The following is a 57,671-nucleotide window of genomic DNA, read 5'->3' as shown; positions in this document are numbered from 1 at the left end:
CGTGCACCCGGAAGACCGCGCCATGATCGCCCGCAGCATCAAGCACTGCATCACCCATGGCAGCGAGTACGCCGAGGAATATCGCTTGCTGCAAGCCGACGGCCAGTTGCGCTGGGTGTTTGCCCGGGGTCGTTGCTACAAGGACCACCATGGCCGGCCGATCCGCTTCCTCGGCGCCGCGCTGGACCTGACCGAACGCAAACACATCGAACAGGCCTTGCGCCAAAGCCAGACCGAGCTGCAACTGATCATCAACGCGATGCCGATCCTGATCAGTTATGTGGACCGCGAAGAACGCTTTCGCCTGAACAATGCCGCCTATCTGGAATGGTATGGCCTCACGCCCCAGGAGCTTTACGGCCGCACCATTCGTGAAGTGCTCGGCGATGAAGCCTATGCCCTGCGCGCCGAATACATCGCTGAGGCGCTGAAAGGCAAGACCTGTTGTTTCAGCATCAGCGCCGATCACCGCGATGGCAGCACCCGCCAGGCCCTGATGAACTACCTGCCACGCCACGGCGCAGACGGCGCGGTGAATGGTTTCTACATCTTCGTGATCGACGAGACCGAGCGCAAACAGACTGAAGAGGCGCTGCGCAACCTCAACGAAACCCTGGAAGAACGCGTGAGCGCTCGCACCCAACAACTGGCCGAAGCCAATCAGCGACTGCAGAACGAGATGTTCGAGCGTGAGCGTGCCGAAGACGCCTTGCGGCATGCGCAGAAAATGGAAGCGGTCGGCCAGCTCACCGGCGGCATCGCCCATGACTTCAACAACATGCTCACCGGGATCATCGGCAGCCTCGATTTGATGCAGCGCTACATCGCCGATGGGCGCGCGGCCGAGATCGGTCGCTTCACCGAAGCGGCGGTGTCCTCGGCCCATCGCGCCGCCGCCCTGACCCATCGGTTGCTGGCATTCTCAAGGCGTCAGTCACTGGATCGCAGGCCACTGGACGCCAACCAGCTGGTGCATTCCCTGGAAGACTTGCTCAGCCGGACCAAGGGCGATCACATCGAGCTCAAACTGAAGCTGGCCGATGAGGTCTGGCCGGTCAGTACCGATGTCAGCCAACTGGAAAACGCCTTGCTCAACCTCGTGATCAATGCCCGGGATGCGATGCCCGATGGCGGTGAGTTGTTGATCGAAACCGCCAATGTTCACCTCGATGGCAGCGACGTCACCCCGCTGGAGCCGGTCAGGGCCGGGGATTACCTGATGATTGCCGTCAGCGACAACGGTGCCGGCATGACCCCATCGGTACTGGCCAAGGCCTTCGATCCGTTCTTCACCACCAAACCCATCGGCCAGGGCACCGGCCTTGGGTTGTCGATGATCTATGGTTTCGCCCAGCAATCGGGTGGGCACGTCAGCCTGCACAGCCGGCCGGGCCAGGGCACCAGCGTTCGCCTGTATTTGCCACGGTTGCACGTCGCCCTGCCGGAACACGCTCAGCTGCCCCTCGCAGGTGAAGCACCGCCAGCGGTTGCCGGTGAAACCGTGGTGTTGGTGGAAGACGATCCGGCAGTGCGCATGCTGGTGCTCGACCTGCTCAAAGAGTTGGGTTATCACGCCCATGAAGCCGAAGATGCGCAGAGCGCCCTGCCCTTGCTGGAGTCCGACCTGCGGGTCGATCTGCTGGTAACCGATGTCGGGCTGCCGGGCATGAACGGTCGGCAATTGGCGGAAATCGCTCGTCAGCACCGCCCGGAACTCAAAGTACTGTTCATTACCGGTTATGCCGAGAAAGCCGCCGAACGCCAGGGCTTCCTGGAGGAAGGCATGGACATGGTGGCCAAACCCTTTTCCATGGACCTGTTGGCCAACAAGATTCGCACGATGATCGGCCAAGCCGGCTGAGTTAAGGCATAATCGCGCGCCCCACGCTGGCACCAACATAGCCACCACCGTTGCAAGGTACTGCCCATGAAAGCCCAAGCCCGCCATATTCTGGTGAAAACCTCGGAAGAAGCCGAGCAGCTCAAACAACGCATCGCCAAGGGCGAAGCCTTCGATGTGCTGGCCAAGAAATACTCCACCTGCCCGTCCGGCAAACGCGGCGGCGATCTTGGCGAAGTACGGCCCGGGCAGATGGTCGGGGCGATCGATGCGGTGATCTTCAAAAAACCGCTGCGGGTGGTGCATGGGCCGATCAAGAGCAAGTTCGGGTATCACTTGGTGCAGGTGTTTTACCGGGACTGATCGGTTGGCTCGATGTACAGGGTGAGGCTTGCCTGTGGCGAGGGGGCTTGCCCCCGTTCGGCTGCGAAGCAGTCGTAGATCCTGCGCACTCGGTGTGTCAGGTCGATCAAGGTCACAGGTTTTGGGGCCGCTTCGCGGCCCAACGGGGGCAAGCCCCCTCGCCACAAAAACCACAGCCACCACAGGCATTGCATTTCAATCTTTGGGAATCAACGCCCCCGGCACTTGAATCACCCGGCTCGCCAACCGATGCCCCGCTTCAGCAGCCTCGACCGGGCTCCCGCCCTTGAGGCGGCAAGCCAGATACGCCGCGCTGAACGAATCCCCCGCCGCCGTGGTGTCCACCACCCGTTCAACCACCTGCGCCGGCACTTCGAACGACTCGCCGTCACAGCGAATCAGACACGCCTCGGCACCGCGTTTGAGCACCACTTCGGGCGTGCCCATCTGCTCATAAGCGGCAAACACCGCCGCGCAATCGAAAAAGTGGAACAGCGCCTGCTCGTCATCAACCGTCAGCAACGCCAGGTCGACATAGGGCAACACTTTACGATAAGCCGCTCGTGCGTCCTCGACCGAAGCCCACAGGCGTGGTCGATAATTGTTGTCGAACACGATCCGCGCATCCCGCTGCCGGGCTTCGATCAGGGTCTCCAGAAGCTTCTCCCGGCCCTGCTCACCGAGCACCGCCAGGGTGATGCCGCTGAAATACAGCACGTCGTAATCCGGCAGTGCTGCCAGGATCGGCGCGGCCGCCGGGGTGGTAAAGCAATCGCGCACGGCCGCTTCATTGCGCCAGTAGAGAAAACGCCGCTCGCCGGCCGCATCGGTCTGGATGCAATACAGACCGGGCAAGCGACCGGGCAACCGCTGAACCATATCTAGCCCGATATGTTCGCTGGCCCAACTCTGGCACATCGCATCGCTGAAACTGTCGTCACCCAGGGCAGTGACGTAATCCACCGTGCCGCCATCGCCCAGTTCACGGGCCAGATAGACCGCGGTGTTCAGGGTATCGCCGCCGAAGCTCTGTTGCAGAGAGCCGTCGGCGCGCTGCTGCAGTTCGATCATGCACTCGCCGATCAGGGCGATGCGCGGGATGTTGGGGCCCAGAGGGCTGATGTTGTTCATGTTGTGGGGGCTCTTAGAAACAGGTTTCCATGGTCTCGATAACATTCAGCTGCTCATCCACCAGACACCCGATACGCCACTTGTCGAACGTCAAACACGGGTGCGAAGTCCCGAACGAAATGATATCGCCCACCCGCAACTCAACCCCCGGCGCCACGGTCATGAACGCGTGCTGGTCCATCACCGCCGTCACCTTGCAGGCACTCACATCATCGCCGGTCGCCGGCACCACGCCGGCCTTGTAACGCAGCAACGGCACCGGCAAACCGGCGTCGTAGGCCACGTCGCGCTTGCCCAGGGCGATCACCGCAAAACCCGGTTCGGGCAACGACTGCACATGCGCCCAGACTTCCAGCGCCGGGCGCAAACCTTCGTGCAGGTCGCTGCGACGGTCGAGCACGCAGCATTGCGCTTCTTTGTAGATGCCATGGTCGTGGGCCACGTAACTGCCAGGGCGCAGCACGCTGAGGAAACGCCCGCCGGCATTCTGCGCTTCGAACGACTCGGCGATCAGGTCGTACCAGGCCGAGCCCGACGCGGTGATGATCGGTTTGGCAATCGCGAACGCGCCGCTGTCCTGCAACTGCACCGCCAATCGCACCAAGGAGGCTGCGAACTCGCGGATGCCGCTCACCGCATGATCACCGTGAATCACCCCTTCGTAGCCCTCGATACCGGTCAGCGCCAACGCCGGTTGAGCGTTGATAGCCTTGGCCAGTGCCAGCACTTCGGCTTCGGTGCGGCAACCGCAACGACCGCCGACCACGCCGTACTCGATCATCACGTTCAGGCGCACGCCGCGCGAGGCGAAAAACGCGCCGAGGTCGGCGACGTTATCCGGGTGATCGACCATGCAATAAAAATCGAAAGTCGGGTCTGCCAGCAGGTCGGCGATCAGCGCCATGTTCGGCTTGCCGACCAGTTGATTGGCCATCAGCACCCGGCGCACGCCATGGGCGTAGGCCGCACGGGTTTGCGTGGCACTGGCCAGGGTGATGCCCCAGGCACCGGCGTCCAGTTGGCGACGAAACAGCGCCGGGGTCATGCTGGTTTTACCGTGAGGTGCCAGTTCCGCGCCGCTGTGGCTGACGAAGTCCTGCATCCAGCGAATGTTGTGTTCCAGCGCGTCGCGGTGCAGCACCAGGGCCGGCAGGCTGACGTCCCGCACCAGGTTGGCGCCGGTTTGCGCATAGCCCTTTTCCATGGCGGCGGTATTGATGGCAGTAGACATGGTCGATCTCCTCACACACGGCCGCAGGCAGCCGCTGTTATTCGTTGATACGCCGGGCGAGGCTGTTGGCGCTGTCGATCAGCACCCGGCGATAGTCGTTGTAATTGTTCTTCGCATCGGCCCGTGGGGCGACGATGCACAGGGTCGCGATGGCCACGCCGTTCGGGTCTTTGACCGGGGCGGCGAAGCAATGGGTAAAGGTGTCGGCGACGCTGTCGAAGGAAAAGAATCCGTCGATGGCGGCCTGGCGGATCTCCCGGAGAAATTGCTCCAGCGGCAGGCGTTCGCCGTCGGGCAGGATGAAATCGTCGGGGTCGATCAAATCGACGATCTGCTGATCGCTCAGGTGCGCCAGCAGCAGGCGCCCGGAAGCGGTCCAGGGGATCGGCGCGTTTTCGCCGATGTCCGAGGAAATGCGGAAATGCCGCTCACCCTCTTTCATCAATGCCACGGTGTATTTGCGTCCGTTGAGCAGGCACATCTGCGCGGTTTCGCGGGTCTGGCTGACGATTTCCTGCAAGGCGTAATCGGCCTCGCGGGACAGGTCGAAATGACGCAGATGCGCTTGTCCGAGGAAGTACAGCTGACGACCGAGGTAAACGTGACCTTCCTTGCCCACGGGTTCGAGGATGCGCCGCTCCAATAAGGACGCAACCAGTTCGTAGACCGTGGATTTCGGGCTGCCAATGCCGCTGGCGATTTCGTTCGGGCGCAGGGGCTGGCCGATTTCCTTGAGGAAATCGAGGATGTCGAACGCCCGGTCCAGACCGCGAGCCCGGCGCTTGATGGTGTCTTCGGTCATATCTTCAGGTTCCCATTCAGAGTGCCGGGAGTTTACCCAGAAGGCCGCCTTCGCGGGCAAGCCTCGCTCCTACAGGATTTCACTGTTTGTAGGAGCGAGGCTTGCCCGCGAAGAATCCACCGCGATTCAGGCCTTCTTCTTGTAGGCGATGCAATCAATCTCGACCTTGCAATCGACCATCATGTTCGCCTGCACGCAGGCCCGGGCTGGGGCGTGTTCGCTTTTGAAGTACTCGGAAAACACCTTGTTGAAACTCCAGAAGTCCCGCGGGTCTTCCAGCCACACGCCCGTGCGCACCACGTCTTCGAGCCCGTAACCGGCCTCTTCCAGAATCGCGATCAGGTTTTTCATGGTCTGGTGAGTCTGCTCGACAATCCCGCCCACGATGATTTCACCGTCCACCGCCGGCACTTGGCCGGACACGTGCAGCCAGCCATCGGCTTCGACGGCACGGGCAAAAGGACGGGGTTGGCCGCCACCGGCGGTGCTGCCGGTGCCGTAACGAGTAATGCTCATGGGTGTTTCTCCTGATTAAAAAGTGAAGGCTTAAAAGCGGGTGCTCTTGAGAAATTCCGCCAATCGCGGTGACTGCGGGCGTTCGAACAATTCCTTGGGCGGCCCCTGCTCTTCGATCCGCCCCTGATTCATGAACACGATCTTGTCCGAGACCTCGAAGGCAAAACGCATTTCGTGGGTCACCAGCAACATGGTCATGCCGTCCTCGGCCAGGCCCTTGATCACGTTCAGCACTTCGCCCACCAGTTCCGGATCGAGGGCCGAGGTGACTTCATCGAACAGCATCAAACTCGGGTTCATCGCAATCGCCCGGGCAATCGCCACGCGCTGTTGCTGGCCGCCGGACAACTGACCGGGGTAATGATCGCGGCGCTCCAGCAGGCCGACCCGCTCCAGCCATTTCTCCGCCAGCGCCACGGCTTCATCCTTGTGCAGTTTTTTCACCTTGAGCAACCCGAGGGTGACGTTCTGCAACGCGGTGAGGTGCGGGAACAGATTGAATTGCTGGAAAGCCATGCCGGTCATGGCGCGATGGCGGGCGATGACTTTTTCCGGGTGGCGCACGCGCTTGCCGTTGACCTCGTCATAGCCAATGGATTCACCGTCGAGCAGAATCTGCCCGCCCTGGAACTCTTCGAGCATGTTCACGCAGCGCAGCAGCGTGGTCTTGCCCGAGCCGCTGGAGCCGATCAACGTGACCACATTGCCGCGCTGCATGGTCAGGTCGACGCCCTTGAGCACTTCGAGCTGGCCGTATTGTTTGTGCAGGCCGCGGATGTCCAGCAGCGCCTGGTTCTGGGTCGAAACTTGTGCTTGTGTCATGGCAAGGCCACCCGCTTTTCAATGTGCCGGCCGAGTAATTCGATGGCGTAGTTGATGACGAAAAACAGCAATCCGGCGAACAGGTAGAACTCGAGGGTCATGAAGGTCCGGGCGATGATCTGTTGAGTGCTGAGCAGCAGCTCGGCGACGCCGATCACCGACAACAAGGTCGACGCCTTGACGATCTCGGTGGACGAGTTGACCCACGTCGGCAAAATCTGCCGCAATGCCTGGGGCAGCAACACATAACCCAGCGCCTGGTAAAACGTCAGGCCGATGGCCTTGCTCGCTTCCATCTGACCGCTGGGCAGCGCTTGCAACGCACCGCGCACGATCTCGGCGACATGGGAACCGCAAAACAGCGTCAGGCCCAAAGTGCCAGCCCCGAAAGCGCTGATCTGCCAGCCCAGTGCCGGCGCCATGTAGAAGCAGGCCAGCACCAACACGAACACCGGTGTGCCGCGAATGATGTCGACGTAAAACCGAAACGGCGCGCGCATCCAGAACGTGCCGTAGGTGAGTACCAGGCCGGCGACGATGCCGACCAGCGTGCCCAGCAAAATCGCCAGGCCCGAGCACTGCACACTGGTCAGAAAGCCCTGCCACAGGACATCCCGGGCCACCCATAACTCATGCAACCAGCTGGGGGATTCGTACATGGGGCCTCCTATCGGCGAATCGCCAGACGCTGTTCGAGGTAACGCAGCATCATGGCAATGAGGTAACAGGCCGCAACATAGAGCGCTGTGGTCACCAGCCAGGTTTCAATCACCCGGTAGCTCTCGACATTGATCTTGCGCGCGTAATAGGTCAGCTCCGGCACGGCAATCGCCGCCGCCAGCGAGGTGTCCTTGAACAGCGAAATGAAGTTGTTCGACAGCGCCGGCAGCACATTGCGCAGCATCACCGGCACAGTGATGTACGCCTTGACCTGCCACTCGCCCAAGCCGATCGCCAACCCGGCTTCACGCAGCCCCTTGGGAATGCTCAACAGCCCCCCACGAAACACTTCGGTCAGGTACGCCCCGGCATACAGCGACAGGGTGATGATGAACGAGGGGATCTTGTCCAGACGAATCCCCAGGCTCGGCAACGCGAAGTAGATCAACAGAATCAACACCAGAATCGGCGTATTACGGATCACCGTCACATACACCGACGCCAGCCCCCGCAATGCGCGGTGCTTCGACAGCAAAGCAAACGCCATCAGCAAGCCGATCACGCAGCCGATGGCGATCGACACCAGCGCCAGCTCAAGGCCCAGGCCGAGCCCCGCCAGCAAGGTGTCGAAGTCGCGCCACACGGCGGCAAAATTCAACTGATAGTTCATGGTCAGCAGTACCTTGAGCGGGGCGCGTTATCGGCACCCCGCTCTCACGGGATCATTTGAATTCGACTGGAAAACCGATTGCAGGTGTAGGCAGGTCTACACCGAACCACTGCTTGAACGACGCCGCGTAAGTCGGGAATTCAACGCCGGTCATGCCTTCATGCAGGACGGTGTTGACGAAGTTCAGCCAGTCCTGATCGCCGCGTTTGACCGCACAGGCGTAGGTTTGCGGGCTCCAGGCGTAGGTCGGGCTGCGATAACGGCCAGGGTTCTGCACCATCAGGTATTTCACCGACGACTGATCGGTGGCCGCCGCGTCGGCCCGGCCGGAGTTCACTGCCTGATACATCAGATCCACGCTGTCGTACTGATCGACCTTGGCCTTGGGCAGCGCCTGATGCACCAGTTCTTCTGCGTACACGTTCTGCAGCACCGCCACGGTCACGCCGTCGGCGGCAGCCCTGAGGTCTTCGATTTCCTTGTACTTGCTGTTGGCCGGCAGCAACAGGCCAACACCTTCGCGGTAGTACGGCAGCGTGAACGCGACCTGTTGGGCCCGGCTGGCGGTCACGGTGATGAACTGGCAACTCATATCGACCTTGTCGGTCAGCAGGTTCGGAATCCGCGCATCGGACGACTGCACGACGAACTCGACCTTGCTCGGGTCGTTGAACAACCCCTTGGCCACCATCCGCGCGATATCGATATCAAAACCCTGCAACTTGCCGTCCGCTCCCTGGAAGTGCCACGGCGCGTTGGTACTGCCCGTGCCCACGATCAATTTCCCACGGGCCAGCACGCTGTCGAGCTTGCTGTCTGCCGCTTGGGCGACACCCATGACAGCGGCCGAAGCCGCGAGAACGAAAACACACGCTTTAAACAAGGAAAGTCGGCGATGCATGGCAAGCACTCCAGGGCTGTGTTTATTCCGCTATACCGGAACTTGGTATGTAACAACGGAATAGACAGCAGAAAGTGTGCCACAGGATTGCTGGAAAATCCTGTTGCTTACTAAACGGTAATAAATTCAGAGAGATGGGAAATTTCCCAATGCAGACTTGCGCAGCAACAACGGGTCAATGAGCGCTACCAAGGGCTACAGGGTTGGGTAGCAAGGCAACATTCGAGTGCGCGAGAGTCCAAAAAGAAGCAATTCGACAGGCGCGCCCATGCTCTGGGATCGCCCGCACGATTTACCACCCGTCGGATTAGAGCCCATACCTGTCAGATCTGACAGTTGTGGATCGCGGGTTGCGGGCGCTCAATCTGTGCAAGCCGTTCAAGCCTTCCATCATGCAACACTGGCCTGCGGACTTTTGACAAACACTTACAGGAGTTTCCACATGTCTGAACAATCCACAAAAGCTAATTTGGTGCGTAATGGTGATTTCACACAGGAGGGCAAGGACTGGACTTCTGATACGCCGGAGAAAGCCCGCTATGAAGACGGTTATTGTGCCTTGCAGTTACCAGGTCGGATCACTCAGAAGGTTACGCTCACCAACGGGGGCGAGTTTCGGTTTTCCGTAAAAATGAAAACGGAGCAGGGTTCTGCTTGCACAGCACAAGTTTTGCTATATCCCTCATGGCAAGTGCACAGCCTCAGTATCGGAGGTGGCACCCCCTGGACTGCAAAATCCGTAAATTTCACAGTACCTTCTGATACCACCGAAGTGACTATCAAGCTGCAAGCAAACGACGGTTCGTTCGGCACTTTTGGATCGTATTTCGATGACGTAAGGCTTGAGCAACGTTGAAGATAAAAGCTGGGGGGCTTATTCAGGCCTTCGATAGTCTTCGAAAAAGAGATTTCAATGAGCTCGATATCCCCCCACCCACTGGATCCGACCTACCGCAAAGCGCTCAACACCTGGCGCCCGGTGATTCTGTATTTCGGCAACCAACACTGTCCCGCCTGCGAAATGGCCGAGCCGGTTTTCCGTGAAGTTGCCGGGAAGTACAAAAATCACGCGTGCATCTATGTGCTGGATACGAGCAAGTCCCCTCGGCATCCGGAAGTCAAAGGCACACCCACTGTGCTCTTTTACAAGGAGGGGAAGCTGCTGACGAAGCTCAAGGGCATAGGGACCCCGGAAACCCTGGAAGAACATTTCAGAAAGTACATCGGCAAACTGAGGCCCAAACAGGTTGCCCGCAAACCCCGCCACGACTTGCGGTGGCTGAAGAAAACCCTCAGGACTTTATGCACTGCACCTCGGGCACGGGGGCTGTTGAGCCGGTAAGACGCAGTCCCCCTGTAGGAGCGAGGCTTGCCCGCGAAGGAATGCACCGCTTTTTTTCAGGTACACCGCGTCATCGTTCTTCGCGGGCAAGCCTCGCTCCTACATTGAGCGATGCCAGCACCCGCTCGGCATTCGCACCGCACCCCATGCCCTCGGGCCGCGCCTGGATGCTCTCGATCACCTCCAGTAACCGCGCCTTGCTCTGGGCCAGGTGCAGTTGCATCTCCTCGATCTGCTCGACCTTGCGCTCAAGACCCGCCACCAGTTCGTCGTGCTTGAACTCACCCGTCGCGGCATCCGGCAACAGCAACTTCAGCTCTTCCAGGCTGAAACCGGCCTGTTGGGCGCACTGGATGATTTTCAGGGTTTGCAGTACTTGCGGCGGATAACGCCGATAGCCGTTGGTCTGACGTTCGACCTGACGAATCAACCCCTGGGCCTCGTAAAACCGAATGCGCGAAGCGTTCAACCCGCTCAGTTGCGCCAATTCACCAATCTTCATCACGGCCTCATTTGCACGCTTGACATTAAAGTTAACTTTAAGCTTAGCCTCCGCTCATCACTGATGAGGAGTCAAGTATGTCGCCCTTCCAAGCGTTGAATTTGCCCAACGGCCAGACCATCGGCAACCGCATCGCCAAAGCCGCGATGGAAGAGAACCTCGCCGATACCGGGCAGGCACCTTCCGGCGAGTTGTTTCGGTTGTATCAAGCCTGGGCTGACGGTGAGGCCGGGCTGTTGCTGACCGGCAATGTGATGATCGACCGCCGTGCCATGACCGGCCCCGGTGGCGTGGTGCTGGAAGACGAGCGACACCTGGACCGCTTTCGTCAGTGGGCAACCATCGGCCGGGCCAGTGGTGCGCAGTTCTGGATGCAACTCAATCATCCCGGGCGCCAGACCATGGCCAACCTCGGCCAGCAGGCCTTGGCCCCCTCGGCGGTAGCGCTGGACCTGGGCGGGTTTTCGAAGATGTTTGCCGAGCCCAAGCCCATGGGCGAGAACGACATTGCAGAAGTCATTCAACGCTTCGCCACCAGTGCCGCCCTGGCGGAAAAGGCCGGTTTCACCGGGGTGCAGATTCATGCCGCGCACGGGTATCTGCTCAGCCAGTTTCTATCGCCGTTGACCAATCGCCGCACCGACCGCTGGGGTGGTTCTCTGGAAAACCGTGCGCGTTTGCTGCTGGAAGTGCTCGGCGCTGTTCGCAAGTCGGTGTTGCCGCAGTTTTGCGTAGCGGTGAAGCTCAATTCCGCGGACTTCCAGCGCGGCGGTTTCGACGCCGATGACGCCCGGCAAGTGATCCAGTGGCTCAACGAGCAACAGATTGATTTGCTCGAGCTCTCAGGCGGCAGCTACGAAGCACCAGCCATGCAGGGCGAGGCTCGCGACGGTCGGACTTTGGCGCGAGAAGCGTACTTTCTGGAGATGGCCAGCGAATTGGCCGGTGTGGCGCACATGCCGGTGATGGTGACCGGGGGAATTCGTCGGCTGGCAATCGTCGAACAGGTGCTCGACAGTGGCATCGCCATGGCCGGTATCGGCACGGCACTGGCTATTGAACCGCAGCTGGTCAAACGCTGGCGCGAAGGCCAGAACAGCCACCCACAGCTGCCACCGATTCGCTGGAAACGCAAAGCCCTGGCGTCGCTGGCGAACATGGCCGTGGTGAAGTTTCAGCTCCATCGATTGAGTCGCGGACGCACACCCAGGCCGCAGGTTTCGGCGGTATGGGCATTGATCCTCGATCGGTTGTACATCGCCCGGCGTACCCGCCAGTACCGCCAGGCAATGGGCAAATAACCGACCCGTAGCAGCTGCCGAGCAGCGCGAGGCTGCGTTCGGCTGCGTAGCAGTCGTGAGTCCGGCTGACGCGGTCTGCCTGATGCACCGCAGTTTCAGGTTTTACGACTGCTGCGCAGCCGAACGCAGCCTCGCAGGCTCGGCAGCTGCTACAAAGGGTGCCCGCCGGTGTGTTTATCGTCCGGAAAAACGCAGCCGCGACAACATCCGCAGGTCACCTTCGCGGTAATAGTCATCGGTCCAGCTGTCATCCGCAGCCAACGGCCGGACCTGCTTGAGTTGCAGTTTCTTTGCGAAGTAGCGGAACCGGTAATGTTCGTAGAAGCGCAGCAGTTCCAGCCCGTAGCGATCGGCCAGGTCGGTGTTGCCACGGATGATCAGATAGTTCTCATCGTTGCCATTGCTGGCTGCATCACTGAGGTTGTGGCTGCCGCTGATGATGGTCGGTGAGTCGCTGGTGAAGTCGACGACGATGGCTTTGGTGTGCACCAGCAGGTTGCCCTTCTGGCCTTTCATGTTTTCCTTGAGCCAGCCTTCCAGGCCGGTGTTGAGCAGCGCGGTGGCAGCGAATTCGGCGGTGCGGTCGGCGTGGAAACCGGTGATGCTGCTGACCGTGTTTTGCAGGCCGTAACGCAAGATGTCGTCGTGAGGCTGGCCGAGCAGCGCGTTGAGTATTTTGTCCGGCAAGGTGAATGCGGTGACAAACAGCAGGTCTTTTTTGGCGGCGTTGATGATCTTGATGAACTCACTCAAGTCGCCCTCGCCCGAGCGCGGTGAAAAGCCGGCGAACAGCGGCTGGTCAGGCTGCATTGGATTATGTTCCGTGAGCCAGTCCCGCGTGGCGCCGACGTCCGTCGGTGTGGCCCAGACCTGCTCGAAGGTTTGCAGGTAAGTGGCGCCGATCCGAGCGTCGTCCAGCACATGCACGACATTGGCCTGACGGTAGACGCCGTTGGCAGTGAAGTTGGTACTGCCACAGAGTACCGCTTCGGGCTGATGCTGCCCCGCCGCATCGAGCCGGCTCAGGACCATGAACTTATCGTGAAAGATATTGTGGGTGACTCGCCCGCGCTTATTCGCCGCCGGGATTTTTTCCAGGCTGGCTTCATTCAACGCCGTGGTGTCTTCGCCAGGTTGGGCGTGGTACAGGACCCGAACCTTTACGCCACGCTCGAAGGCGGCGTTCACCGCATCGACGATCGCCTGCAGCTGGTATTCATAGATCGCGATGTCCAGCGCCCACTGGCCATCCACGGCACGTTCGATAAACCCGAGCAGGCGTGCGAGCAGACCATTTTCCAGCCATTGCCGCGGCGCGTCGGGCCATTCTTCGATGGGCAGTGTCTTGTTGACGCTGAGCAGCGCATCGAGGTCGGCGAATTTGCGCTGGAACGCCTGACTGGCAGCCACTGCCCGGTTGAAAATCACGTTCTGGCCCTTGGGCAGGCCATTGTCCGTGGTGACCGTCACTTCCAGGCTTTCACCCAACTGTGGCGCATCGGCAGTGCCATAGGCCAGGTGAACCCGATAATGGATCGTCACACCCGGATTGACCGCGTAATCGGCCCAGCGAAATTTCTGCAAAGGCGCGGCATCGCTCGGGGTGGCGTGAAACTGAGGGAACGTATGATCCTTGCCGGGAAAGGTCAGGCTGTTGAACAGAAACAGCCAGGGTTTATCGCCTTGCTGTTTTTCGATGGCAAACCCCAGCAGGCCTTTGCGGCGGGGTTCGGCCAGGTCGATGGCCAGCAGCACACCGTTGGTGCCAGCGTAGGCTTTGACGCGGAAATCGTCCTGATCGTTGCGGGCTAGAACGCGCATGGGTCACTCCTGTGATGGGTTTGCTTACAGAGCATAGGGCAGCGATGCGATGGGGCCAGCACTGTCAGCACAAAACTCAACCTGAAATCAGCTCATCGATATGTCGATAATCAACCTGTAACTGCGCTGCCAACACCTTTGCCCGCCCGAGCCGAATCGGCCCGCGCTCGATGTCGATCAGCAACCCCGGACAATCCAGCTCCGGCAATGTCGACCATTCCTTCAGCCGTCCATCCGTCACCAGCAACAACCGCTGCTGCTCTGCCGGAAAGTGCTTTTGCCGTGCCGCCAGCCAGCGCCCCGCCTCACCCAACGCCGCCAGCATCGGCGTCCCGCCGCCGGCACCGAGCCCCTCGAGCCAATCACGCAAGCCCGCAGAGGCTTTCAATCCCTGCACCTGCCACTTCGGCAAGTGACCGCTGGCGGTCAGCAAAGCCAGACGTGCGCGCTGTCGATAGGCATCGTCGAACAGTTGCGCCAGCAAGCCCTTGGCATCGCTCAACGCCTGATGGCGCCGGGTCGAGGCCGAGGCATCGACGATCACCAGCCACAGTTCATGCGGGGTGCGGGTCCGCAGATGGAACAATAGGTCATCGCGTTGACGCGGTCGGCCATTGAGCAAGGTGCCGGGCCAGTTGACCGATCCGCTACGGGCGGCGTGACGCTTGCCCTGTTTACCGTGGTCCAGCCGGCCTGCGCGGGGTCTGGCATTCGCCCCCGCGTCTGATCGAGGGCGAATGCCTAGGGCTTTTTTGGCCAGCTCGGCACTTCACGTCGAGCACCGACCGGCAGCGCCTGGGCGGGCATTTCGCCCCACTGGCCCTGACCTTCGTTCGGGTTGGGGGTTTGCGCAGGGGATTGCTGTGGCGCTTGGGAATGTTGCGGCGCAGAGGTCGAATGTTCCCGGCGACGATGACGCAAGGCAAATTCGGCAACCGCGTCGATATCTTCTTCGGCAATGGCGTTCGCACCGCACCACGCCGCATGTGCCCGCGCCGCGCGCAGCCAGACCAGATCGGCTCGCAAGCCGTCGACGCCGGCAGCAAAGCAGCGCTCAGTGATCTGCGCCAGTGCGGCATCGTCGAGCGGGATACTCGCCAGGGCCGCACGCGCCTTCTGGCAACGCTCGCGCAGGGCGTGTTGCTGACTTTCCCACTCGGCGCAGAAGCCTTGCGGATCGCTGTCGAAATCCAGTCGACGACGGATGATCTGGCCGCGCTCGGCGGGTGCGGTATGGCCACTGAGGGCGACGTTCAGGCCAAAGCGGTCGAGCAGTTGCGGGCGCAGTTCGCCCTCTTCCGGGTTCATGGTGCCGATCAGCACAAACTTCGCCGAATGCCGATGGGAAATCCCGTCGCGCTCGATCAGGTTGGTGCCGCTGGCGGCCACGTCGAGCAGCAGGTCCACGAGGTGATCGGGCAGCAAGTTCACCTCATCGACGTAGAGCACGCCGCCGTCGGCCTTGGCCAATACACCCGGAGAAAACTGTGCGCGCCCTTCGCTCAAGGCCGCGTCGAGATCGAGGGTGCCGACCAGCCGTTCTTCAGTGGCGCCCAGGGGCAAGGTGACGAATTGACCACTGGCCAGCAGGTCCGCCAGGCCTCGGGCCAGGGTCGACTTGGCCATGCCGCGCGGGCCTTCGATCAGCACGCCACCAATTTTCGGGTCGATGGCGGTCAGGTACAGGGCGAGCTTCAAGTCATCGGCGCCGACCACGGCGGAGAGCGGGAAATGGGGGGTGTCGGTCATGTCGGGTCTCGCTTGTGGTCAGAGATTACATTGTGGCGAGGGGGCTTGTCGGAACGCCGCATCGCCCCGTTCGGCTGCGAAGCAGTCGTAAAACCGGACAACTCGGTGTAAACAGAGGTAAAAGCGGGGGCCGCTTCGCGACCCAACGGGGGCAAGCCCCCTCGCCACAGCCCCCTTCGCCACAAATTTCCTTTGCTCACCGGCTAACTGTCTTCTTCTATATCCAGCAACAAATTCTCCAGCGCCTCGCGGTATTCACCCGGTTCCTGCCACATCCCCCGTTGCTGCGCTTCGAGCAGGCGCTCGGTCATGTCGCGCAAGGCGTGGGGATTGTGTTCGCGAACAAACTCCCGGGTCGCCGGATCAAGCAAATAGGCGTCCGCCAGCAACGCATACTGGTGATCGTCGATCAGCTGCGTGGTGGCGTCGAACGCAAACAGGTTATCGACCGTCGCCGCCAGTTCGAACGCGCCTTTATAGCCATGACGCTTGATCCCGTCGATCCATTTCGGATTGGCCGCCCGGGAACGGATCACCCGGTTCAGCTCTTCCTTCAATGTACGGATCTTCGGCAAGTCCGGCTGACTGTGGTCGCCGTGATAACTCGCCGCCGCTGCACCGCTGAGGCTTTCGACGGCCGCCAGCATGCCGCCCTGGAACTGGTAATAGTCGTTGGAATCGAGCAAGTCGTGCTCGCGGTTGTCCTGGTTTTGCAGCACGGCCTGCACCTGGCTCAGACGCTGGACAAACTGCTCGCGGGCGGCGGTGCCTTCATCGGAGCCGCCGTAAGCGTAGCCGCCCCAGTTCAGGTAAACCTCGGCCAGGTCTTCGCGGCTTTGCCACAAACGACCGTCGATGGCGCCTTGCACGCCGGCACCGTAAGCACCCGGTTTGGCCCCGAAGATCCGCCAGCCGGCCTGTCGCCTGGCCGCCTCTTCATCCAGACCGGACTTCAGCAGCGCTTCGCGCTCGGCACGAACCTTGGCCGCCAACGGATTGAGATCGTCCGGTTCATCCAGCGCGGCGACCGCTTGCACGGCGGCGTCGAACAGCCGGATCAGGTTGGCAAAGGCATCACGGAAGAATCCGGAGACGCGCAAGGTCACGTCCACCCGCGGCCGGTCCAGCAGGCTCAACGGCAGAATCTCGAAGTCGTCGACCCGCTGACTGCCCGTCGCCCACACCGGCCGCACACCCATCAAGGCCATGGCCTGGGCAATGTCGTCGCCGCCGGTGCGCATGGTCGCGGTGCCCCAGACCGACAGGCCGAGCTGACGCAAATGATCGCCGTGATCCTGCAAGTGCCGCTCAAGAATCAGGTTCGCGGATTGAAAGCCGATGCGCCACGCCGTGGTGGTCGGCAGGTTGCGCACGTCCACCGAATAGAAATTGCGCCCGGTGGGCAACACGTCCAGCCGTCCACGACTGGGCGCACCACTCGGCCCGGCCGGGACGAATCGACCGCTGAGGGCGTCCAGCAGGCCGCGCATTTCCGCCGGGCCGCAGGCGTCCAGGCGTGGCGCAACCACCTCGCACAAACTGTCGATGATCGCGCTCACGTCGGACCAATCTGCCTCCTGTGGGAGCGGGTCTAGGTGGTGAGGGGCCTTGTGGCGAGGGGGCTTGCCCCCGTTGGACTGCGCAGCAGTCCCGTTTTTTGGGGCCGCTTCGCGACCCAACGGGGGCAAGCCCCCTCGCCACAAAGGCTCGCTCCCACACGGGCCAGGCTCGGCATTCAACGTCCGCGAGATTAGTTGCGCAGCGAACAGTTCCAGACGCTCACGGGTGTCTCCCGCTGTGCGCCACAACTCATCGCTGACCGCCTGCAAGGCATCCGGCCGAGGACCGTTCCAGGGCTCGGCCAACACGCAATCCAGTGGATCGAAGCCCAACTCGAACGCTTTGGCCAGCGCCCGCAACAAACTGGATTGCGCGCCACGACCGTCGCCGCGGGGAATGCGCAGCAAGGCCAATAAAGTGTCGATGCGCAATCGCCCGGTCGGCGACTCGCCAAACACGTGCAGGCCATCGCGAATCTGCGATTCCTTCAAGTCACACAGGTAGGTGTCCAGGCGCGGCAACCAGATCGCCGCGTCGGCATCGCTGTCGAGCTTCTCGTCCAGTTGCAGTTCGCGATCAATGTGCGTGTCGCGCACCAGTTGCAGAATATCGCGCTGCAGTTCCCGGGCACGGCGCGGATCGAGCAACTGCGCTTCGTAATATTCGTCGGCGAGCAATTCGAGATTACGCAGCGGGCCGTAGGTTTCGGCGCGGGTCAGCGGCGGCATCAGATGATCGATGATCACCGCTTGCGTACGACGCTTGGCCTGGGCGCCCTCGCCCGGGTCGTTGACGATAAACGGATAGATGTTCGGCAGCGGTCCAAGCAGCGCGTCGGGCCAGCAGTTTTCCGACAGCCCGACGCCCTTGCCCGGCAGCCATTCGAGGTTGCCGTGCTTGCCGACGTGGATCACGCCGTGGGCCCCGTAGGTGTTGCGCAACCAGAAGTAAAACGCCAGATAACCGTGGGGCGGCACCAGGTCCGGGTCGTGATAGACCGCGCTCGGGTCAACCTGATAACCCCGCGCGGGTTGAATGCCGACGAAGGTCAGGCCGAAGCGCAACCCGGCAATCATCATTCGCCCGCCACGGAACATCGGATCGTTTTCAGGCGAGCCCCAACGTTGCAATACCGCCTCGCGGTTGGCTTCGGGCAGCGCGTTGAACATCAAAAAGTAATCGTCCAGCGCCAGGCTTTGCTGACACGGGCGTTGATCGATAGTGTCCAGGTCATTGCTGACGCCACCGAGCAGTTGCTGGATCAGCGCGGTGCCGCTGTCCGGCAACTCGGCCGGCAACGGATAACCTTCTTGATGCAGCGCACGCAGGATATTCAGCGCCGCGGCGGGTGTGTCGAGACCGACGCCATTGCCGATGCGTCCATCGCGAGTCGGGTAGTTGGCGAGGATCAGGGCAATGCGTTTTTCACCGTTGGGCACTCGCGCCAGATCGATCCAGCGCCGTGCCAGTTCGGCGACAAAATCCATCCGTTCCGGTTGTGGTCGATAGCAAACCACATCGGACTGACTGCGCTCGCTGCGCCACGCCAGATCCTTGAAGCTGATCGGCCGACTGATGATTCGCCCGTCCAGCTCCGGCAGCGCGATGTGCATCGCCAAGTCACGGGGACCGAGGCCTTGCTCGCTGGTACGCCAACCGGGCTCGTTGTCCTGGGCGCAGATTGCCTGAATCACCGGGATGTTGCGACGAAACGGCCGCAGGTGCGGCGCTTCAGGGCTGGACTGGGCGAAACCGGTGGTGTTCAGAATCACCCCCGCCTCGACTTCATCCAGCCAGTCCTCGACCACCGTCAGGCAGCCGGGCTCTTTCAGACTGGCCAGCGCAATCGGCAACGGGTTGAGCCCCGCCGCCTGCAAACGCTGGCAGAAAACATCGATGAAACCGGTGTTCGCCGCCTGCAAGTGCGAGCGGTAAAACAGCACCGCCGCCACCGGCTGATCGGCCTGCCAGTCGGCTTGCCAATCCTGAAGGTGCGCGGGGCTTTTTTGCGGGTGGTAGATCGCGGTGCGTGGCAGGGTTTGCGGCTCGGACCATGGATAGTCGCGACCCAGCCAGCGACTGGCGAGGCAGCGAAACAGGTCGAGCGCATTGGCCATGCCGCCCTGACGCAGGAAGTGCCAGAGCCGGTCGCGGTCTTCGGGAGTTACGGTGCTCAGGTCGCTGAGTTCCGGGTCCGGACGATCGTCGCCCGGCACCAGAATCAACTGCACACCGCGCTGGGACAATTCCACCAGACGCTCGATGCCGTAACGCCAATAGGCGATACCGCCATGCAGCGAGATCAGAATCACCTTGGCGTGGCGCAGCACTTCGTCGACATAAAGATCGACCGAGGCGTGATTCTGCACCTGCATCGGGTTGGCCAGGCGCAGGCTCGGGTAATCGTCGGGCAGCTGCTGCGCCGCCTCGGCGAGCAACGCCAGACTGGAATCGCCGCTGCACAGGATCACCAGCTCGGCGGGGGTTTGTCCAAGGTCGGCAATGTTGTCATCCGACACGAAACCGCCGGGCTGGGTCCTGAGCAGGTGCATGGGTTAAACGCTGAGCGCAGCGCGCAATTGCGCTTCGAGTTGAACGGCGTCCAGCGCCTGACCGATCAACACCAGACGGGTGGTGCGCGCTTCCTCGGCGCCCCACTGACGGTCAAAGTGCTTGTCGAAACGCGTGCCCACGCCCTGAATCAGCAGGCGCATCGGCTTGTTCGGCACCGCCGCGAAACCCTTGACCCGCAGAATGCCGTGCTGCACCACCAGTTGCGTCAGCGCGTCCATCAGCAGGCTTTCGTCGGCTTGTGGCAGCTCGATCGAGATGGAGTCGAACGCGTCATGGTCGTGATCGTGGTCGTCTTCATCTTCGTGGTGGTGATCGTGATGGCTGTGGCGGCTGTCGATGTGTTCTTCGGAACCGGCACCAAGGCCGATCAGCACGTCCAGTGGCAAGCGACCGCTGCTGGCTTCGATGACTTTCACCGCCGGTGGCAGCTCTTCGGCGACTTCCAGGCGCACTCGGGCCAGGTCTGCGGCGCTGATCAGGTCGGCTTTGTTGAGGATTACCAGGTCGGCGCTGGCCAGTTGGTCGGCGAACAGTTCGTGCAGTGGCGATTCGTGGTCCAGGTTCGGGTCGAGTTTGCGCTGGGCATCCACTTGATCCGGGAATGCAGCGAAAGTGCCGGCAGCGACGGCCGGGCTGTCGACCACGGTGATCACCGCGTCAACGGTGCAGGCACTGCGGATTTCCGGCCACTGGAAGGCTTGAACCAAAGGCTTTGGCAGGGCCAGGCCCGAGGTTTCGATGAGGATGTGGTCGAGGTCGCCGCGGCGCGCAACGAGTTCGCGCATCACCGGGAAGAATTCTTCCTGGACGGTGCAGCACAGGCAGCCGTTGGCCAGTTCGTAGACGCGGCCGCTGGCCTCTTCTTCGGTGCAGCCGATTGAGCACTGCTTGAGGATCTCGCCATCGATGCCCAGTTCGCCGAACTCGTTGACGATCACCGCGATGCGACGGCCCTGGGCGTTGTCGAGCATGTGCCGCAACAAGGTGGTTTTGCCCGAGCCGAGGAAGCCGGTGACGATGGTGACGGGGAGTTTGGCCAGTGTTTTCATCGGATGCCCTTTGGCAAGGTGGCGGGCATACGGGACGACAACCGGCAACGCGGGGGCGCGTGCCTGAAGAGTTCGCCACCGGATCACCCCGCCCGGTTGAAAGTGAGAATCTGTGTCGAGGCAGGTCTCCTGGCTGACGGTGTGCCCGGCGGGTCAGCCTGGCATTCGCTGCGCCTTCCCGCGAGCCCGTTGCACAGGGTTTGCAGTGGCGTGGCAGCGAACATCACCGTTCACAGTTGCGGGGGCAGCCGCGGCATCGACCGCGTTCCCTTCTTAGCTTCGACAGACGCCGAAGAACCTCGAAAGCGCAAGGCTACGCATCGTGTGGGGGCGGGTCAATCACTGCGCACGCCACCCGCACTTACAAAGAGCCAATCATTTTGGTATTCAAGTGAGAACCCCTGCCAATTGACTCCCCGCCCTCGCCCATGCTCTCCTACACGCCTTGTTACGGGTGCCCTTCACAGGGTGAAACGGGAAACCGGTGAATCATGTGCTTTACTCTAAAGCCATGTCAGTCCGGTGCTGCCCCCGCAACGGTAAGCGAGTGAAGCGTCAGATCCACTGTGCCGGCCATACGGCATGGGAAGGTGATGTTTGCAGGTTCAGGCACAAGCCCAGCCCCTCGCGAGCCCGGAGACCGGCCCGCAACACAAAGTGACTTTTACGTTCACTGAATGACAAACCCGCGGTGGGCGGGCGCTGTTCGAAATCTCTGCGAGCCCTTGGCGTGCGGAGGTTTTCATGCGCTCTATTCACCCGCTGACAGACCAGAGGGAAGCGCCATGACGATCATCAGCAGCACCGCCAGCAACACCGACAAGAGCATCGCCAGCACCACCACGACCCTGACTCAACGCCTGACCGCCGCCGTGTGTGCGTCGATCCTTGGCGCCAGCCTTGTGTATTTCGCCGGTTTCTCGCACATCGAAGCGGTGCACAACGCCGCGCACGATACCCGTCACAGCTCCGCCTTTCCGTGCCATTGAGACCTGCTGAGATGATCAAGCGTATTGCGCAAACCGCAGGTTTCACCGGGCTGCTGGCCGCCCTGCTATTGACCCTGCTGCAAAGCTTCTGGGTCTCCCCGCTGATTTTGCAGGCAGAGACCTACGAAAAATCCGAGCCGGCCGCTGTTGAAATCCACGAACACGCCGCGGGCGCAGTCGCTCATACCCACGATGCCGAAGCCTGGGAACCGGAAGACGGCTGGCAGCGCGTGCTGTCCACTACCGGCGGCAACCTGGTGGTAGCCGTCGGTTTCGCCCTGATGCTCGCCGGTCTTTACACCCTGCGCGCACCGACCAAAACCTCTCAGGGCCTGCTTTGGGGCCTGGCCGGTTATGCGACGTTCGTGCTGGCTCCGACTCTCGGCCTGCCGCCTGAGCTGCCGGGCACTGCCGCGGCTGATCTGGCGCAACGGCAAATCTGGTGGATCGGCACTGCCGCGTCCACGGCCGTCGGCATCGCGTTGATCGTGTTCAGCCGTCACTGGCTGATGAAAACTCTCGGCGTGGCGATCCTGGCCGTGCCGCATGTGATTGGCGCACCACAACCGGAAGTCCATTCAATGCTGGCGCCGGAAGCCCTGGAAGCGCAATTCAAAATCGCTTCGCAGCTGACCAACGTGGCGTTCTGGCTGGCCCTGGGCCTGATCAGCGCCTGGTTGTTCCGCCGCAAAAGCGATGGCCATTACAGCGCATGACTGACGTCAGCTCTGCGCCGACCCTGGTGGTCGGCCTGGGCTGCCAGCGCGGCTGCCCCGTCAGCACGCTGCGGGCGCTGCTCGATCAGGCGTTACAGGCCCATCAAATCGGGCTCAGTGAGATCAAGGCCTTGGCCAGCATCGACCTGAAGCGCGAAGAGCCTGGCCTGATCGAACTGGCCGAACAGCTGGCATTGCCGCTGATGTACTTCAGCAGCGAACAATTGGCGACCTATCAAGCACAACTGAGTCACCACTCGGACATCGCGTTTGAACGCACCGGTTGCTACGGCGTGGCGGAAAGCGCTGCGTTGGCCCTGGCCGAACAATTGGCCCAGGCACCGGCAAAGTTACTGATTCCACGACAAAAATACGCCCAGGCCACCCTGGCATTGGCCAGCGCCGCGTAAAATCCCCGATAATCCCTGCCCTCGATCATGAGCATTCTTCATCTGAAGCATGCCCAGCACCTATTTCTGACAGGAAACGACGATGACCGTCTACTTCATTGGCGCCGGCCCCGGCGACCCGGAACTGATCACCGTCAAAGGCCAGCGGCTGATTCGTAGCTGCCCGGTCATCATCTATGCCGGCTCCCTGGTCCCCGCCGCCGTTCTGGAAGGCCACCGGGCCGAACAGGTGGTCAACAGCGCTGAACTGCATCTGGAACAGATCGTCGAGCTGATCAAGACCGCCCACGCTAACGGCCAGGACGTGGCCCGGGTGCATTCCGGCGACCCGAGCCTGTACGGCGCGATCGGCGAGCAGATTCGCTACTTGCGTGAACTCGACATCCCTTTCGAAATCATTCCCGGCGTCACCGCCACCGCCGCCTGCGCGGCCCTTTTGGGTGCCGAACTGACCCTGCCGGACGTGTCACAGAGCGTGATTCTGACCCGCTATGCCGACAAAACCGCGATGCCCGCTGGTGAAGAACTGGGCAGTCTGGCGCAGCACGGGGCGACCATGGCGATCCATCTGGGGGTCAATCATCTGGAAAAGATCCTTGCCGAATTGCTACCGCACTACGGCGCCGACTGCCCGATCGCGGTGATCCACCGGGCGACCTGGCCGGATCAGGATTGGGTGGTGGGAACGCTGGCGGATATTGCCGGGAAGGTTGAAGCCAAGGGCTTTCGTCGGACGGCGCTGATTCTGGTGGGTCGGGTGCTGGGCAGCGATCACTTCAGTGAGTCGTCGCTGTATCGCGCGGGGCATGCGCATTTGTACAGACCTTAAGCCAAACACACCCTGTGGCGAGGGGGCTTGTCGGAACGCCGCATCGCCCCGTTCGGCTGCGAAGCAATCGTAAGACCAGACAACTCGGTGTTTCCGAATAATGCAGGGGGCCGCTTCGCGACCCAACGGGGGCAAGCCCCCTCGCCACAGCCACAGGTTACCGACCCCCCATAAAAAAACGGCACTCACGGGTGCCGTTTTTTCGTTTCTGCAGCGAACGCCTTAGTAGTAGGCGTTTTCTTTCTGCGTGTGGTCAGTCACGTCACGTACACCCTTGAGCTCGGGAATGCGCTCGAGCAAGGTGCGCTCGATGCCTTCCTTCAGAGTGACGTCTGCCTGGCCGCAGCCCTGGCAACCGCCGCCGAACTTCAGCACGGCGATGCCGTCTTCGACCACATCGATCAGGCTGACCTGACCGCCGTGGCTGGCCAGCCCCGGGTTGATCTCGGTTTGCAGGTAGTAGTTGATGCGCTCGTTGACCGGGCTGTCGGCGTTGACCATCGGGACTTTGGCGTTTGGCGCCTTGATGGTCAGTTGGCCGCCCATGCGGTCGGTGGCGTAGTCGACTACCGCATCGTCCAGAAACGCTTCGCTGAACGAGTCGATATAGGCGGTGAAGCTTTTGAGCCCCAGCGCTGTATCTTCAGGTTTTTCTTCGCCCGGCTTGCAGTAGGCAATGCAGGTTTCGGCGTACTGGGTGCCAGGCTGGGTGATAAAGACGCGGATGCCGATACCCGGGGTGTTCTGCTTGGAGAGCAGATCGGCCAGATAATCATGGGCGGCGTCGGTAATGGTAATAGCGGTCATGGAAACTCCTCGCAGGCTTGGACGCAGTTTACGCCAATCGACGCGCCGCACAAAGTCCTAGTATTTTTGTCGGGAACTGTGGCGAGGGGGCTTGCCCCCGTTGGGTTGCGCAGCAGCCCCAAAATCTCTGACATACCGAAGATCTTGTGAGTGCTGCGCACTCAAGCGGGGGCAAGCCCCCTCGCCACAGTCGCTCCCACACCGGGTTGCAGGCATTTCAGAGATTCTCGTAGCGATTCATGTCCAGCACGCCCTCTTCCACCGGGTCGGTGTCGTGGATGTACCGGCTCAGATCATGGAAATACTGCCAGAACTGCGGATGACTGCGGCGTATGCCCCAGCGTTCGACGATTTTCTCGAAGCTGGCGGCGTCTTTGGCGTTTTCCATCTCGTCGACAAACGCCGGCACTTGCCCGGCCGGAATGTTGAACATGAAGTTCGGGTAGCTGCTCTGAACACCCGGATAGATCGTCAACGTGTCGAGCCCTGGTTGATAACGCAGCGACTCCCCGAGCAGGAACGCCACGTTGCTGTGGGCGCGGTTGCGCAACAGGCTGTAGACCTCGCGCTTGCCGCTTGGGGCCTCGATGCGCAACATCGTGGCTTCCGGCAACTGATCGATGACTTTCAAACCGGCGGCCGGGCGCGACGTCAGACGACTCAGGGCCTGTTCGGCGTTCTGCAACGCCGGATCAATATTCGGCCGCGAGCAGTAAGCGCCGTCGCAGCGGTTGATCGGATCGGGCCTGGCATTGAGCTCGCCGTAACGGGTCAGCAATTGCTGGACGAAGTCACGTTTCGGGTCCTTTTCGTCCAGATTCAGCGCCGTCGGCTTGTCGTTGTCGATGTCCTCGTAATCCAGCCACATCTTGAACTTGCCGCTGTTCTGGTACCAATCGTCGAGGTAGCCGTCGCGGGAGTCGGCCGGCATCAGGCGCAGGAAGTTCTGCTCGGCGCCATTGCGGATCAGGTCGAAGTACAGCCGGGTTTGAGCCTGATGGGACACGTTACCGAACACATCGAAGTTGACCGCCAACTGGTAATACGTGCGTTCCAGCAACGGGTAATCGAACAGCCACATCGTCTGCGGCACATCGCCGATCAGGCCCTTGGTCACCGAGGCGCTGTCGAAATGCCGAAAGATACTCAGTAGTGCGTTGTCATTGCCGGCCCACAGGGTCGACCAGCTCGGCGCCGGCAAGTCGGCATAGCTGTCCCGGCGCAGGGCCTCATATTCGTTACGCTTATTGCGGTAGTCGTGCCACAGGCTCAGGACGCTGCCGACGTCATCGTTCTGCCCCGGCATCGCCAGCAACGGCGTAGCCTGGCCGCGATATTTCGGATCGGTGATGTAAAGGTCATGTTCCGGGGCCTGGAACAGTGCCCAGAAGTTGTCGCGAATCACGTCGGTGGCGATCTGACCACGGCAGACCGGACCGCGAATAAAGGTGCGCACGAAGTATTCGGCGTTATCGAGCATGAACTGGTAACGCGCCTGGGCCGGGATCGCTTCGAACGTGGCAAACGGATTGGCCCGCCGCTCCGGCCCGTAGCCCGGTAACGCGTGGACCTGCCAGTTACCGTTGTAAAACAGGCTCTTGATCCGCGCCATCTTGGCCGCGCTCAGCGGGTAGGTGATGTGGGTTTTGTGCACGATCACGCCTTGCACCGGCCACAGACGGTAATAGACCTGAGTGCCTGGATCGTCATTCGGACGGCGCGTATTGATCAAGTCGATGGGCTGGCCCGTCGGCGTGCGCGAACGTACCCACTGAAAGAAATGCCCCGGCTCGCCGTCCTTGAAATAGATATGGGCCAAGAACCAGTGCTCGAACAACCAGCGCCCGACCAGGCTCTCCCGGGCGCCCGGCGCATTCAGCAGGTTTTCCCACTGCACCACTTCCAAGGCTTCCCTGGCGCTGGGCACCAAGCCCTGCTGATCGATCGGCGCGCCGGAGGCCAGCCAGCGCTGCAGCGTCTGGTATTGCTGATCGGTAAGACCGGTGACCGCTAGCGGCATGCCCTCCTTCGGATGAGAGCTGGCGTAACCGTCGAACTCCGCCGGCATGGCGCACAGCGTTTCCCGGTTCAGGCCCAGGACGATCTCTTCCGGCAATTTGGCGTTGGGTTGTAACGGCGTTCTATGGCCTAGTTCAAGCATGCGCGCCATCAGCGCCGCCTGACTGCCTTGGGCGTCGAGCACCGAATAGAAGCCCTTTTGCTGCCAGGCACGCTTGCCGAAGGCGTCATAAAACAACCGGGTCGGCGCGGCTGCCTTGCTACGTTCGCCGTCATAGACTGGCGCCTTCGTCGCACCTCGGGACGCCCCTTCGCCACTGCCCAGATTGAGCTGACAGGCGGAGTCGTAGCAGGCATGGCAGGCCACGCACTTTTCGGTGAAGATCGGTTGAATGTCGCGAACGTAGGAAATATCCGGACCTTGCGCAGCGGCGCCCCCGCTTAAAAACAGCATCAATAGGCTGGTGACGACGCGATACGACATATCCCTGGTCCTGATCATGTGAAAACGCCGCGATTCTACCGGTCTGGCTTGCGCACCAACATGAACGATATTCATGCAAAACCGGCACATGCTCCAAAAGCACACAGGTTTGTTATTATCCCGGCCCTTCGTCATGGCCTTACCGAGTAGTCCAAATGTCCGATCGCAGCGTTCGCCTTCAAGCTCTCAAGCACGCCCTCAAAGAGCGCATCCTGATTCTCGACGGCGGCATGGGGACAATGATCCAGAGCTACAAGCTCGAGGAACAGGATTACCGTGGCAAACGCTTCGCCGACTGGCCGAGCGATGTCAAAGGCAACAATGACCTGTTGGTGCTGACCCGCCCAGACGTGATTGGTGGCATCGAGAAAGCCTACCTGGATGCCGGCGCCGACATTCTGGAAACCAACACCTTCAACGCCACCCGGATTTCCATGGCCGATTACGGCATGGAAGAACTGGCCTACGAACTGAACGTAGAAGGCGCACGCCTGGCCCGCAAGATTGCCGATGCGAAAACCCTCGAGAACCCGGACAAGCCGCGTTTCGTCGCCGGTGTGCTCGGTCCTACAAGTCGTACCTGCTCGCTGTCGCCCGACGTGAACAACCCCGGCTACCGCAACGTGACCTTCGATGAACTGGTGGAGAACTACACCGAGGCCACCAAAGGCCTGATCGAAGGCGGCGCCGACCTGATCCTGATCGAAACCATTTTCGACACCCTCAACGCCAAAGCGGCGATCTTCGCCGTGCAAGGGGTTTACGAAGAGCTGGGCGTCGAGCTGCCGATCATGATTTCCGGCACCATCACCGATGCCTCTGGCCGCACCCTCTCCGGCCAGACCACCGAAGCGTTCTGGAACTCCGTGGCCCACGCCAAGCCGATTTCCGTCGGCCTGAACTGCGCCCTCGGCGCCCGCGAATTGCGCCCATACCTGGAAGAGCTGTCGAATAAGGCCGGCACCCACGTGTCGGCGCACCCGAACGCCGGTCTGCCGAACGAATTCGGCGAGTACGACGAACTACCCGCGGAAACCGCCAAGGTCATCGAAGAGTTCGCCCAAAGCGGCTTCCTCAACATCGTCGGCGGCTGCTGCGGCACCACACCGGGCCACATCGAAGCCATCGCCAAAGCGGTCGCCGGTTACGCCCCGCGTGAAATTCCGGATATTCCCAAGGCCTGCCGCCTGTCGGGCCTGGAACCGTTCACCATCGATCGCAGTTCGCTGTTCGTCAACGTCGGCGAGCGGACCAACATCACCGGTTCCGCCAAGTTCGCCCGCCTGATCCGTGAAGACAACTACACCGAGGCCCTGGAAGTCGCCCTGCAGCAGGTCGAAGCCGGCGCCCAAGTGATCGACATCAACATGGATGAAGGGATGCTCGATTCGAAGAAGGCCATGGTGACCTTCCTCAATCTGATTGCCGGCGAACCGGACATCTCCCGCGTACCGATCATGATCGACTCCTCCAAGTGGGAAGTGATCGAAGCCGGCCTCAAGTGCATCCAGGGCAAGGGCATCGTCAACTCCATCAGCATGAAGGAAGGTGTCGAGCAGTTCATTCATCACGCCAAACTGTGCAAACGCTACGGCGCCGCGGTGGTGGTGATGGCCTTCGATGAAGCCGGCCAGGCCGACACCGAAGCGCGCAAGAAAGAAATCTGCAAACGCTCCTACGACATTCTGGTCAACGAAGTCGGCTTCCCGCCGGAAGACATCATCTTCGACCCGAACATCTTCGCCGTGGCCACCGGCATCGAAGAACACAACAACTACGCTGTGGACTTCATCAACGCCTGTGCCTACATCCGCGACGAACTGCCCTACGCCCTGAGCTCCGGCGGTGTGTCCAACGTGTCGTTCTCGTTCCGTGGCAACAACCCGGTGCGCGAGGCGATTCACTCGGTGTTCCTGCTGTATGCAATCCGCAACGGCCTGACCATGGGCATCGTCAACGCCGGCCAACTGGAGATCTACGACCAGATCCCGGTGGAGCTGCGCGACGCCGTTGAAGACGTGATCCTCAACCGTACTCCGGAAGGCACCGACGCCCTCCTCGCCATCGCCGACAAGTACAAGGGCGACGGCAGCGTCAAGGAAGCCGAGACCGAAGAGTGGCGCAACTGGGACGTCAACAAGCGTCTGGAGCATGCGCTGGTCAAGGGCATCACCACGCACATTGTTGAAGATACTGAAGAATCGCGGTTGTCGTTCGCGCGCCCGATCGAAGTCATCGAAGGCCCGTTGATGGCCGGCATGAACATCGTCGGCGACCTGTTCGGCGCCGGCAAAATGTTCTTGCCGCAAGTGGTGAAGTCCGCCCGCGTGATGAAGCAGGCCGTGGCTCACTTGATCCCGTTCATCGAACTGGAAAAAGGCGACAAGCCGGAGGCCAAGGGCAAGATCCTCATGGCCACCGTCAAGGGTGACGTGCACGACATCGGCAAGAACATCGTCGGCGTGGTGCTGGGCTGTAACGGCTACGACATCGTCGACCTCGGCGTGATGGTGCCGGCGGAGAAGATCCTGCAAGTCGCCAAAGACGAGAAATGCGACATCATCGGCCTGTCCGGCCTGATCACGCCTTCGCTGGACGAAATGGTTCACGTGGCCCGCGAGATGCAGCGTCAGGACTTCCACCTGCCGCTGATGATCGGTGGCGCGACCACCTCCAAGGCGCACACGGCAGTGAAGATCGAGCCCAAGTACAGCAACGACGCGGTGATCTACGTCACCGATGCCTCCCGCGCCGTGGGCGTGGCGACGCAGTTGCTGTCCAAGGAGCTGAAAGCCGGTTTCGTCGAGAAGACCCGCCTGGAATACATCGACGTTCGCGAGCGCACCGCCAACCGCAGCGCCCGCACCGAGCGCCTGAGCTACCCGGCGGCCATCGCCAAGAAACCGCAGTTCGACTGGGCCAACTATGAGCCGGTCAAACCGACGTTCACCGGCGCCAAGGTGCTGGACAACATCGACCTGAAGGTTTTGGCCGAATACATCGACTGGACACCGTTCTTCATCTCCTGGGACCTGGCCGGCAAGTTTCCGCGCATCCTGCAGGATGAAGTGGTCGGTGAAGCCGCCACCGCGCTGTACGCCGATGCCCAGGAAATGCTTGCCAAGTTGATCGATGAGAAGCTGATCAGCGCCCGTGCGGTGTTCGGTTTCTGGCCGGCCAACCAGGTGCGCGACGATGACATCGAAGTCTATGGCGATGACGGCAAGCCATTGGCCAAGCTGCATCACTTGCGCCAGCAGATCATCAAGACCGACGGTAAGCCGAACTTCTCCCTGGCCGACTTCGTCGCGCCGAAGGACAGCGGCGTGACCGACTACGTGGGTGGTTTCATCACCACCGCCGGGATCGGCGCCGAAGAAGTGGCCAAGGCCTATCAGGAAGCGGGCGACGACTACAACTCGATCATGGTCAAGGCGTTGGCCGACCGTCTGGCCGAGGCGTGCGCCGAGTGGCTGCACCAGCAAGTGCGTAAAGACTACTGGGGCTACGCCAAGGACGAGACGCTGGACAACGAGGCGCTGATCAAAGAGCAATACACCGGCATCCGCCCTGCTCCGGGCTACCCGGCGTGCCCGGATCACACCGAGAAAGCCACGCTGTTCAAGCTGCTGGATCCGGAAGCGGAAGAGCTCAAGGCCGGCCGCAGCGGCGTATTCCTCACCGAGCACTACGCGATGTTCCCGGCGGCGGCGGTCAGCGGCTGGTACTTCGCTCACCCGCAGGCGCAGTATTTCGCCGTGGGCAAGATCGACAAGGATCAGGTGCAGAGCTACACCTCGCGCAAAGGCCAGGAGTTGAGCGTGACCGAGCGCTGGCTGGCGCCTAACCTGGGTTACGACAACTAACCCTGCCTTGTTGGCCACAATTCTGTGGCCAACAAAGACTCCTTGTGGGAGCGGGCTTGCTCGCGAAAGCGGACTGACAGTCAACGTTGATATCGACTGTCATGATCTCTTCGCGAGCAAGCCCGCTCCCACATTTGATTTGTGCATACTGTAGATTGTCTATGCTTGCCTCATACACATTCGTGACGGGGGATTTATGGACGATCCAGTCGACAATAATAACCACAACAAACCGCCGACCTTCTGGCAGATGCTGCACAGCGTCATGGCGGCGGCGTTCGGGGTGCAGAGCGGGAAAAACCGGGCGCGGGATTTCACCCACGGCAAGCCCAGTCATTTCGTGATTCTGGGGATTCTGTTCACGGTGGTGTTCGCCCTGACCCTGTTCGGCATCGTCAAACTGGTGCTACATCTGGCCGGGATCTGAGCCGACTCAGTGCATCAGGGTTTGCAGGCTGAACGGGTAGCGATACGACGTCGGTCTCCCTTTGGCCGAGAGCTTTTGAAAATCCACGCCATAATCCTGGGTAGCACTCATCGCCAACAGTCGCCGGGCTTGCGCGTGGTCGATCAGCTGCAATAACGGAATCTGCCGGTCGCGCCCGCCGTACTGGCTGACATCCACCCCCTGATCGTAGTCATGCAACTGCACAAGAGCCCAGCCGCCCAGAGTGAAGTGCCCGCCCAACAACACGCTTAGCCGCCCTTCCAACAGCGCCTGCAAGGCGGCCGCTGAATTGTTGATGGCACTGAACAGCACATCCTTGCCCGGCTGGCCTCCCGTTTCGGCGTATGCCTGCATGGCACCGAAAGCCATTTCATCGTTGGCCGACCAGACCAGCGATGTTTGCGGGTAACGCTTGAACAATAACCTGGCCTGTTCATAGGCACGCTCGCGGGTCCAGCCGCCATACACCAACTGGCGCAACCGCACTTCAGGGTGTTCGGCCAATGCCCGCATCATGCCCTGCTCACGCTGTTGCGCGGCCGGCGTGATTTTCAGGCCGGAAAAGGCCACCAGCTCGATGACCTCACCGGGTGCGACCGGGCCATGCAGGCGAATCAGTTCCTTGAGCATCAGGTAACCGCCCTCCTCATTGTTGGGCACCAGGCTACCCAACCAGTCGGGATACTTGCCCGGCTGTGCGCCGAGCAGGCGCATCTGGTCGGCGGTCAGGCCGTTGTTGACCAAAAACAGCTTCACGCCGCTGCCTTGAGCCAAGCGCAAGATTTCGGGGGCGACATACAGTTCGTTGGAGAACACCAGATAGTCCGGCCGACTCGGCCCTTGCAGCGCTTCGCGGGCCTGTTTGAGTGTGGTCTCGGCGTTTCGCTCGGCATACTGGATTTGCAAATCCATGCCTAGGTTCTTGGCCGCGGCCTGCATGAACTGCGAGTAACTGACCCAGAACGTCTCTTGGCTGGTCCCGGGATTGAGGAACAATACGGACGCCGCCTGGGCACACGGTCCCAGGACCGCGCCAAGCGCCAGCACTACACCATAGAAGAACTTCAACATTGATCGTCCGAGCCCCCGAAAATCCGCCGCGCATTATAGCCAGCGAAGTCCCTGGAAACGGCGCATATTCCGGCTTTTTGTCCGACAATCGTCGGCGCCGGGCCCGGACGGGGTCGTTTATTGATGGCTGACCCAGAATACCGCCGTACCCACGACCAGGATGATCAGGAACAGAATCGCCCAGGCATCGACCGTGCTATCGCTTTTCCTTGCTTTGGTTGGGTTGCTCATTGCATCGCCTCTTGTCGGTTTTATCGGTGATTGCATAAAGACTCGAGCACAGTTAAGACGATGATTGCCCGCACGACAAATGAGGGTTTTATCTCAACGACTTTCATTAGTCGTTTTGGTTCTTTGCATATACTCAAACATCACTTTTGCGCATAACTGCAAACTGGTATCTTGCGTCGGCTCCGTTGGGAGTGCGCGGCCGTGCGCGCAGAATTGCCGAGGCAGAATCGGATGAAAGCTTGCGAAAACGCAGCTGTATCCGACCGGCCCAAGCCTGAGAACAGGACTTATATGTACGTATACGACGAGTACGATCAGCGGATCATCGAGGACCGCGTCAAGCAGTTCCGTGATCAGACCCGACGCTATCTGGCAGGCGAGCTGAGCGAAGAAGAATTCCGCCCCCTGCGCCTGCAAAATGGCCTTTATATCCAGCGCTTTGCCCCGATGCTGCGGGTGGCGGTGCCTTACGGCCAACTCACTTCGCGCCAGACGCGAATGATGGCCAAGATTGCCCGCGACTATGACAAGGGCTACGCCCACATCAGTACCCGGCAGAACGTGCAGTTCAACTGGCCGGCCGTGGAAGACATCCCGGACATCCTGGCTGAGCTGGCGACCGTGCAGATGCACGCGATCCAGACCAGCGGCAACTGCCTGCGCAACGTCACCACCGATCAGTTCGCCGGTGTCGCCGCCGACGAGTTGATCGACCCGCGGCCATGGTGCGAAATCGTCCGCCAGTGGACCACGTTCCACCCGGAATTCGCTTACCTGCCGCGTAAATTCAAAATTGCCATCAACGGTTCGACGTCCGACCGTGCGGCCATCGAAGTCCATGACATCGGCCTCGAGCCGGTGCACAACGCCGCGGGCGAACTGGGCTTCCGTGTACTGGTCGGTGGCGGCCTGGGCCGTACTCCGGTGGTGGGCGCGTTCATCAACGAATTCCTGCCGTGGCAGGACCTGTTGAGCTACCTCGACGCCATTCTGCGGGTCTACAACCGCTACGGCCGTCGCGACAACAAGTACAAGGCGCGGATCAAGATTCTGGTCAAGGCCCTGACGCCTGAAGTGTTCGCACAAAAAGTCGATGCGGAAATGGAACACCTTCGCGGTGGCCAGACCACGCTGACCGAGGCCGAAGTGCATCGCGTGGCCAAGCACTTTGTCGATCCGGACTACAAGGCTCTGGAAAACCAGACGGCCGAACTGGCCGACCTCGACAAGCAACACCCGGGTTTCGCCCGCTGGCGTGCCCGCAACACCCTGGCCCACAAAAAGCCGGGTTACGTCGCCGTGACGCTGTCCCTGAAACCGACCGGCGTTGCACCGGGCGACATCACCGACAAGCAGCTCGATGCCGTTGCCGACCTCGCCGACCGTTACAGCTTCGGTCAGCTGCGCACCTCCCACGAGCAGAACATCATTCTGGCCGATGTCGAGCAGAGCCAGTTGTTCGCCATGTGGAGCGAGTTGCGCGAGCAAGGTTTCGCCACGCCGAACATCGGCTTGCTGACCGACATCATCTGCTGCCCTGGCGGCGACTTCTGCTCCTTGGCCAACGCCAAGTCGATCCCGATCGCCGAATCGATCCAGCGCCGTTTCGACGACCTGGACTACCTGTTCGACATCGGCGAGCTGGACCTGAACATCTCCGGCTGCATGAACGCCTGTGGTCACCACCACGTGGGCCACATCGGTATTCTCGGAGTGGACAAGAAAGGCGAAGAGTTCTATCAGGTGTCCCTGGGTGGCAGCGCCAGCCGCGATGCGAGCCTGGGCAAGATCCTCGGCCCATCCTTCGCCCAGGAAGCCATGCCTGATGTGATCGAGAAGCTGATCGACGTGTACATCGAACAACGTACCGAAGACGAGCGCTTCATCGACACTTATCAGCGTATCGGCATCGACCTCTTCAAGGAGCGCGTCTATGCAGCGAATAATTAAGAACAACGAAGTCGTCGACGAAACCTGGCACCTGTTGCCGAAAGATTTCAACATCGACGAGATCAGCAACTGCGACGACCTGATCGTCCCGTTGCACATGTGGCGCGAACACAGCCGCATGCTCATGGCCCGCGATGGCGGCCTGGGTGTGTGGCTGGATGCCGACGAAGAAGCCGAAGAAATCGGTGACGACGTGGCGAACTTCCAGGTCATCGCCCTGAACTTCCCGGCCTTCACCGATGGTCGCAACTACTCCAACGCCCGTCTGCTGCGTGACCGCTATGGTTTCAAAGGCGAACTGCGGGCAATTGGCGATGTGCTGCGCGACCAGCTGTTCTACATGCACCGCTGCGGTTTCGATGCGTTTGCCATTCGCGCCGATAAAGACCCCTACGAAGCCCTTGAAGGCCTCAAGGACTTCTCGGTGACCTATCAGGCCGCAACAGACGAACCGCTGCCGCTGTTCCGTCGCCGTTGATCGTCACACCTTGAACCCCTTGCGGGGTTCAAGGTTTTTCCCTTACTGCGTGCCTATCGGAAACGGTCGTCCCATGGCCTCCCAGTTCCGATAAAACCGGGCACGGTCCTCAAGTGCCGTGAACAGCGCAAACGGGTTTTCAGGATCGACCTCGGCCGATTCAATATCCTGAACCAGTCTTTCCCAAAGCGCTTGCGAAGCATCGGCTTCACCGAGCAGTCGCCACACCCTCGCCTGAAGCGACAGATAATCGACCCGGAAGTCCGCCGTCAGGCTCAGTCCATCCATTATCCTCAGGAACCGGGCGCCAAGGGGCCTGGCTGCCAGCCTCTGCCAGATCAATCGTCGCGTCGCTTGCAACTCCCCATCGCCTTCGCGCAACCACTCGATGACATTCCCGTAATTAACCCCGGGATCGCTTAACCACAGGTTGATACCCGTTCGCCGCCGATGATCGACAATGCGCAACAAGGTGTCCTCATCCGTCAATGGATTGCCCTGCAGCAGCACACGGTCCCTCGAGATAGCCTGGTTCAGCACTGCTGGCGGCACTCGGGTTATCTGGTTATTACGCAGGTCCAACGACGTCAGATAGGGCTGCTCCATGACTCCGACTGGGCAACGAATGATCCCGGTGTTGCTCAGGTTCAGCCAGCGCAAGTCATTCATTCCGAGCACCAACGGAGGGACGCCCAGCGGGTTGTTGCTCAGGTCCAGCGTCTGCAAGTGTGTCAACCCGGTCAATTGAGAGGCGGCGCGCTCATTGAACGTCAGATTCGTCGACCTCAGATTCAGCGAAGAGAGACGCGCCATCTGGTTGATCGAAGGAGGCAATGCGCGCTCCGCAAGGCCGCCATGGTTGAAGTGACTCAGGTCGACATTTTCCAGGTTCAGCACTTCAAGATTTGGAAAACACTCGAGAAATCCGTTCAGACTTTCTTCTTCAGTCAGGTGAAAGCCGCGCATCGACAACTCGAGAACATTGTTGAGCCGGACATTCAACGTGGGTAACCGGTGATAATTCTCGAAGTCGAGATCCAGCCTGACGCCGCGTATCTGATCAGCAGGCAGTAACAGATCCTGCGGCGCCCTGCGTTGTTGCCAGATGGAGGCCAGCTCCTCGGCCAACTCATTTCGAATCGCTCGCTCCTGTTGTATTTCGGCCTGCACCAACTGAACGTTATAGGCCTCGATTTGTGCAGCGCTCAATCCCGCTGCTTCGGGATTATTCGGGGCCAGGAAATCGATAGCCATGCCATGAATGTCATCCGCCACCTGATCTACCCAGGCGGTCAGGTCGATGTCGAGTTGCTGCAGCTGTTGCTTCAACCACTCAATGTGCGCCTGTGCGTTTACACCTTCGCGTTGAAGAACCGCATCAGCCAGGGCATCGGTGAAGTCTGGATAGACCGCTTTGAGTTGCAGCCTCATCATCTGGTGCGTCAGCGCCTCGGCCTGGGGCGTTCCCGGAAAACCGCCGCCACTGAGCCCATGGGCATCGAACGGCAACCCACCGTCCATTCTTTGCAGCCCGAGTATCACCTGTGATCGGGGCAACGCCTGGTCGCTGACGGCGAGTCGCAGTTCGTCGACTGAACCAGGCGACGTCAGGAGCAGCGCTGAACGGTCGTCGTCCGTCAACACACCGAGAAGTGCCGTATAAAAGTCTGTTGGCGAGGCCTGATGCAGATAGTGCTGTCCGATTCTGACCAAGCGCCGGACATCCGTGGCATCCTGCGCGCCGATGCGGTCCAGCACTCGCCCCGCGATGGACTGATCAAGGACATCGATCCGCAGGTTCCGCGGCCAGCCCGGCAGGTTTTGCAGCGAGTGCAAGGCCAGGATGTCCGAGTCCGGGCTCGCCACCGAACGCAGATAAAGACTTTCATTAGCGCGATTGAGCCGCACATGCTGCTGGTATTGCCGCGCCTTGCTGTCCAGACGCGTGAACACTTGCCTGACCTCGGTCACATCGGGGGCTTGCTGGACATCCACGCCATAGCGGTCGAGCATTTGCTCGATGGCACCTTTGGGCAGCGTCGGGTATTGCTGCTGAAACAGCCGCACCCATTCATGGTCCGACTGTTGAAGTGCGGCGTAACGCCTGTTGAATTGCTCAGGCGTGCCGGCCGCCCCCAGATCCTGATCGATCTTGAAGCGACTGATCGTATCCGCCAGTAAAGGCGTCGGTGGACGCCCCGTCTGCATCAGTCGCAGCATGTCATCGTCAATCACACTGACCTTGCCGATCTGTGCCAGGACGTCATCGCTGAAAGACGCCACAGTCGGGCCGATTCCGCGGATCAGCTCCACGCGGGAGGACAGCATGGAAACCGGTGGCTCGGGCGTCGGGGCAACGACGATTTGCGAAGACGGACGTACTGACTCGACGGCCGCTTCATCCTTCAGCGCCGCCTGTGCGCCGATCGGCAGCGCATTAAGCAAACCGAACACGGTGCGCGACACGCCCTCCGACCGTTCACGCGGTGTTTTACCGTTTACCGCCTGATCAAGACCGTAACCGGCGTCAATAAGCCCGGCCAGCGCCAATATGCCTTCGCCTCCCGGGACGAACAACGCCAATGGCCCGAACCGGTTGATCCATTGCACCACCGGTTCGACAACCGCACTTAAATTGTCACGATTGACCTGTGCATCGGTACGAATGCTTTCGATACTGGCGTGGGCGGCCTGCTTCATCGTCAGCACCAATTGCGCAAACGGATCGGTCGCCGATGGCGGATTGTCGTAGCCAATGTAATCGGCGGGGTCCCAGTAGCCGTCGTTATTGAAAAAACCGGCGTTGTTGGTCAGCCGATGCATCGCGGGATACTGCGCCATGCCGTCCAATGCCGTCAGCACACCCGCCTGAAACGTACCGTCCTCGCGATCATCTTCGGCAAAATGGGCGGCCAATGCCTGCTTTGTCTCGCTGAGCTTGCCCTGCGCGACGACCCATTGGTGCAGTTGAGTGGCATCGGTGAATTCGTGCAGCGGGGAAGAGTTGCCAGGGATGTACAGCAGCATTCGGGTACTGGCAGTGTCACGGAACACCCAGGTATCTGTTGCGGTGTAACGGTATAGCTTCAAACGGCCGGCCCTGACGGACAAAGGGGTACGCGTCGCCGCTTGCAGTTGTTCGATGGTCAGCGCTTCCCATGCCTGACCGGGCGGCAAGCCAGCCGCCTCCATCGCGAGCTCAAGTCCTTTTTGCGACAGGCAGCGCTCCTTGAACTGCAACCAGGCCGTCATCACAAACGCTGCTTTGACCGATGTCCTCAAGGCGTACGGACTGGACGCAGTGAGCACCTCGTCAGAGGGCCAGACCTTTTCAAGATAGGTCTCGTACACATGCTTGAAGTCCAGCTCCCAGACCCATTTCTTGAAATCAGCCGGCCTCAGCTTCAGTTGTGAGGCGGGACCGTAAGTCTGCGGCGCCGTTTGCCGATAGATGCCTTCATAGGTGTCGTGATTGCCGCTGCCGTAATCAGCGAACTCGTCGACATGCTCGACAATCCGCACCGTCGGGCCGACGTCCGGCGGTGTGTACAGACCAAAGGCGGTTTCCGCAAAACGCCCGTCCCCAACCGTCTGGTAATTTGAAAGCAGCGCTTGCAACAGCGACCGCGAGTTCGCCACCTGGCCCTGCTGGAAACCGTTCTCTTCAGGGTGGCCCTTGTAGTGGTAATCGAGGGTGACCATCAAGGTCGTCTGCGGGTCGATGTCCTGCCCCCATTTTTCCTTGATCAGGTGTGCGCCCAACTGGCCGGGGGTTTGGGGGAGAGCGATGTCCAGTGCAGCTTTCAGTTCGTCGCGCATTCGCAACGATGGGGCTGGATGAGGTGCGGCAACGTGGTGAAGGAGCTCATTCATGGTGCAATCCATTGCAGTCAATTCAGGCCTGTCACCCTACCCCACCTGACTCCACACGAAAGCGCGACCGATCGACAATGGCATTAGGAAAATTCGTTATTTCTTGAGGGTGAGTGGACACCTTCCGAAGGTCAAAAAAAACCGTGGGCAATCCACGGTTTTTTTACTGACGGTGATGCCTGGTACGGTTACCAGAAGCGTTGCTGGGTCAACCGGCTCCACCAGCTCAGCAATACGCGATCGATCGAACCGCTGGCCGCCATGCCGATGCGCTCCTGCAGGGTTTTACGTTCGGCGTAATGCAAATGATAGAGCTCGGACTGTTTAGCGCGTTCAGCGAGGTATTCGTCGCTGGTCTTGAGCTCGTCCACCAGTTGCTTGTCGAGTGCCGAAACACCGAGCCAGATTTCCCCGGTGGCCACTTCATCGATAGCCAGTTGCGGGCGATAGCGGGAAACGAAGTTTTTGAACAGCTGATGGGTGATGTCCAGCTCTTCCTGGAATTTCTCCCGGCCCTTCTCGGTGTTTTCGCCAAACACTGTCAGGGTGCGCTTGTACTCACCGGCCGTGAGCACTTCGAAGTCGATGTCATGCTTTTTCAGCAGGCGATTGACGTTGGGCAACTGCGCCACCACGCCGATCGAGCCGAGAATCGCGAACGGTGCGCTGATAATTTTCTCGCCGATGCACGCCATCATGTAGCCGCCGCTGGCCGCGACCTTGTCGATGCACACGGTCAACGGCACGCCGGCCTCGCGAATGCGCGCCAGTTGCGAAGATGCCAGGCCGTAGCTGTGAACCATGCCGCCGCCGCTTTCCAGGCGCAGCACCACTTCATCCTTTGGCGTGGCGAGGGTCAGCAGCGCGGTGATTTCGTGGCGCAGGCTTTCAGTGGCCGACGCCTTGATGTCGCCGTCGAAATCCAGCACGAACACCCGCGGCTTGGCCTCAGGTTTCTTCTTTTGCTTTTTCTCGGTTTTAGCCTGGGATTTGCGCAAGGCCTTGAGCTGATCCTTGTCGAGCAAGGTTTGCTCCAGGCGTTCGCGCAGCCCTTTGTAGAAATCATTGAGTTTGCTGACTTGCAACTGGCCGTGCGACTTGCGCCGACCTTTGCTGCGCAACGCCGCAAAACTGGCCAGGACCACCAGAATGGCGATCACCAGGGTCACGGTTTTAGCCAGGAAACTGGCGTACTCGGACAAAAACTCCACAGAGACTCCTTCAACACGATGCGCGGCATGAACACGCGCGGGATACCTCCAGCATACCCATGAGCCGGCCCGGCGACCAGTCGTGAAACCTCTGGCAACAGGCCTGTAACGGGCATTTCAAACAAGCGTATGTTTTTTCATTGACAGCTCACCGTCATCCCCATAACCTCGCCAAACCTTCAACGTACCGGGATGACGCGGACGTGGGCAGCATCTATTTGATTCGACATGGCCAGGCCTCCTTTGGTGCAGACGACTATGACGTTCTGTCGCCGACCGGTATTCGCCAGGCAGAAGTCCTTGGCCAGCATCTGGCCGAACTCGGTGTCAGCTTCGATCGCTGCCTGTCGGGCGACCTGCGCCGTCAGCAACATACGGCCACCAGCGCGCTGGAACAGTACGCTGCCGTGGGCTTGCCGGTGCCGCCCCTGGAAATCGATTCGGCCTTCAACGAGTTCGACGCCGACGCGGTGATCCGCGCCCTGCTGCCGGCCATGCTGGAAGACGAGCCCGAGGCGCTGGAGATCCTGCGCAACGCCGCGCAAAACCGTGCCGAGTTCCAGCGCATCTTCGCCCTGATCATCGAGCGCTGGCTCGCCGGCACCTACGACACCCCGGGCCTGGAAAGCTGGCTGGGCTTCGTCGATCGTGTACAGGCTGGCCTGCAGCGGCTGCTCGAAAATGCCGACAACACCCAGAAAATCGCCGTGTTCACCTCCGGCGGCACCATCACTGCCCTGCTCCACCTTATTACGCAAATGCCTGCCCGGCAGGCCTTTGAGCTGAACTGGCAAATCGTCAACACCTCGCTCAACCTGCTCAAGTTTCGTGGTCGCGAGGTGGCCCTGGCTTCCTTCAACAGTCATACACACCTGCAACTGCTGAAGGCCCCGGAACTCATCACGTTTCGCTGATTCCGGACTATTGTGACCCTGGCTGTATTCACCCAGCTCTTATTACCCAAAAGGATCGAACCATGACCTCCGTAGCTGATGCCGTACAAGCAATGAAAGCCAAGTTCAACCCAGCCGCTGCTGCCGGTCTGGACCTGGTATTCGGTTTCCGCATCGACGACACCAAGAACTTCTCGCTGATCGTCAAAGACGGCACCTGTGAGCTGCAAGAAGGCGAAAACCCGGACGCCCAGGTGACTCTGGTGATGGACGGCGAAACCCTGGAAGGCATCGTCGACGGTTCGACCGACGGCATGCAAGCGTTCATGGGCGGCAAGCTGCGCGCTGAAGGCGACATGATGCTGGCCATGAAACTGTCCGAGCTGTTCCCAGGCTAAGACGACGGCTCCCGCTCTCGGGAGCCTCTCTGGCTGCATGCGAATCCCGCCCCTCGTGGCGGGATTCGTCGTTTTTCACCCTCGGAAAAACGGCTATCTGTGGATATGCCGTCTATATTCCTTCTGGCCGCATGCGTCAGACATCGGCTGTTTGCCCTCGCTTCTTTTATGAAGAACTGTGTGGAGAGCACTGCCATGAGCCCGCCTGACGAGCACAACGACTTCAGTCGCCGCCGCGTACTGCAAGGTCTTTCGGCAGGCGCCATCGGTGCCTGGATCAGTCCGCTAACCGCAGGGAGTAAAACCATGCCCGACACCCCCGCCGACCTGATTCTGTACAACGGACGCCTGCACACCGTCGACCGCAAGAAACCCCAGGCCAGCGCCGTCGCGATCAAGGACGGGCGCTTTGTGGTGGTCGGCAGCGATGCCCAGGCCATGGCCCTGCAAGGCCCCGGCACACAAATCGTTGACCTGCATGGCCGCACAGTGATTCCCGGCCTCAACGACTCCCACTTGCACCTGATTCGTGGCGGCCTCAATTACAACCTTGAACTGCGCTGGGAAGGCGTGCCGTCCCTGGCTGATGCCCTGCGTATGCTCAAGGATCAGGCCGACCGCACCCCTACCCCGCAATGGGTGCGGGTGGTCGGTGGCTGGAATGAATTCCAGTTTGCCGAAAAACGCATGCCGACCCTTGAAGATCTGAACAAAGCCGCGCCGGACACTCCAGTGTTCGTCCTGCACCTCTACGACCGCGCCCTGCTCAACCGTGCCGCACTGAAAGTGGTCGGCTACACCCGCGACACGCCGAACCCGCCGGGCGGCGAGATCCAGCGCGATGCCAATGGCGACCCCACCGGCATGCTGATCGCCCGCCCGAACGCAATGATCCTCTACTCGACCCTGGCCAAGGGGCCGAAGCTGCCACTGGAATATCAGGTCAACTCGACCCGCCAGTTCATGCGCGAACTCAATCGACTGGGTCTCACCAGCGCCATCGATGCCGGCGGCGGTTATCAGAATTACCCGGACGACTATCAAGTCATCCAGCAATTGGCCAGAGACAAACAGCTCACGGTGCGCATTGCCTACAACCTGTTCACCCAGAAACCCAAGGAAGAACTGACCGACTTCAAGAACTGGACCAGCACCTCCCATTACGGCCAGGGCGATGACTTCCTGCGGCACAACGGCGCCGGCGAGATGCTGGTGTTCTCGGCAGCGGATTTCGAAGACTTTCTCGAACCGCGCCCGGACCTGCCGCAAACCATGGAGCAGGAGCTGGAACCGGTGGTGCGGCATCTGGTGGAGCAGCGCTGGCCCTTCCGTTTGCACGCCACCTACAACGAATCCATCAGCCGCATGCTCGACGTGTTCGAGAAGGTCAACCGGGATATTCCATTCAACGGTTTGCCATGGTTCTTCGATCACGCCGAAACCATCACCCCCCGGAACATCGAACGGGTCAAGGCGTTGGGCGGGGGCATTGCCATTCAGGATCGCATGGCGTTCCAGGGCGAGTACTTCGTCGACCGTTACGGTGCCAAGGCGGCCGAAGCCACGCCACCGATCGCGCGCATGCTCGCCGAGGGCGTTCCAGTGGGCGCCGGCACCGATGCCACGCGCGTCTCCAGCTACAACCCCTGGACATCGCTGTACTGGCTGGTCAGCGGCCGTACCGTCGGCGGATTAGCCCTGTCTCCACAAGGCTTGAGCCGCGATACGGCGCTGGAACTCTTCACCCACGGCAGCGCCTGGTTTTCCTCCGAACAAGGCAAGAAAGGCCAGATCAAGGTTGGGCAACTGGCGGACCTGATTGCGCTGTCGGCGGACTACTTTCACATCGAAGACGAAGCCATAAAGTGGATCGAGTCGGTGCTGACCATTGTCGACGGCAAGATCGTCCACGGTAGCGTCGAGTTCGAAAAACTGGGGCCACCGCCAATCCCGGTGGTGCCTGAGTGGTCGCCGGTGGTGAATGTACCGGGGCACTGGAAACCCCTGGCGCCAATGACCGCGCAAGTGCATCAGTGTGTGGGCGCTTGCGCGGTGCATGCCCACAGCCATGAACGGGCGCGGTTGTCGTCGGCGCCGGTCAGTGACTTTCAAGGGTTCTGGGGGGCGTTTGGCTGTTCGTGTTTTGCGTTTTGAAAAGAGAAAAGATCGTCCGAAGGCTCGGGCCGCGTTCGGACGATCTTTTGATTTTTAGCCTCTGCAACACTCGCTGACACAAGCTTGATCTCGATCAGTTGCCCTCCCCCCCACACTCTCTACTATCGCTCTTCCATCGAAGGCCAAGGACGGCTCATCGGGAGCCTGCGGCCGATCATTCTCAAGGAAGAGTCAATCATGCGGTCATTGAAAATCATTCTGCTGGCATCGGCGTTCAACGGCCTGACCCAGCGGGCCTGGCTGGACTTGCGTCAGGCCGGCCACTCGCCCAGCGTGGTGCTGTTCACCGATGAAGACTCGGTGTGCGAACAGATCGAACACTCCGGCGCCGATCTGGTGATCTGCCCGTTTCTCAAGGATCGGGTACCGCAGCAACTGTGGAGCAACCTCAAGCGCCCTGTGGTGATCATTCATCCGGGCATCGTCGGCGACCGTGGCGCCAGTGCGCTGGACTGGGCGATCACCCGTGAACTCAGCCGTTGGGGCGTGACAGCTTTGCAAGCGGTGGAGGAAATGGACGCCGGGCCGGTCTGGGCCACTTGTGAATTCAACCTGCCCCAGGGTCTGCGCAAATCCGAGTTGTACAACGGGCGCGTCAGCGACGCGGCAATCACCTGTATCCGCGAAGTCGTGGAAAAGTTTATCGACGGTTTCGAGCCAGTGCCTTTGGACTACAGCCAACGCCATGTGATTGGCCGCTTGCAGCCGAACATGAAGCAAGCTGACCGGATCTTCAGCTGGCACGACAACGCGCACTTCATCAAACGCAGCATCGACGCCGCCGACGGTCAGCCCGGCGTATTGGCCAGCCTGGCCGGCGGTCAGTATTACCTGTATGACGCTCATCTGGATTCGCGCAGCGGCACGCCGGGGGAGATTCTCGCGGTGCACGACGATGCGGTGCTGGTCGCGACTGGTGATCACAGCCTGTGGATCGGTTCGCTGCGACGCAAACCCCGGCCCGATGAAGAAACCTTCAAGCGTCCGGCCCGGCATGTGCTCGCCGAACAGCTTGCGCAAGTCCCGACCCTTGATTGGTCGATCACCTCTCAGCCGTTTAACAACGAAAGCTATCAACCGATCCGCTATCGCGAGTCGGGGCATGTCGGCGAGCTGACCTTCGAGTTTTACAACGGCGCCATGAGCACCGAACAGTGCCAACGACTGGTGGAGGCCCTGCGCTGGGCCAAGTCCCGGGACACCCAAGTGCTGCTGCTCAAGGGTGGACGCGGCAGTTTCTCCAACGGCGTGCACCTCAATGTGATCCAGGCCGCAGCGGTTCCGGGGCTGGAAGCCTGGGCCAATATTCAGGCGATCGACGACGTCTGCCAGGAACTGCTCGGCGCCCGGCAACTGGTGGTCAGCGGCCTGACCGGCAATGCCGGGGCCGGTGGCGTGATGCTGGCGCTGGCTGCCGATATTGTTTTCGCCCGCTCCGACATCGTGCTCAACCCCCATTACAAAACCATGGGCCTGTACGGCTCCGAATACTGGACCTACAGCCTGCCCCGCGCCGTCGGCACGGCGATGGCGGAAAAACTCACCGAAGACTGTCTGCCGATCAGCGCCGTCCAGGCCTTGCAGTTAGGCATGGTCCAGGAAATCGGTCCGCGCTGCCCGGACGAGTTTGGCCTGTGGCTGTTGCAGCGCGCCAATGGAGCGTTGAGTGATCCGGCGTACCAAGCGGTGCGTGAGCGTAAAAACCGGTTCGATACTCAATTGATGCAGCACTGCCGCAATGCCGAGCTGGAAGAAATGCACCAGGACATGGTGCAAAACCGTAAACAGTTCGCCGAGAAGTGCCGTAATTTTGTGCTTAAGCGCAAGGCGTGTGGCACGCCGCAGCGGTTGGTGGCCGATTGGGCGGTGGTGAAGGAGATTGAGTTGGCGGACTGATTGTTTGGCACGAGGTGATCAGGCCGGACAGTGAACTCTGTGGCGAGGGAGCTTGGGGCCGCTTCGCGCCCCAGTGGGAGCAAGCTCCCTCGCCACAGACGGTATCGGAAGACCATGGCTGCTCTTACAATGCCCGCACCTCCCACATCGGCCTGCCCATGGACATCGACCTCGCCCGCACCTTTCTGGAAATTGTCCGCCACGGCAGCCTGGCCGCGGCGGCTGAAAAGCTGCACGTCACCCAGACCGCGATCACTGCCCGGGTGCAGAAGCTCGAAAGTCAGCTGGGCAGCACGCTGTTTGTGCGCAATCGCGCCGGCGCGCGCCTGACGCCGAACGGCGAGGCTTTTGTGGTTTACGCCAATCAACTGGTGCAGACCTGGGAAGCCGCACGCCGGGACTTGCCGCTGCCCGAGGGCTACCGCGACGTGCTGCACATCGGTGGCGAGGTCAGCCTGTGCAACCCGTTGATGCTCAGTTGGGCCGGGGAACTGCGCGAGAAGATTCCCAGCCACGCCCTGCGCATGGAAATCCGCGACGGCGAAAACCTGCTGCGCCAACTGGAGTTGGGGGTGCTGGATGCGGCGCTGGTCTATCAGCCCGAGTACTGGCCACGCCTGCAAGTTGAGCAGGTGCTGGAAGAAAAACTGATCCTGGTACGCTTGGCCGGAAAACCCGATCCTTACGTGTATATCGACTGGGGCCCGGATTTCCGTCGTCAGCACGATGCGGCGCTGCCGGAAAAAGCCAAGGCAGCCCTGAGCTTCAACCTCGGCCCGCTGGCCTTGCAATACATCCTGGAAAACGGCGGCAGCGGCTATTTCCGCACCCGGGTGGTCCAGAGTTACCTGGAAAACGGCTTGCTGGAACAAGTGCCCAAAGCTCCGGAGTTCAGTTACCCGACCTATCTGGTTTACTCCCGGGACCGCGACTCGGCGACTCTGCAACGGGCGTTCGACTTGCTGCGGGAAGTGATCAAGACGGACGACGACTGGTCCCAGCGCTGGAACCCGCTGACCTGACACCATACGGGCGTCTCGCACCGGAGCATGGCGCTTGTGTCCTCAAGGTTCGGCCTGCCTGTGCGGCGGGATCGGCTAATCTGCTGGTTATAACAATAACCACAGGTGAACCCAGTGAGGCAGACCACCGAAGCGTTCCGCGCGCGCTACCGTGCCGATATTCATCCGCTCTACAACCCTTGGTTGCACGGCGCTTTTGTGTTGCTGTTCGGGTTGCTGGCCATCGGTGGGTTCTGGAGCACGGTGCATCAGGTGCAACCGCTGGAATGGCTGGCGGTGCCGCTGACCCTGTTGTTCTTCAACTTCGGCGTGTACGTCGTGCATCGGCATCTGGGGCACCACAAAAAGAGCCTGGCGCGGATGTTCTACGCCCGTCACGCCGGTGACCATCACAGCTTTTTCACCCCCGGCCACATGACCTACGACAGCGCCCGGGACTGGCGGGTGATTCTGTTTCCAGCCTGGCTGATCGTGTTGCACACCCTCGTCATCACGGGGCCTGCCTGGTGGTTGCTGGCTCAGTTCAATAGCAACGTCGCGGGGCTGTTTGGCGGCTGCATGGTGCTCGGTTACCTGACCTACGAGGTGTTCCATGCCTGCGAGCATCTACCGCCCGGCAACCCGGTGACGCGTTTGCCGTGGATCCGCCAGATGCGCCGTCTGCATGAGCTACATCACCGTCGTGAGCTGATGCAGGAACGCAATTTCAATATCGTGTTGCCCCTGATGGACTACCTGTTCGGCACCCTCTACTGGGAACCGGAGCAAGCGCCCCCGCACCTGACGAGAACGTCCATGACCCGTATGCGGCATGTGATCGACATCGCTGGAAACCCAGTGGCTGTGCTCGCCTACGCCAGCACCGTGACCCATTGGCCGCAGTGGCATCCGTCCTCCCTCAAGGTCGACGGGCAGAACGGGCCGTTGTATGCCGGAGCACGGTTCGAGGAAGACATTCGGGCCGGCGGGCGTGAGGGGCATTTGAGCTGGGAAGTCGACGAATACCTGCCCGGACGCCGCTGGAGGGCTCGGGCCCGAGGCAGTCATGGTCTGTCGTTGATGGTGACTTACGAGTGTGAGGTTGAGGGCGATGACACACGGTTTGTCCGCACTCTGGAATACAGCTTCAGCGGCCTGGCAATGCGCATTGCCAATCGTCTGGTGCTCAAGCGGCGCATCGAGCGCGAATCGGCGGTGTCGATGCTGGCGTTACGCGAGATGGCGCAAAAACATCTGGCCCTGACAGGAGTCAGCGCATGAAAAGACCCCTCAAGTTTCGGCATTGGTTGCTGCTGCTGATCATCGTGATCAGCGCCTTGCTGTTTTTATTGCCGACCAAGGTTCAACCGGTAGCCTGGACACCACCCACGGCGCCCTCCCTCGTCGATGGCATCTACGCCGACAATCAGCGACTCAAAGGCGTGAAAAGGGTCGGTGCTGCTGACATCGACGGCCCTGAGGCGTTGCTGCTGGAGAAAGACGTCCTTATCACCGGCCTGCATGACGGCCGGTTGATTCGCACCAGCCTCGACGGCAAAGCCACCCAGGTGCTGGCCGATACCGGCGGCAGGCCGCTGGGCCTGGCGCGGCACCCCAATGGTTTGTTGGTGATCGCCGACGGGGTCAAAGGTTTGCTGTCGCTCGACGCTCAGGGCCGGTTGATTCCATTGACCACCACGGCCAACAACCTGCCCTTCGGGTTTACCAATGACGTGGCCATCGACAAGCCCGGGCATTACGCCTACTTCAGCGACTCCTCCAGCCGTTGGGGCTACGGCAAGGACGGAGAGGCGATCATCGAGCACGGTGGCGACGGCCGTTTGCTGCGTTATAACTTCCAGACCGGCAATACGGCGGTCCTGCTGGACAAACTGGAGTTCGCCAACGGCGTGACTCTGGGGCCTGACGACGCGTTTGTGCTGGTCAATGAAACTGGCGCCTATCGCATCAGCCGCTATTGGCTGACCGGGCCGAAAGCCGGCACCCACGATCTGTTCATCGACAATTTGCCGGGGCTACCGGACAACCTGGCATTCAATGGCCGCGACCGTTTCTGGGTGGCGCTGTACGCACCGCGCAATGCACTGCTCGACACCACGGCGCCTTACCCTCTGGTACGCAAAATGATCGTGCGGGCGATGACTATTCTGCCCAAGCCCCTGGAGAAACGAGCCTTCGTCCTGGGACTGGACCTCGACGGCAAAGTGATTGCCAATCTGCAGGATGCCAGCAGCGGCAACTACTCCCCCATCACCACCGTGCGCGAGTATGGGGACTGGTTGTATCTGGGGTCGCTGAAAGCGCGGCACATGGCGCGGTTGCCGTTGAGCACGGCGTTGAAATAGAGGGTGTCATCAAAAGATCGCAGCCTTCGGCAGCTCCTACACGGGATAGCGTTCATCCACGAAGTAGCGGCGAACACTGAATCTGTAGGAGCTATCGAAGGCTGCGATTTTTTGATTTTGCATCAATGCGGATCCCGTATTGATCCCCCCGTTCCAATTGTTCAGTCACCGGTCGTCGGTGATTCTGCACAGCGTCTCAGGACGGCGTCTTAAGTCGCTCAGCGATCTTGTCCTTGACCTGCACACGCTTCTCCTTGAGCTTCTTCAGTACCTCATCGCTGGGCGCATCCGATTGTGCGGACTCGGCCTTCACCACCTCTGCGTCCGCCTGGGTGTACTTGTTGAGCAGTGAATCCAGTAACGGATCCTTGGTGCGTTTTTGCTGGATCTCTTCCTTCGTGCAGCGCAAGTCCTGGTAAAGGTCATGGGTCACCGGCATGGAACACCTCCGTTTGTTAATCGGTGGCAAACGTGATCGATGGCGTTCGCCAATTATCAGAATGGCCTCGCTTACCCGGTTCTGTCGACCGTCTATCAGACCAGCGGTGTCCGTTCGTCGTCCTGTCGCAAACGCGATATCCCCTTGCCCGAGCGCCTGGAAAGCCCCCCTTGAATCAACCACCGAGTACCGTACGAACCATTCGCGTCAGCGCCTCGGGACCATAAGGTTTGCTCAGCAGATAAGTGTCGGAGCTGAGTTGGTGATCGCGCGTAATGATGTCGCGGGTGTGTCCGGAGGTAAACAACACCGCCACCGGAGGGTTTTGCACCTTGGCCCAGGCGGCCAGGTCCGAGCTTTTGATCAAGCCGGGCATGACCACGTCGGTAAAGATCAGGTCCACTGTCGCACCGTCGAGCAACATCTGCATCGCCAGGTCACCGTTGGCCGCGGTCAGGACCTGATAGCCCTCTTCGCACAACAAGTCCACGGCCGAACTGCGCACCGCTTCGTTGTCCTCGACCACCAGAATGGTTTCATGCCCGCCCCGGTGCTGCGGAGCATGGCGCATTGTTTCGTCAGGCAACGGGCGCAAGCTGCGAGGGAAATACAGCTGCACCCGAGTGCCCCGCCCGACGACGCTGGAAATCTCGATATGCCCGCCGCTCTGTTTGACGAACCCGAACACCATACTCAAACCCAGGCCGGTGCCTTGACCATCAGCCTTGGTGGTGAAAAACGGCTCGAAGGCCTGTGCAAGCACTTGCGGCGGCATGCCGACGCCCGAGTCCGCCACCGTCACGCAGACATAATCGCCAGCGACGATGCCCTTGCCGGCGCAAAACTTGCGGTCGAGGACGATGTTCTCTGCGCTGAGGGCAATGGTCCCCTCGCCGTTCATGGCATCTCGGGCGTTGATCGCAAGGTTGAGAATGGCGTTTTCCAGTTGATTGCAGTCCACGTAGAAGTGCCATGGATCGTCAGGTGCGGACACCTTGATCTGGATCGTCTCTCCCAGCGCGCGCTGCAATAATTCCCCGAGGTCTTCGAAGATCTGCCGTGGGTCGCATACGGCCGGTGACAACGGCTGACGTCGGGCAAAGGCGAGTAATTGCGAAGACAATTTGGCCCCGCGCTCGACTGCGGCAATTGAGGCGCCGACCCGGCGCTGCACGTTGGCGTTATCCGGCTCATGACGCGCCAGCAAGTGCAGGTTGCCGGCGATCACCTGTAACAGGTTGTTGAAGTCATGGGCCACCCCGCCGGTGAGACCGCCAATGGCTTCGAGTTTCTGTGATTGACGCAGCTGCTCTTCGGCCGCCAGCCGCGCCTCGACTTCTTCAGCGACTCGTTGCTCCAGGTTGCGGGTGAACTTGAGCAAGGACTCTTCGGCAATCTTGCGTTCGTGGATGTCGATCAACACCCCGGGAAAGCGCAACGCTTCACCTTGTTCATTGAACTCGCAACACCCGCTGGCGAGCACCCACAGGTAACTGCCATCGGGACGCAGGACCCGATATTCGGCGTTATAGGGCACGCCGGTTTCCACCGACTGATTCATCCGCTCCCGGGCCCAGCTGCGATCATCGGGATGGATCTGCATTTGGGCGATGGCCGGTGGCAGGTTGGCCAGGTCCTGGCCTGGCGGATAGGAAAACGTGCGGGCGAATCGCTCGTCGCCCGACAGCACATCAGCCTTGATGTCCCAGACAAACGAGCCGAGCAAAGCCCCGGCATTGAGGGCCAGGCGAACCCTTTCATTGTCGGCACGGTAGGCGTCTTCGGCTTCCTGGCGTCGACGTTCGGAAATCACATGGTCAGTGGTTTCGACCACTATTGCCATGACCCCGGCGGGACACCCGTCATCATCGGCGACCGGGCTGTAGTAAAGGTCCATCCAGACGTCTTCGGGAACGCCGTCGCGCAGCAATACCAGGGCTTTGTTGTGATAGGACAAGGTGCCGCCCGCAAGGCAGGTGTCCACCACATGCCGATTGAATTCGGCGACCTCCGGCCAGCCCAACTCCACCGGGGAGCCCAGCAGGTAAGGATGGCGGCCACCGGCAAATCTTGAGTAGGCGTCGTTATAGATCATGTAACCGGGGCGGCCCCACAGCATCACCATCGGCAGCGGTGAAGCGAGCAGTAACTGCACCGCGCTGCACAGACTCCCGGGCCAGGTGTCGATGCGCCCGAGTTCGGTCAGGCTCCAGTCGAACGCGCGAATGCGTTCGGCCATTTCGCCGCTCCAACCGGTACAACCGTGGCTATTGTCTAGAAACTGCATCGACTGGCCTATGCCTTGTGAATGACATGTTTTCAGGCAGTGCAACAGCATGAGGAGACGGTGCCTGCCCGTTTGTTTCGAGCACTGCCGACGCCAATGGTTTCATTGAGGTATAGCTGATTCTCGACCGGCCCCTGCGGCAAGCTGCTCCTGCACAGGTGACATATCCACCACCAAGGCTCAGTGGAAATCCCGACTGCGCACATGAATACCGTCGAGCAATGAACTCAGGTCGCTCAAGCGTCCGGCAATCAGGTGCCGCACCTCGCCCACCTTTTCCCAGCGCCCGTCGACCTTGAGCAATTGCGAGCCGACCAATACCTGCCGTTGCCGTTCGGCCAGATCTCGCCAGACCACCACGTTGACGTTGCCGAATTCGTCTTCAAGGGTCACGAAGGTCACACCGCTGGCGGTTCCCGGACGCTGCCGACCGGTGACCAGCCCGGCGACGCTGACCGGACGCCCATGCTCGACCATCAGCAATTCCCTGGAGCTGCGACAGCGCCGGGCCTTGAGTTCCCCCCGCAGCAACGCCAGCGGATGCGGGCCGAGGGTGGTGCCGACACTGGCGTAATCGGCTTGCAGGTCCTCGCCCACGGTGGGTTTGGGCAGATCCACCGCCGGCTCTTCCTGACTCGGCAGACCGGCAAACAAACCGAGCTGCTTCTGCACCCCCGCCACCTCCCAGCGCGCCCGATGCCGATCACCGGCCAGCCCGCGCAGCGCACCGGCATCGGCCAGTTGCTCCTGGGCGCGAGCATCGAGTCGTGCCCGCTCGCCGAGGTCGGCGATGTCGGCAAACGCCCCTTTCGACCTTGCTATCTCGATGCGCCGGGCATCGTCTTCGCGAAAGCCCTTGATCATCCGCAGCCCCATGCGTATCGCCGGCTGCGCGCCGGTGATCGGTTCCAGGCTGCAATCCCAGTCACTGGCCCGCACGTCCACCGGGCGAATCTGCAAATGATGGCGGCGGGCGTCCTGGAGAATCTGGTCCGGGCTGTAGAACCCCATCGGCCAGCTGTTGATCAGCGCACAGGCAAAAGCCGCCGGCTCGTGGCATTTCAACCAGCAACTGGCGTAGGTCAGCAAGGCGAAACTGGCGGCGTGGGATTCGGGAAAACCGTAATCGCCGAAGCCTTTGATCTGCTCGAAGATCTGCGCGGCGAACTCCGCCGTGTAGCCGTTTTTCTTCATACCGTCCGCCAAACGTTCCTTGTGCGGTTCCAGTCCGCCATGGCGTTTCCAGGCCGCCATGGAGCGACGTAACTGATCGGCCTCGCCGGGGCTGTAGTCGGCGGCGACAATCGCGATCTGCATCACCTGTTCCTGGAACAGCGGCACGCCCAGCGTACGCTTGAGCACCGCTTCAAGTTCTTTCGACGGGTATTTCACCTCTTCTTCGCCCTTACGCCGCCGCAGGTAGGGATGCACCATCCCGCCCTGAATCGGCCCCGGACGAACGATCGCCACCTCGATCACCAGATCGTAGAAGTTCTTGGGCTTGAGCCTGGGCAACATCGACATCTGTGCCCGGGACTCGATCTGGAACACCCCGATGGTGTCCGCATGGCCAATCATCTCGTAGGTTTGCGGGTCTTCGGCCGGCACCGTCGCCAGGCTCAGGTCGCGGCCTCGGTGCCGACGCAGCAGATCGAAACAACGGCGAATCGCGCTGAGCATGCCCAGCGCCAGAATATCGACCTTGAGCAGCCCGACCGCATCCAGATCGTCCTTGTCCCACTGGATGATGGTGCGCTCGGCCATGGCGGCGTTTTCCACCGGCACCAGGCTGTCCAGAGGCTGCTCGGAAATCACGAAACCGCCAGGGTGCTGGGACAGGTGCCGGGGGAAACCGATCAACTGTTGGGTCAGGCTCAGCACTCGGCGCAACACCGGGCTATCGGGATCGAAACCACCCTCACGCAGACGCTCGACGGGCGGCGCCTGATTACTCCAGTGGCCGCAACAGTCGGCCAGGGCGTTGACCTGATCCGGCGGCAAACCCAACGCCTTGGCCACGTCGCGGATTGCGCCGGCACCGTGGTAAGTGCTGACCACCGCCGTCAGCGCCGCACGGGCCCGGCCATAACGCTGAAACACATACTGCAGGACTTCTTCGCGCCGCTCGTGCTCGAAATCCACGTCGATATCCGGCGGTTCGTTGCGCTCCCTGGAGAGAAAGCGCTCGAACAGCAGCGTGCTGCGATCCGGGTCGATCTCCGTGATCCCCAGCACGAAGCACACCGCCGAGTTGGCGGCAGAACCGCGGCCCTGGCAAAGGATGTGTTGCTGGCGGGCGAAATTCACAATGTCGTGAACCGTCAGGAAATAACTCTCGTACCCCAGCTCGGCAATCAGCTCCAGTTCTTTGTCGATCTGCGCCAACACCTCGGCCTTGGGGCTTTTTTCCCAGCGCCAGCGAATCCCCTTTTCTGCCAGTACCCGCAACCAGGACGTGGCCGTGTGCCCCTCGGGCACCAGTTCCCGGGGATATTGATAACGCAACTGACCGAGGTCGAAAGTACAGCGCCGGGTGATGTTCAGCGTCTCGTCGAGCAGCGCCTGTGGGTAGAGATCGCGCAAGTCGTCGAGGCTGCGCAAATGCCGTTCGCCATTGGGGTGCAGACGCAACCCGGCCTCGGCCACGGGAACGTGATGGCGGATTGCGGTCATGGTGTCCTGCAAGGCGCGCCGGCCGCGGGCGTGCATATGCACATCGCCGCTGGCCACCGCCGGGATCCGCAGTTCCCGCGCCAGGGTCAGCAGTGCCGCCAGTCGCCGGGTGTCGTCCTGCCCGCGATGTAACTGAACGCTCAGCCACAGGCGCTCGGCGAAGCTCTGCTTCAGCCAATGGCCCTGCGCAAAATCATCGACGGCGTCCGGCGCCCACAACGCCAACAGCCCCGGCAACGGCTCGCTGAAATCCTCCCGCAGCACCTGATACTGGCCTTTCTGTGTGCGGCGTCTGGCGCGGGTAATCAGTCGGCACAGGGCTTGATAACCCTCGAGGTTTTCCACCAGCAGCACCAGTTTCGGGCCATTTTCGATACGTATTTCGCTGCCGATGATCAGCGGCAACTCCACGGTCTTGGCCGCCTGCCAGGCACGGACGATACCCGCCAGGGTGCATTCGTCGGTGATCGCCAGCGCCTGATAGCCCTGCTTTTTCGCCCGTTGAAAAAGCTCAAGCGCACTGGAGGCACCGCGCTGGAAACTGAAGTTGGACAGGCAGTGCAGCTCGGCATAGTCGACGCTCATGCGAACCAGCCTTGCAGCCACAACGGACCGTCTTCGCCCACCGCCCGATAGGCCCAGCCCTGCTGACCGGAACGGGTTTCGATCAGGTAGTAATCGCGGCGCACGTCGTCGCCGTCCCACCAGCCGGACTCGATGCGCTCCGGCCCCATGAGGATGCGCGTCGAGCTTTCGTGTACCGCCTGCGGTTCAGTCAGCAACCAGCCCGGGCGTTGCACGGCAGGCAGCCCCTCGCAGGCCTGGCTGTCGACAGTGGTCTGCCACGCGCATTCCGGGCGGTGATCAGCCTGGAAGCGCAAGCCCTGCACCGCGTCATCCCCCAGCCGTGCGCGCAAGCGTTCACGCAGTTGCTCCCAAGGCAAGGACTGCTGCGGACGGTCGTCGAACAGTTCCTGATACTGGGGCACGAAGGCGGGTAGATCTTCGGCGCGCAGACGAAAACCGCGCACCGGGGCTTCGACCTGAACCTGTTCCAGCCGCCCTCGGGCCAGTTCGAACAGCATCGCCGGATCGCGCTCGGCGCTGAGCAGGCCGACCTTGATCACGGTGTCCGGCAAGCCGGCGTGTTCCAGGTGCAAGTCGAAACGTTGCACGCCGCTGTCCCGGCCGCAGAGGAACGCCGACAGATCGCCGGTCAATCGTCTTAAAGGAAACAACAATGCCTGATGGGATTGCACATCGAAGTTGAGCTCGATGCGCACATCGAAACGGTCCGGCGGCAGGTAAAACGCCAGCGCCAGCCGCCGCTCACCGAACAGGCTGTCCAGATGCTTGAGCACCTGGGCCTCGAAACGCCGGGCCAGGCTATGCCGCGGTAGCGCCTGCACCTGACTCAAGGTGCGCAGCCCCATGCGCGATAACGCTGTAGCAACGCTGGGCTCCAGGGCAATGCGATCGACGGGCAGTTGCCCGAGGTGATGCTGCAAGGCTTGATTGTCCGGCACCACCAGACCGTCATAAACGTTGGCCAGCACCCGCGCCGCCACCGGGTTGGGCGCGGCGACAATCCGATGGCGAAACCCCAGCTCAGCGAGCTCGGCGCGCAGCCGCGCCTCGAACTGCGGCCAAGGGCCGAACAAGCCCAGGCTGGATTCGATTTCAAACACCACGGCACGCGGGTAATGCACGCTGACCTGGGAGCTGAACCGATAGGCCCAGGCGGCCAGGAACTGCTGCCAATGTTCGATTTCGGCGGCATCGTATTCGGCGGTGACGAACCCTTTGCTCAGCGCCTGGGCGGCGGTCATCGACTGACCGGGTCGCAAACCCAGCGCCCGCGCCGCACCGTTGACCGCCTGCAGCACCCGCCGCTGGGCCGGGCCGGTCAGCAGCGCCAACGGCTCATCGGGGTCGGGGCGCTGACGCAGTACCGCGTCCAGCGCCAATTGCGGGAAGACAATGCACACCCAGCGCATGGCAACCTCAATGCCCCACGGCAAAGGCAATCGGCGCCGAACGGGCCAGCCCGCCCCGGCACTTGAGCACCCGCAACTGAGCAGGCTTGGCGTCGATGGCGATGCGCAGGGCCGCTGGCGACGGGTTGATGGCTTCACTGAGCGAGCGATAGGCGAACGCCAGGGTCTGCCCGGTTTCGGCCGCCACCTGCAAACGTCGCAACGCCCGGTCATCGGCCTTGTGCGGCCAGCACAACACCGCCCCGCAACTGCCCGAACGCAGGCATTGTTCCGCCGCCCACAGCGCATCGCGCTCGCTGGCCTGGATGATCGACAACTGGCGCAGATCGACCCCGGCGTTCTGCCAGGCCTGGGGATACGGCACGTAAGGCGGCGCCACCAGCACGATGCGCTCGCCCGCCGCCGACAGCCGTGCCAGCGTCGGCCACACCAGTTGCAACTCACCCACGCCCTGCCCGGCCAGGAGGATTTCGCTCAGCGCCGCTTCCGGCCAGCCACCGCTCGGCAACGCCGCATCCAGCGCCGCATGCCCCGTGGGTTGCGGGCTGACGGCCGGTGGCGCAGGTCGGCCCTTCCAGACCTGGCCGCCATTGAACAGCGTATCCAGCGCAACGACGGCGCCCATCACCCTTGCCTCACCAGACCACAGAACACGCCTTCGATGGCCAGCTCCTGATCGGCTCGAACAATGATCGGCTGGTAAGCCGGATTGCGCGGCAACAGGCGAACGGCATCGCCGACCCGCTCGAAACGCTTGATGGTGACTTCGCCGTCGAGCCGCGCCACCACGATCTGGCCGTTGAGCGCTTCGGGATTGCGCCGCACGCCCACCAGATCGCCGTCGAGAATGCCGTCCTCGATCATCGAATCGCCCTGGACCCGCAGCATGTAGTCAGGCACCCGCGAGAAGATCGACGGATCGAGCAGCAAGCGCTTGTGGACCTCGGCATCAGCCCCTATCGGCGCACCGGCCGCCACGCGGCCCAGTACCGGAACGTCCAGCAGCTCGGGCCGCGGCGGCTGGTTCAACAAGCGGATACCGCGCGCCTGATGCGGATTGACCTCGATGAAACCCGCCTCGGTCAGCGCCAGCACGTGCTTGCGCGCCACGCTACGGGAGGCGAAACCGAAGGCCTCGCTGATTTCAGCGAGGCTCGGGGGCTGACCGTGTTCGGCGATGCGATCGCGGATGAAGGTCAGGATGGCGGTACGGCGGGGAGTTAAAGTCGTCATGGAGTACATTTGTACTCTTTCGGCTTTTTCCTGGCAAGGACTTGTAGGAGCTGTCGAGTGAAACGAGGCTGCGATCTTTAAGGACAAGATCAAAAGA

General features: G+C 61.1%; 45 protein-coding genes and 2 riboswitches (1 of these 47 running past the window's edge). Of the genes, 20 read left to right on the top strand and 25 right to left on the bottom strand.

Annotated features, from left to right (window positions below):
- On the top strand, positions 1 to 1,861 hold the 3' portion of the coding sequence (locus tag AC1RL4_RS00225) for a PAS domain-containing hybrid sensor histidine kinase/response regulator (protein WP_230172097.1). Its footprint begins 677 nt before the window's first position; only the last 1,861 of its 2,538 coding nucleotides appear in the window; the start codon falls outside the window, past its left edge; its stop codon occupies positions 1,859 to 1,861.
- Between the two features lie 66 nt (positions 1,862 to 1,927).
- Positions 1,928 to 2,203, top strand: coding sequence for a peptidylprolyl isomerase (locus AC1RL4_RS00220; RefSeq protein ID WP_007933743.1), 276 nt, complete (start codon positions 1,928 to 1,930; stop codon positions 2,201 to 2,203).
- 195 nt (positions 2,204 to 2,398) lie between these two features.
- On the opposite strand, the gene AC1RL4_RS00215 is transcribed toward AC1RL4_RS00220, so the two are convergent.
- From AC1RL4_RS00215 to AC1RL4_RS00180, 8 genes are all read right to left on the bottom strand, one after another.
- Positions 2,399 to 3,334, bottom strand: a complete 936-nt coding sequence (locus tag AC1RL4_RS00215) for a sugar kinase (RefSeq protein WP_204125548.1) — start codon at positions 3,332 to 3,334, stop codon at positions 2,399 to 2,401.
- A 13-nt stretch (positions 3,335 to 3,347) separates the two neighbouring features.
- Positions 3,348 to 4,565: an amino acid deaminase gene (locus tag AC1RL4_RS00210; protein ID WP_028940942.1), complete on the bottom strand. Its 1,218-nt coding sequence runs from the start codon at positions 4,563 to 4,565 to the stop codon at positions 3,348 to 3,350.
- 37 nt (positions 4,566 to 4,602) lie between these two features.
- On the bottom strand, positions 4,603 to 5,367 hold the full coding sequence (locus AC1RL4_RS00205; protein WP_019578495.1) for an IclR family transcriptional regulator: 765 nt from the start codon (positions 5,365 to 5,367) through the stop codon (positions 4,603 to 4,605).
- Between the two features lie 126 nt (positions 5,368 to 5,493).
- Positions 5,494 to 5,883: a RidA family protein gene (locus AC1RL4_RS00200; protein WP_018927658.1), complete on the bottom strand. Its 390-nt coding sequence runs from the start codon at positions 5,881 to 5,883 to the stop codon at positions 5,494 to 5,496.
- Positions 5,884 to 5,913: 30 nt separating this feature from the next.
- Positions 5,914 to 6,705 carry an amino acid ABC transporter ATP-binding protein gene (locus AC1RL4_RS00195; protein ID WP_019578494.1) on the bottom strand — a complete coding sequence of 264 codons (792 nt, stop codon included), beginning with the start codon at positions 6,703 to 6,705 and terminating at the stop codon, positions 5,914 to 5,916.
- Positions 6,702 to 7,364 carry an amino acid ABC transporter permease gene (locus tag AC1RL4_RS00190; RefSeq protein WP_018927656.1) on the bottom strand — a complete coding sequence of 221 codons (663 nt, stop codon included), beginning with the start codon at positions 7,362 to 7,364 and terminating at the stop codon, positions 6,702 to 6,704. The genes AC1RL4_RS00195 and AC1RL4_RS00190 overlap by 4 nt, the downstream gene beginning before the upstream one ends.
- 8 nt (positions 7,365 to 7,372) lie before the next feature.
- Positions 7,373 to 8,035 carry an amino acid ABC transporter permease gene (locus AC1RL4_RS00185; RefSeq protein ID WP_018927655.1) on the bottom strand — a complete coding sequence of 221 codons (663 nt, stop codon included), beginning with the start codon at positions 8,033 to 8,035 and terminating at the stop codon, positions 7,373 to 7,375.
- A 52-nt stretch (positions 8,036 to 8,087) separates the two neighbouring features.
- Positions 8,088 to 8,936, bottom strand: coding sequence for a transporter substrate-binding protein (locus AC1RL4_RS00180; protein WP_230172095.1), 849 nt, complete (start codon positions 8,934 to 8,936; stop codon positions 8,088 to 8,090).
- A 442-nt stretch (positions 8,937 to 9,378) separates the two neighbouring features.
- On the opposite strand from AC1RL4_RS00180, the gene AC1RL4_RS00175 reads away from it, so the two are divergent.
- Entirely contained in the window at positions 9,379 to 9,792 is a 414-nt protein-coding gene (locus AC1RL4_RS00175) for a carbohydrate binding domain-containing protein (RefSeq protein WP_204125550.1), read from the top strand.
- A gap of 57 nt (positions 9,793 to 9,849) precedes the next feature.
- Positions 9,850 to 10,278, top strand: coding sequence for a thioredoxin family protein (locus AC1RL4_RS00170; protein WP_230172088.1), 429 nt, complete (start codon positions 9,850 to 9,852; stop codon positions 10,276 to 10,278).
- A 70-nt stretch (positions 10,279 to 10,348) separates the two neighbouring features.
- On the opposite strand, the gene AC1RL4_RS00165 is transcribed toward AC1RL4_RS00170, so the two are convergent.
- Positions 10,349 to 10,780, bottom strand: coding sequence for a MerR family transcriptional regulator (locus tag AC1RL4_RS00165; RefSeq protein WP_050438319.1), 432 nt, complete (start codon positions 10,778 to 10,780; stop codon positions 10,349 to 10,351).
- A gap of 77 nt (positions 10,781 to 10,857) precedes the next feature.
- On the opposite strand from AC1RL4_RS00165, the gene AC1RL4_RS00160 reads away from it, so the two are divergent.
- Entirely contained in the window at positions 10,858 to 12,081 is a 1,224-nt protein-coding gene (locus tag AC1RL4_RS00160) for an NADH:flavin oxidoreductase/NADH oxidase family protein (protein WP_028940946.1), read from the top strand.
- A gap of 174 nt (positions 12,082 to 12,255) precedes the next feature.
- Here the strand turns inward: AC1RL4_RS00160 and AC1RL4_RS00155 are convergent, their stop codons facing one another.
- The 5 genes from AC1RL4_RS00155 to cobW form a co-directional block, all read right to left on the bottom strand.
- Positions 12,256 to 13,902: a phospholipase D-like domain-containing protein gene (locus AC1RL4_RS00155; protein WP_230172087.1), complete on the bottom strand. Its 1,647-nt coding sequence runs from the start codon at positions 13,900 to 13,902 to the stop codon at positions 12,256 to 12,258.
- 76 nt (positions 13,903 to 13,978) lie between these two features.
- Positions 13,979 to 14,524, bottom strand: coding sequence for a vWA domain-containing protein (locus tag AC1RL4_RS00150; RefSeq protein ID WP_356686494.1), 546 nt, complete (start codon positions 14,522 to 14,524; stop codon positions 13,979 to 13,981).
- Between the two features lie 119 nt (positions 14,525 to 14,643).
- A complete protein-coding gene (locus AC1RL4_RS00145) occupies positions 14,644 to 15,651 on the bottom strand; it encodes a magnesium chelatase ATPase subunit I (protein WP_230172086.1) in 1,008 nt (335 codons plus the stop codon).
- Between the two features lie 203 nt (positions 15,652 to 15,854).
- Positions 15,855 to 19,763: a cobaltochelatase subunit CobN gene (cobN, locus tag AC1RL4_RS00140; protein WP_230172082.1), complete on the bottom strand. Its 3,909-nt coding sequence runs from the start codon at positions 19,761 to 19,763 to the stop codon at positions 15,855 to 15,857.
- 3 nt (positions 19,764 to 19,766) lie between these two features.
- Positions 19,767 to 20,834 carry a cobalamin biosynthesis protein CobW gene (cobW, locus tag AC1RL4_RS00135; protein WP_028940951.1) on the bottom strand — a complete coding sequence of 356 codons (1,068 nt, stop codon included), beginning with the start codon at positions 20,832 to 20,834 and terminating at the stop codon, positions 19,767 to 19,769.
- 102 nt (positions 20,835 to 20,936) lie between these two features.
- A riboswitch (cobalamin riboswitch) is annotated at positions 20,937 to 21,151 on the bottom strand.
- Positions 21,152 to 21,269: 118 nt separating this feature from the next.
- Positions 21,270 to 21,497, top strand: a riboswitch (cobalamin riboswitch).
- Between the two features lie 122 nt (positions 21,498 to 21,619).
- Here cobW and AC1RL4_RS00130 point away from each other — a divergent pair.
- From AC1RL4_RS00130 to cobM, 4 genes are all read left to right on the top strand, one after another.
- Positions 21,620 to 21,823, top strand: coding sequence for a CbtB domain-containing protein (locus tag AC1RL4_RS00130; protein ID WP_018927647.1), 204 nt, complete (start codon positions 21,620 to 21,622; stop codon positions 21,821 to 21,823).
- An 11-nt stretch (positions 21,824 to 21,834) separates the two neighbouring features.
- Entirely contained in the window at positions 21,835 to 22,539 is a 705-nt protein-coding gene (locus AC1RL4_RS00125) for a CbtA family protein (RefSeq protein WP_019578482.1), read from the top strand.
- Entirely contained in the window at positions 22,536 to 22,949 is a 414-nt protein-coding gene (locus tag AC1RL4_RS00120) for a cobalamin biosynthesis protein (protein WP_018927645.1), read from the top strand. The genes AC1RL4_RS00125 and AC1RL4_RS00120 overlap by 4 nt, the downstream gene beginning before the upstream one ends.
- 82 nt (positions 22,950 to 23,031) lie before the next feature.
- Positions 23,032 to 23,778: a precorrin-4 C(11)-methyltransferase gene (gene cobM, locus AC1RL4_RS00115; protein ID WP_096480601.1), complete on the top strand. Its 747-nt coding sequence runs from the start codon at positions 23,032 to 23,034 to the stop codon at positions 23,776 to 23,778.
- Positions 23,779 to 24,000: 222 nt separating this feature from the next.
- On the opposite strand, the gene nfuA is transcribed toward cobM, so the two are convergent.
- Together nfuA and AC1RL4_RS00105 are read right to left on the bottom strand one after the other, a co-directional pair.
- Positions 24,001 to 24,585: a Fe-S biogenesis protein NfuA gene (nfuA, locus tag AC1RL4_RS00110; protein WP_007946504.1), complete on the bottom strand. Its 585-nt coding sequence runs from the start codon at positions 24,583 to 24,585 to the stop codon at positions 24,001 to 24,003.
- A 217-nt stretch (positions 24,586 to 24,802) separates the two neighbouring features.
- Positions 24,803 to 27,088, bottom strand: coding sequence for a fatty acid cis/trans isomerase (locus AC1RL4_RS00105; RefSeq protein ID WP_493118839.1), 2,286 nt, complete (start codon positions 27,086 to 27,088; stop codon positions 24,803 to 24,805).
- 155 nt (positions 27,089 to 27,243) lie between these two features.
- On the opposite strand from AC1RL4_RS00105, the gene metH reads away from it, so the two are divergent.
- Both metH and AC1RL4_RS00095 read left to right on the top strand, forming a co-directional pair.
- Positions 27,244 to 30,954, top strand: a complete 3,711-nt coding sequence (gene metH / locus AC1RL4_RS00100; protein ID WP_096480602.1) for a methionine synthase — start codon at positions 27,244 to 27,246, stop codon at positions 30,952 to 30,954.
- A gap of 196 nt (positions 30,955 to 31,150) precedes the next feature.
- Positions 31,151 to 31,381 carry a DUF2970 domain-containing protein gene (locus AC1RL4_RS00095; RefSeq protein ID WP_018927642.1) on the top strand — a complete coding sequence of 77 codons (231 nt, stop codon included), beginning with the start codon at positions 31,151 to 31,153 and terminating at the stop codon, positions 31,379 to 31,381.
- 6 nt (positions 31,382 to 31,387) lie between these two features.
- On the opposite strand, the gene AC1RL4_RS00090 is transcribed toward AC1RL4_RS00095, so the two are convergent.
- A complete protein-coding gene (locus tag AC1RL4_RS00090; RefSeq protein ID WP_230172076.1) occupies positions 31,388 to 32,473 on the bottom strand; it encodes an ABC transporter substrate-binding protein in 1,086 nt (361 codons plus the stop codon).
- A 522-nt stretch (positions 32,474 to 32,995) separates the two neighbouring features.
- Here AC1RL4_RS00090 and AC1RL4_RS00085 point away from each other — a divergent pair.
- Both AC1RL4_RS00085 and AC1RL4_RS00080 read left to right on the top strand, forming a co-directional pair.
- Positions 32,996 to 34,654 (top strand): nitrite/sulfite reductase, encoded by a 1,659-nt coding sequence (locus AC1RL4_RS00085; RefSeq protein ID WP_019578477.1) that lies wholly within the window; start codon positions 32,996 to 32,998, stop codon positions 34,652 to 34,654.
- Positions 34,638 to 35,132: a DUF934 domain-containing protein gene (locus tag AC1RL4_RS00080; RefSeq protein ID WP_018927639.1), complete on the top strand. Its 495-nt coding sequence runs from the start codon at positions 34,638 to 34,640 to the stop codon at positions 35,130 to 35,132. Before AC1RL4_RS00085 ends, AC1RL4_RS00080 begins: the two co-directional genes overlap by 17 nt.
- A 42-nt stretch (positions 35,133 to 35,174) precedes the next feature.
- On the opposite strand, the gene AC1RL4_RS00075 is transcribed toward AC1RL4_RS00080, so the two are convergent.
- Positions 35,175 to 39,005: a leucine-rich repeat domain-containing protein gene (locus tag AC1RL4_RS00075; protein ID WP_096480605.1), complete on the bottom strand. Its 3,831-nt coding sequence runs from the start codon at positions 39,003 to 39,005 to the stop codon at positions 35,175 to 35,177.
- Positions 39,006 to 39,193: 188 nt separating this feature from the next.
- The gene (gene sohB / locus AC1RL4_RS00070; protein WP_019578475.1) at positions 39,194 to 40,216 is read right to left on the bottom strand and encodes a protease SohB; all 1,023 of its coding nucleotides are present in this window, start codon (positions 40,214 to 40,216) and stop codon (positions 39,194 to 39,196) included.
- 203 nt (positions 40,217 to 40,419) lie between these two features.
- Here sohB and AC1RL4_RS00065 point away from each other — a divergent pair, with 203 nt between their 5' ends.
- The 7 genes from AC1RL4_RS00065 to AC1RL4_RS00035 all read left to right on the top strand — a co-directional run bounded on the left by AC1RL4_RS00065 (position 40,420) and on the right by AC1RL4_RS00035 (position 48,945).
- Positions 40,420 to 41,130, top strand: a complete 711-nt coding sequence (locus AC1RL4_RS00065) for a histidine phosphatase family protein (protein ID WP_096480606.1) — start codon at positions 40,420 to 40,422, stop codon at positions 41,128 to 41,130.
- Between the two features lie 62 nt (positions 41,131 to 41,192).
- Entirely contained in the window at positions 41,193 to 41,507 is a 315-nt protein-coding gene (locus AC1RL4_RS00060) for an SCP2 sterol-binding domain-containing protein (protein ID WP_007941766.1), read from the top strand.
- A 306-nt stretch (positions 41,508 to 41,813) separates the two neighbouring features.
- Positions 41,814 to 43,661, top strand: a complete 1,848-nt coding sequence (locus AC1RL4_RS00055) for an amidohydrolase (RefSeq protein ID WP_028940961.1) — start codon at positions 41,814 to 41,816, stop codon at positions 43,659 to 43,661.
- 198 nt (positions 43,662 to 43,859) lie between these two features.
- Positions 43,860 to 45,578 (top strand): hydrogenase maturation protein, encoded by a 1,719-nt coding sequence (locus tag AC1RL4_RS00050; RefSeq protein WP_230172075.1) that lies wholly within the window; start codon positions 43,860 to 43,862, stop codon positions 45,576 to 45,578.
- A gap of 158 nt (positions 45,579 to 45,736) precedes the next feature.
- The gene (locus tag AC1RL4_RS00045) at positions 45,737 to 46,600 is read left to right on the top strand and encodes a LysR family transcriptional regulator (RefSeq protein WP_007941771.1); all 864 of its coding nucleotides are present in this window, start codon (positions 45,737 to 45,739) and stop codon (positions 46,598 to 46,600) included.
- A gap of 114 nt (positions 46,601 to 46,714) precedes the next feature.
- Positions 46,715 to 47,860 carry an SRPBCC family protein gene (locus AC1RL4_RS00040; protein WP_230172074.1) on the top strand — a complete coding sequence of 382 codons (1,146 nt, stop codon included), beginning with the start codon at positions 46,715 to 46,717 and terminating at the stop codon, positions 47,858 to 47,860.
- The gene (locus AC1RL4_RS00035) at positions 47,857 to 48,945 is read left to right on the top strand and encodes an SMP-30/gluconolactonase/LRE family protein (protein WP_230172073.1); all 1,089 of its coding nucleotides are present in this window, start codon (positions 47,857 to 47,859) and stop codon (positions 48,943 to 48,945) included. The genes AC1RL4_RS00040 and AC1RL4_RS00035 overlap by 4 nt, the downstream gene beginning before the upstream one ends.
- A gap of 196 nt (positions 48,946 to 49,141) precedes the next feature.
- Here AC1RL4_RS00035 and AC1RL4_RS00030 read toward each other — a convergent pair whose 3' ends face one another.
- From AC1RL4_RS00030 to lexA, 6 genes are all read right to left on the bottom strand, one after another.
- On the bottom strand, positions 49,142 to 49,384 hold the full coding sequence (locus AC1RL4_RS00030) for a DUF465 domain-containing protein (protein WP_018927630.1): 243 nt from the start codon (positions 49,382 to 49,384) through the stop codon (positions 49,142 to 49,144).
- Positions 49,385 to 49,559: 175 nt separating this feature from the next.
- Positions 49,560 to 51,623: a hybrid sensor histidine kinase/response regulator gene (locus AC1RL4_RS00025; protein ID WP_230172072.1), complete on the bottom strand. Its 2,064-nt coding sequence runs from the start codon at positions 51,621 to 51,623 to the stop codon at positions 49,560 to 49,562.
- A 228-nt stretch (positions 51,624 to 51,851) separates the two neighbouring features.
- Positions 51,852 to 54,950, bottom strand: coding sequence for an error-prone DNA polymerase (locus AC1RL4_RS00020; RefSeq protein WP_196808787.1), 3,099 nt, complete (start codon positions 54,948 to 54,950; stop codon positions 51,852 to 51,854).
- Entirely contained in the window at positions 54,926 to 56,341 is a 1,416-nt protein-coding gene (locus AC1RL4_RS00015; protein ID WP_230172071.1) for a Y-family DNA polymerase, read from the bottom strand. The genes AC1RL4_RS00020 and AC1RL4_RS00015 overlap by 25 nt, the downstream gene beginning before the upstream one ends.
- A 7-nt stretch (positions 56,342 to 56,348) precedes the next feature.
- Positions 56,349 to 56,966, bottom strand: a complete 618-nt coding sequence (gene imuA, locus AC1RL4_RS00010; protein WP_019578465.1) for a translesion DNA synthesis-associated protein ImuA — start codon at positions 56,964 to 56,966, stop codon at positions 56,349 to 56,351.
- Positions 56,966 to 57,583 (bottom strand): transcriptional repressor LexA, encoded by a 618-nt coding sequence (gene lexA, locus AC1RL4_RS00005; RefSeq protein WP_019578464.1) that lies wholly within the window; start codon positions 57,581 to 57,583, stop codon positions 56,966 to 56,968. The genes imuA and lexA overlap by 1 nt, the downstream gene beginning before the upstream one ends.
- Between the last annotated feature and the right edge of the window lie 88 nt (positions 57,584 to 57,671).

This window comes from Pseudomonas sp. GW822-FHT07A10 (assembly GCF_058798795.1).
This window is presented reverse-complemented; position numbering and strand designations above follow the sequence as displayed.

Coding starts and splice junctions, on each gene's coding strand:
- AC1RL4_RS00220 (WP_007933743.1), top strand. CDS start 1,928: ATGAAAGCCCAAGCCCGCCATATTCTGGTGAAAACCTCGGAAGAAGCC.
- AC1RL4_RS00215 (WP_204125548.1), bottom strand. CDS start 3,334: ATGAACAACATCAGCCCTCTGGGCCCCAACATCCCGCGCATCGCCCTG.
- AC1RL4_RS00210 (WP_028940942.1), bottom strand. CDS start 4,565: ATGTCTACTGCCATCAATACCGCCGCCATGGAAAAGGGCTATGCGCAA.
- AC1RL4_RS00205 (WP_019578495.1), bottom strand. CDS start 5,367: ATGACCGAAGACACCATCAAGCGCCGGGCTCGCGGTCTGGACCGGGCG.
- AC1RL4_RS00200 (WP_018927658.1), bottom strand. CDS start 5,883: ATGAGCATTACTCGTTACGGCACCGGCAGCACCGCCGGTGGCGGCCAA.
- AC1RL4_RS00195 (WP_019578494.1), bottom strand. CDS start 6,705: ATGACACAAGCACAAGTTTCGACCCAGAACCAGGCGCTGCTGGACATC.
- AC1RL4_RS00190 (WP_018927656.1), bottom strand. CDS start 7,364: ATGTACGAATCCCCCAGCTGGTTGCATGAGTTATGGGTGGCCCGGGAT.
- AC1RL4_RS00185 (WP_018927655.1), bottom strand. CDS start 8,035: ATGAACTATCAGTTGAATTTTGCCGCCGTGTGGCGCGACTTCGACACC.
- AC1RL4_RS00180 (WP_230172095.1), bottom strand. CDS start 8,936: ATGCATCGCCGACTTTCCTTGTTTAAAGCGTGTGTTTTCGTTCTCGCG.
- AC1RL4_RS00175 (WP_204125550.1), top strand. CDS start 9,379: ATGTCTGAACAATCCACAAAAGCTAATTTGGTGCGTAATGGTGATTTC.
- AC1RL4_RS00170 (WP_230172088.1), top strand. CDS start 9,850: ATGAGCTCGATATCCCCCCACCCACTGGATCCGACCTACCGCAAAGCG.
- AC1RL4_RS00165 (WP_050438319.1), bottom strand. CDS start 10,780: ATGAAGATTGGTGAATTGGCGCAACTGAGCGGGTTGAACGCTTCGCGC.
- AC1RL4_RS00160 (WP_028940946.1), top strand. CDS start 10,858: ATGTCGCCCTTCCAAGCGTTGAATTTGCCCAACGGCCAGACCATCGGC.
- AC1RL4_RS00155 (WP_230172087.1), bottom strand. CDS start 13,902: ATGCGCGTTCTAGCCCGCAACGATCAGGACGATTTCCGCGTCAAAGCC.
- AC1RL4_RS00145 (WP_230172086.1), bottom strand. CDS start 15,651: ATGACCGACACCCCCCATTTCCCGCTCTCCGCCGTGGTCGGCGCCGAT.
- cobN (WP_230172082.1), bottom strand. CDS start 19,763: ATGCACCTGCTCAGGACCCAGCCCGGCGGTTTCGTGTCGGATGACAAC.
- cobW (WP_028940951.1), bottom strand. CDS start 20,834: ATGAAAACACTGGCCAAACTCCCCGTCACCATCGTCACCGGCTTCCTC.
- AC1RL4_RS00130 (WP_018927647.1), top strand. CDS start 21,620: ATGACGATCATCAGCAGCACCGCCAGCAACACCGACAAGAGCATCGCC.
- AC1RL4_RS00125 (WP_019578482.1), top strand. CDS start 21,835: ATGATCAAGCGTATTGCGCAAACCGCAGGTTTCACCGGGCTGCTGGCC.
- AC1RL4_RS00120 (WP_018927645.1), top strand. CDS start 22,536: ATGACTGACGTCAGCTCTGCGCCGACCCTGGTGGTCGGCCTGGGCTGC.
- cobM (WP_096480601.1), top strand. CDS start 23,032: ATGACCGTCTACTTCATTGGCGCCGGCCCCGGCGACCCGGAACTGATC.
- nfuA (WP_007946504.1), bottom strand. CDS start 24,585: ATGACCGCTATTACCATTACCGACGCCGCCCATGATTATCTGGCCGAT.
- AC1RL4_RS00105 (WP_493118839.1), bottom strand. CDS start 27,088: ATGTCGTATCGCGTCGTCACCAGCCTATTGATGCTGTTTTTAAGCGGG.
- metH (WP_096480602.1), top strand. CDS start 27,244: ATGTCCGATCGCAGCGTTCGCCTTCAAGCTCTCAAGCACGCCCTCAAA.
- AC1RL4_RS00095 (WP_018927642.1), top strand. CDS start 31,151: ATGGACGATCCAGTCGACAATAATAACCACAACAAACCGCCGACCTTC.
- AC1RL4_RS00090 (WP_230172076.1), bottom strand. CDS start 32,473: ATGTTGAAGTTCTTCTATGGTGTAGTGCTGGCGCTTGGCGCGGTCCTG.
- AC1RL4_RS00085 (WP_019578477.1), top strand. CDS start 32,996: ATGTACGTATACGACGAGTACGATCAGCGGATCATCGAGGACCGCGTC.
- AC1RL4_RS00080 (WP_018927639.1), top strand. CDS start 34,638: ATGCAGCGAATAATTAAGAACAACGAAGTCGTCGACGAAACCTGGCAC.
- AC1RL4_RS00075 (WP_096480605.1), bottom strand. CDS start 39,005: ATGAATGAGCTCCTTCACCACGTTGCCGCACCTCATCCAGCCCCATCG.
- AC1RL4_RS00060 (WP_007941766.1), top strand. CDS start 41,193: ATGACCTCCGTAGCTGATGCCGTACAAGCAATGAAAGCCAAGTTCAAC.
- AC1RL4_RS00055 (WP_028940961.1), top strand. CDS start 41,814: ATGCCCGACACCCCCGCCGACCTGATTCTGTACAACGGACGCCTGCAC.
- AC1RL4_RS00050 (WP_230172075.1), top strand. CDS start 43,860: ATGCGGTCATTGAAAATCATTCTGCTGGCATCGGCGTTCAACGGCCTG.
- AC1RL4_RS00045 (WP_007941771.1), top strand. CDS start 45,737: ATGGACATCGACCTCGCCCGCACCTTTCTGGAAATTGTCCGCCACGGC.
- AC1RL4_RS00035 (WP_230172073.1), top strand. CDS start 47,857: ATGAAAAGACCCCTCAAGTTTCGGCATTGGTTGCTGCTGCTGATCATC.
- AC1RL4_RS00030 (WP_018927630.1), bottom strand. CDS start 49,384: ATGCCGGTGACCCATGACCTTTACCAGGACTTGCGCTGCACGAAGGAA.
- AC1RL4_RS00025 (WP_230172072.1), bottom strand. CDS start 51,623: ATGGCCGAACGCATTCGCGCGTTCGACTGGAGCCTGACCGAACTCGGG.
- AC1RL4_RS00015 (WP_230172071.1), bottom strand. CDS start 56,341: ATGCGCTGGGTGTGCATTGTCTTCCCGCAATTGGCGCTGGACGCGGTA.
- imuA (WP_019578465.1), bottom strand. CDS start 56,966: ATGGGCGCCGTCGTTGCGCTGGATACGCTGTTCAATGGCGGCCAGGTC.
- lexA (WP_019578464.1), bottom strand. CDS start 57,583: ATGTACTCCATGACGACTTTAACTCCCCGCCGTACCGCCATCCTGACC.